Annotated in this window: 57 protein-coding genes (2 of these 57 cut by a window edge); 35 read left to right on the top strand and 22 right to left on the bottom strand. The window is 69.2% G+C overall.

Features of this window, described 5'->3' with window-relative positions:
• The 4 genes from CFB35_RS35395 to CFB35_RS35015 all read left to right on the top strand — a co-directional run.
• A protein-coding gene (locus CFB35_RS35395) for a collagen-like triple helix repeat-containing protein (protein WP_089465419.1) crosses the window boundary here: on the top strand, positions 1–1,436 show its 3' portion. The gene continues 778 nt to the left of window position 1, outside the view; only the last 1,436 of its 2,214 coding nucleotides appear in the window; its start codon lies off the left edge, out of view; its stop codon occupies positions 1,434–1,436.
• Between the two features lie 127 nt (positions 1,437–1,563).
• Positions 1,564–2,847 carry an isoprenylcysteine carboxylmethyltransferase family protein gene (locus tag CFB35_RS18665; RefSeq protein ID WP_059640246.1) on the top strand — a complete coding sequence of 428 codons (1,284 nt, stop codon included), beginning with the start codon at positions 1,564–1,566 and terminating at the stop codon, positions 2,845–2,847.
• Positions 2,848–3,423: 576 nt separating this feature from the next.
• On the top strand, positions 3,424–4,017 hold the full coding sequence (locus CFB35_RS18660; RefSeq protein ID WP_179231762.1) for a histone acetyltransferase: 594 nt from the start codon (positions 3,424–3,426) through the stop codon (positions 4,015–4,017).
• Between the two features lie 54 nt (positions 4,018–4,071).
• Positions 4,072–4,221 carry a hypothetical protein gene (locus CFB35_RS35015; protein ID WP_179231761.1) on the top strand — a complete coding sequence of 50 codons (150 nt, stop codon included), beginning with the start codon at positions 4,072–4,074 and terminating at the stop codon, positions 4,219–4,221.
• 12 nt (positions 4,222–4,233) lie between these two features.
• Here CFB35_RS35015 and CFB35_RS18655 read toward each other — a convergent pair whose 3' ends face one another.
• The 4 genes from CFB35_RS18655 to CFB35_RS18640 are packed head-to-tail and all read right to left on the bottom strand — an operon-like array spanning position 4,234 to position 9,333.
• Positions 4,234–4,860 (bottom strand): DUF2894 domain-containing protein, encoded by a 627-nt coding sequence (locus CFB35_RS18655; RefSeq protein ID WP_089465417.1) that lies wholly within the window; start codon positions 4,858–4,860, stop codon positions 4,234–4,236.
• Entirely contained in the window at positions 4,857–5,501 is a 645-nt protein-coding gene (locus CFB35_RS18650) for an OmpA family protein (protein ID WP_059640250.1), read from the bottom strand. The genes CFB35_RS18655 and CFB35_RS18650 overlap by 4 nt, the downstream gene beginning before the upstream one ends.
• A 3-nt stretch (positions 5,502–5,504) precedes the next feature.
• Positions 5,505–8,552: a DUF802 domain-containing protein gene (locus CFB35_RS18645; RefSeq protein WP_059580198.1), complete on the bottom strand. Its 3,048-nt coding sequence runs from the start codon at positions 8,550–8,552 to the stop codon at positions 5,505–5,507.
• A gap of 10 nt (positions 8,553–8,562) precedes the next feature.
• Complete coding sequence (locus CFB35_RS18640) at positions 8,563–9,333, bottom strand: DUF3348 domain-containing protein (protein WP_059580195.1); 771 nt, start codon at positions 9,331–9,333, stop codon at positions 8,563–8,565.
• On the opposite strand from CFB35_RS18640, the gene CFB35_RS34465 reads away from it, so the two are divergent.
• Positions 9,332–9,571, top strand: a complete 240-nt coding sequence (locus CFB35_RS34465) for a hypothetical protein (RefSeq protein WP_143328745.1) — start codon at positions 9,332–9,334, stop codon at positions 9,569–9,571. The genes CFB35_RS18640 and CFB35_RS34465 overlap by 2 nt on opposite strands.
• Before the next feature lie 13 nt (positions 9,572–9,584).
• On the opposite strand, the gene CFB35_RS18635 is transcribed toward CFB35_RS34465, so the two are convergent.
• On the bottom strand, positions 9,585–10,223 hold the full coding sequence (locus CFB35_RS18635; protein ID WP_059580193.1) for a LysE family translocator: 639 nt from the start codon (positions 10,221–10,223) through the stop codon (positions 9,585–9,587).
• A 359-nt stretch (positions 10,224–10,582) separates the two neighbouring features.
• Between CFB35_RS18635 and CFB35_RS18625 the strand changes: the two genes are divergently transcribed.
• Both CFB35_RS18625 and CFB35_RS18620 read left to right on the top strand, forming a co-directional pair.
• Complete coding sequence (locus tag CFB35_RS18625) at positions 10,583–11,161, top strand: hypothetical protein (protein ID WP_059580191.1); 579 nt, start codon at positions 10,583–10,585, stop codon at positions 11,159–11,161.
• 179 nt (positions 11,162–11,340) lie between these two features.
• The gene (locus CFB35_RS18620; RefSeq protein ID WP_059580188.1) at positions 11,341–12,720 is read left to right on the top strand and encodes an FAD-containing oxidoreductase; all 1,380 of its coding nucleotides are present in this window, start codon (positions 11,341–11,343) and stop codon (positions 12,718–12,720) included.
• Positions 12,721–12,800: 80 nt separating this feature from the next.
• Here the strand turns inward: CFB35_RS18620 and CFB35_RS18615 are convergent, their stop codons facing one another.
• The gene (locus tag CFB35_RS18615; RefSeq protein ID WP_059580330.1) at positions 12,801–13,694 is read right to left on the bottom strand and encodes an SDR family oxidoreductase; all 894 of its coding nucleotides are present in this window, start codon (positions 13,692–13,694) and stop codon (positions 12,801–12,803) included.
• 95 nt (positions 13,695–13,789) lie between these two features.
• On the opposite strand from CFB35_RS18615, the gene CFB35_RS18610 reads away from it, so the two are divergent.
• A complete protein-coding gene (locus tag CFB35_RS18610) occupies positions 13,790–14,647 on the top strand; it encodes a helix-turn-helix transcriptional regulator (protein WP_059580185.1) in 858 nt (285 codons plus the stop codon).
• Positions 14,648–14,814: 167 nt separating this feature from the next.
• Here CFB35_RS18610 and CFB35_RS18605 read toward each other — a convergent pair whose 3' ends face one another.
• Positions 14,815–15,198, bottom strand: coding sequence for a hypothetical protein (locus CFB35_RS18605; protein ID WP_059580183.1), 384 nt, complete (start codon positions 15,196–15,198; stop codon positions 14,815–14,817).
• A gap of 376 nt (positions 15,199–15,574) precedes the next feature.
• On the opposite strand from CFB35_RS18605, the gene CFB35_RS18600 reads away from it, so the two are divergent.
• Positions 15,575–16,522 (top strand): GlxA family transcriptional regulator, encoded by a 948-nt coding sequence (locus tag CFB35_RS18600; protein ID WP_059580180.1) that lies wholly within the window; start codon positions 15,575–15,577, stop codon positions 16,520–16,522.
• Positions 16,523–16,626: 104 nt separating this feature from the next.
• On the opposite strand, the gene CFB35_RS18595 is transcribed toward CFB35_RS18600, so the two are convergent.
• The 4 genes from CFB35_RS18595 to CFB35_RS18580 all read right to left on the bottom strand — a co-directional run bounded on the left by CFB35_RS18595 (position 16,627) and on the right by CFB35_RS18580 (position 20,049).
• Positions 16,627–17,100 (bottom strand): SgcJ/EcaC family oxidoreductase, encoded by a 474-nt coding sequence (locus CFB35_RS18595; RefSeq protein ID WP_059580179.1) that lies wholly within the window; start codon positions 17,098–17,100, stop codon positions 16,627–16,629.
• A 67-nt stretch (positions 17,101–17,167) separates the two neighbouring features.
• Positions 17,168–18,016: a DJ-1/PfpI family protein gene (locus CFB35_RS18590; RefSeq protein ID WP_059580176.1), complete on the bottom strand. Its 849-nt coding sequence runs from the start codon at positions 18,014–18,016 to the stop codon at positions 17,168–17,170.
• A 153-nt stretch (positions 18,017–18,169) separates the two neighbouring features.
• Positions 18,170–18,916, bottom strand: a complete 747-nt coding sequence (locus CFB35_RS18585) for an SDR family oxidoreductase (protein ID WP_089465416.1) — start codon at positions 18,914–18,916, stop codon at positions 18,170–18,172.
• Between the two features lie 227 nt (positions 18,917–19,143).
• Positions 19,144–20,049, bottom strand: a complete 906-nt coding sequence (locus CFB35_RS18580) for an IclR family transcriptional regulator (RefSeq protein WP_089465415.1) — start codon at positions 20,047–20,049, stop codon at positions 19,144–19,146.
• Positions 20,050–20,343: 294 nt separating this feature from the next.
• Between CFB35_RS18580 and CFB35_RS18575 the strand changes: the two genes are divergently transcribed.
• From CFB35_RS18575 to CFB35_RS18540, 8 genes are all read left to right on the top strand, one after another.
• Positions 20,344–21,426, top strand: coding sequence for an ABC transporter ATP-binding protein (locus CFB35_RS18575; protein ID WP_089465414.1), 1,083 nt, complete (start codon positions 20,344–20,346; stop codon positions 21,424–21,426).
• A complete protein-coding gene (locus tag CFB35_RS18570) occupies positions 21,427–22,425 on the top strand; it encodes an ABC transporter permease (RefSeq protein WP_089465413.1) in 999 nt (332 codons plus the stop codon).
• Positions 22,422–23,216: an ABC transporter permease gene (locus tag CFB35_RS18565; protein ID WP_059580164.1), complete on the top strand. Its 795-nt coding sequence runs from the start codon at positions 22,422–22,424 to the stop codon at positions 23,214–23,216. The genes CFB35_RS18570 and CFB35_RS18565 overlap by 4 nt, the downstream gene beginning before the upstream one ends.
• Complete coding sequence (locus tag CFB35_RS18560; protein WP_059580162.1) at positions 23,216–23,563, top strand: (2Fe-2S)-binding protein; 348 nt, start codon at positions 23,216–23,218, stop codon at positions 23,561–23,563. The genes CFB35_RS18565 and CFB35_RS18560 overlap by 1 nt, the downstream gene beginning before the upstream one ends.
• Positions 23,560–25,002, top strand: a complete 1,443-nt coding sequence (locus CFB35_RS18555; protein ID WP_089465412.1) for an NAD(P)/FAD-dependent oxidoreductase — start codon at positions 23,560–23,562, stop codon at positions 25,000–25,002. The genes CFB35_RS18560 and CFB35_RS18555 overlap by 4 nt, the downstream gene beginning before the upstream one ends.
• Positions 24,995–26,146: an FAD-binding oxidoreductase gene (locus tag CFB35_RS18550; RefSeq protein ID WP_089465411.1), complete on the top strand. Its 1,152-nt coding sequence runs from the start codon at positions 24,995–24,997 to the stop codon at positions 26,144–26,146. Before CFB35_RS18555 ends, CFB35_RS18550 begins: the two co-directional genes overlap by 8 nt.
• Positions 26,143–27,189 (top strand): ABC transporter substrate-binding protein, encoded by a 1,047-nt coding sequence (locus tag CFB35_RS18545; protein WP_089465410.1) that lies wholly within the window; start codon positions 26,143–26,145, stop codon positions 27,187–27,189. The genes CFB35_RS18550 and CFB35_RS18545 overlap by 4 nt, the downstream gene beginning before the upstream one ends.
• 169 nt (positions 27,190–27,358) lie before the next feature.
• Positions 27,359–28,696 carry an MFS transporter gene (locus CFB35_RS18540; protein ID WP_089465409.1) on the top strand — a complete coding sequence of 446 codons (1,338 nt, stop codon included), beginning with the start codon at positions 27,359–27,361 and terminating at the stop codon, positions 28,694–28,696.
• Positions 28,697–28,815: 119 nt separating this feature from the next.
• On the opposite strand, the gene CFB35_RS18535 is transcribed toward CFB35_RS18540, so the two are convergent.
• Both CFB35_RS18535 and CFB35_RS18530 read right to left on the bottom strand, forming a co-directional pair.
• Positions 28,816–29,826 carry a 3-hydroxybutyryl-CoA dehydrogenase gene (locus tag CFB35_RS18535; RefSeq protein ID WP_089465408.1) on the bottom strand — a complete coding sequence of 337 codons (1,011 nt, stop codon included), beginning with the start codon at positions 29,824–29,826 and terminating at the stop codon, positions 28,816–28,818.
• Positions 29,823–30,929: an NAD/NADP-dependent octopine/nopaline dehydrogenase family protein gene (locus CFB35_RS18530; RefSeq protein WP_059580138.1), complete on the bottom strand. Its 1,107-nt coding sequence runs from the start codon at positions 30,927–30,929 to the stop codon at positions 29,823–29,825. The genes CFB35_RS18535 and CFB35_RS18530 overlap by 4 nt, the downstream gene beginning before the upstream one ends.
• 149 nt (positions 30,930–31,078) lie before the next feature.
• Between CFB35_RS18530 and CFB35_RS18525 the strand changes: the two genes are divergently transcribed.
• Positions 31,079–32,053, top strand: coding sequence for an AraC family transcriptional regulator (locus CFB35_RS18525; protein ID WP_059580135.1), 975 nt, complete (start codon positions 31,079–31,081; stop codon positions 32,051–32,053).
• A complete protein-coding gene (locus tag CFB35_RS18520; protein ID WP_059580133.1) occupies positions 32,050–33,087 on the top strand; it encodes a LysR family transcriptional regulator in 1,038 nt (345 codons plus the stop codon). Before CFB35_RS18525 ends, CFB35_RS18520 begins: the two co-directional genes overlap by 4 nt.
• Before the next feature lie 44 nt (positions 33,088–33,131).
• Here the strand turns inward: CFB35_RS18520 and CFB35_RS18515 are convergent, their stop codons facing one another.
• A complete protein-coding gene (locus CFB35_RS18515; RefSeq protein WP_089465407.1) occupies positions 33,132–34,250 on the bottom strand; it encodes a porin in 1,119 nt (372 codons plus the stop codon).
• Between the two features lie 410 nt (positions 34,251–34,660).
• On the opposite strand from CFB35_RS18515, the gene CFB35_RS18510 reads away from it, so the two are divergent.
• Together CFB35_RS18510 and CFB35_RS18505 are read left to right on the top strand one after the other, a co-directional pair.
• A complete protein-coding gene (locus CFB35_RS18510; protein ID WP_089465406.1) occupies positions 34,661–36,064 on the top strand; it encodes an MFS transporter in 1,404 nt (467 codons plus the stop codon).
• Positions 36,065–36,277: 213 nt separating this feature from the next.
• On the top strand, positions 36,278–37,258 hold the full coding sequence (locus CFB35_RS18505; RefSeq protein ID WP_089465405.1) for a PDR/VanB family oxidoreductase: 981 nt from the start codon (positions 36,278–36,280) through the stop codon (positions 37,256–37,258).
• Between the two features lie 121 nt (positions 37,259–37,379).
• Here CFB35_RS18505 and CFB35_RS18500 read toward each other — a convergent pair whose 3' ends face one another.
• The gene (locus CFB35_RS18500; protein ID WP_059580327.1) at positions 37,380–38,297 is read right to left on the bottom strand and encodes a LysR family transcriptional regulator; all 918 of its coding nucleotides are present in this window, start codon (positions 38,295–38,297) and stop codon (positions 37,380–37,382) included.
• 140 nt (positions 38,298–38,437) lie between these two features.
• Between CFB35_RS18500 and CFB35_RS18495 the strand changes: the two genes are divergently transcribed.
• From CFB35_RS18495 to CFB35_RS18485, 3 genes are all read left to right on the top strand, one after another.
• On the top strand, positions 38,438–39,721 hold the full coding sequence (locus CFB35_RS18495; protein ID WP_060967911.1) for a Rieske 2Fe-2S domain-containing protein: 1,284 nt from the start codon (positions 38,438–38,440) through the stop codon (positions 39,719–39,721).
• Entirely contained in the window at positions 39,718–40,221 is a 504-nt protein-coding gene (locus CFB35_RS18490) for an aromatic-ring-hydroxylating dioxygenase subunit beta (RefSeq protein WP_059640303.1), read from the top strand. The genes CFB35_RS18495 and CFB35_RS18490 overlap by 4 nt, the downstream gene beginning before the upstream one ends.
• A 65-nt stretch (positions 40,222–40,286) precedes the next feature.
• Complete coding sequence (locus tag CFB35_RS18485) at positions 40,287–40,673, top strand: tautomerase family protein (RefSeq protein ID WP_059580117.1); 387 nt, start codon at positions 40,287–40,289, stop codon at positions 40,671–40,673.
• Between the two features lie 50 nt (positions 40,674–40,723).
• Here the strand turns inward: CFB35_RS18485 and CFB35_RS18480 are convergent, their stop codons facing one another.
• Positions 40,724–42,271 carry a sensor histidine kinase gene (locus tag CFB35_RS18480; protein WP_089465404.1) on the bottom strand — a complete coding sequence of 516 codons (1,548 nt, stop codon included), beginning with the start codon at positions 42,269–42,271 and terminating at the stop codon, positions 40,724–40,726.
• Positions 42,272–42,424: 153 nt separating this feature from the next.
• Here CFB35_RS18480 and CFB35_RS18475 point away from each other — a divergent pair, with 153 nt between their 5' ends.
• The 5 genes from CFB35_RS18475 to CFB35_RS18455 all read left to right on the top strand — a co-directional run bounded on the left by CFB35_RS18475 (position 42,425) and on the right by CFB35_RS18455 (position 46,586).
• A complete protein-coding gene (locus CFB35_RS18475) occupies positions 42,425–43,618 on the top strand; it encodes an acyl-CoA dehydrogenase family protein (protein WP_059640309.1) in 1,194 nt (397 codons plus the stop codon).
• 101 nt (positions 43,619–43,719) lie between these two features.
• Entirely contained in the window at positions 43,720–44,097 is a 378-nt protein-coding gene (locus CFB35_RS18470; RefSeq protein ID WP_059580110.1) for a hypothetical protein, read from the top strand.
• A gap of 8 nt (positions 44,098–44,105) precedes the next feature.
• Positions 44,106–44,627, top strand: a complete 522-nt coding sequence (locus CFB35_RS18465) for a nuclear transport factor 2 family protein (protein ID WP_059580107.1) — start codon at positions 44,106–44,108, stop codon at positions 44,625–44,627.
• Positions 44,628–44,658: 31 nt separating this feature from the next.
• Complete coding sequence (locus tag CFB35_RS18460; RefSeq protein ID WP_089465403.1) at positions 44,659–45,783, top strand: amidase; 1,125 nt, start codon at positions 44,659–44,661, stop codon at positions 45,781–45,783.
• A gap of 59 nt (positions 45,784–45,842) precedes the next feature.
• Positions 45,843–46,586 (top strand): SDR family NAD(P)-dependent oxidoreductase, encoded by a 744-nt coding sequence (locus CFB35_RS18455; RefSeq protein WP_059640558.1) that lies wholly within the window; start codon positions 45,843–45,845, stop codon positions 46,584–46,586.
• Between the two features lie 165 nt (positions 46,587–46,751).
• Here the strand turns inward: CFB35_RS18455 and CFB35_RS18450 are convergent, their stop codons facing one another.
• The gene (locus CFB35_RS18450; RefSeq protein WP_060315760.1) at positions 46,752–47,384 is read right to left on the bottom strand and encodes a response regulator transcription factor; all 633 of its coding nucleotides are present in this window, start codon (positions 47,382–47,384) and stop codon (positions 46,752–46,754) included.
• A gap of 354 nt (positions 47,385–47,738) precedes the next feature.
• On the opposite strand from CFB35_RS18450, the gene hpaC reads away from it, so the two are divergent.
• Positions 47,739–48,284, top strand: a complete 546-nt coding sequence (gene hpaC, locus CFB35_RS18445; protein ID WP_059580098.1) for a 4-hydroxyphenylacetate 3-monooxygenase, reductase component — start codon at positions 47,739–47,741, stop codon at positions 48,282–48,284.
• 11 nt (positions 48,285–48,295) lie between these two features.
• Here hpaC and CFB35_RS18440 read toward each other — a convergent pair whose 3' ends face one another.
• Positions 48,296–49,555 (bottom strand): YbfB/YjiJ family MFS transporter, encoded by a 1,260-nt coding sequence (locus CFB35_RS18440; RefSeq protein WP_059580095.1) that lies wholly within the window; start codon positions 49,553–49,555, stop codon positions 48,296–48,298.
• Positions 49,556–49,733: 178 nt separating this feature from the next.
• Positions 49,734–50,279: an alpha/beta hydrolase gene (locus tag CFB35_RS18435; protein ID WP_089465402.1), complete on the bottom strand. Its 546-nt coding sequence runs from the start codon at positions 50,277–50,279 to the stop codon at positions 49,734–49,736.
• 116 nt (positions 50,280–50,395) lie between these two features.
• Here CFB35_RS18435 and CFB35_RS18430 point away from each other — a divergent pair, with 116 nt between their 5' ends.
• The 3 genes from CFB35_RS18430 (at position 50,396) to CFB35_RS18425 (ending at position 52,328) form a co-directional block, all read left to right on the top strand.
• Positions 50,396–50,851, top strand: coding sequence for an Lrp/AsnC family transcriptional regulator (locus CFB35_RS18430; RefSeq protein ID WP_059580088.1), 456 nt, complete (start codon positions 50,396–50,398; stop codon positions 50,849–50,851).
• 342 nt (positions 50,852–51,193) lie between these two features.
• On the top strand, positions 51,194–51,316 hold the full coding sequence (locus CFB35_RS35390; RefSeq protein ID WP_006479692.1) for a hypothetical protein: 123 nt from the start codon (positions 51,194–51,196) through the stop codon (positions 51,314–51,316).
• A gap of 58 nt (positions 51,317–51,374) precedes the next feature.
• A complete protein-coding gene (locus tag CFB35_RS18425; protein ID WP_089465401.1) occupies positions 51,375–52,328 on the top strand; it encodes a leucyl aminopeptidase in 954 nt (317 codons plus the stop codon).
• A 19-nt stretch (positions 52,329–52,347) separates the two neighbouring features.
• On the opposite strand, the gene CFB35_RS18420 is transcribed toward CFB35_RS18425, so the two are convergent.
• Positions 52,348–52,857 (bottom strand): GNAT family N-acetyltransferase, encoded by a 510-nt coding sequence (locus CFB35_RS18420; RefSeq protein WP_059580082.1) that lies wholly within the window; start codon positions 52,855–52,857, stop codon positions 52,348–52,350.
• A 55-nt stretch (positions 52,858–52,912) separates the two neighbouring features.
• Positions 52,913–53,167, bottom strand: a complete 255-nt coding sequence (locus CFB35_RS34455; protein WP_143328744.1) for a hypothetical protein — start codon at positions 53,165–53,167, stop codon at positions 52,913–52,915.
• On the opposite strand from CFB35_RS34455, the gene CFB35_RS18415 reads away from it, so the two are divergent.
• Complete coding sequence (locus CFB35_RS18415; protein ID WP_089465400.1) at positions 53,157–53,489, top strand: type II toxin-antitoxin system RelE/ParE family toxin; 333 nt, start codon at positions 53,157–53,159, stop codon at positions 53,487–53,489. The genes CFB35_RS34455 and CFB35_RS18415 overlap by 11 nt on opposite strands.
• Positions 53,486–53,815: a DNA-binding protein gene (locus CFB35_RS18410; RefSeq protein WP_006479699.1), complete on the top strand. Its 330-nt coding sequence runs from the start codon at positions 53,486–53,488 to the stop codon at positions 53,813–53,815. The genes CFB35_RS18415 and CFB35_RS18410 overlap by 4 nt, the downstream gene beginning before the upstream one ends.
• 24 nt (positions 53,816–53,839) lie before the next feature.
• Here CFB35_RS18410 and CFB35_RS18405 read toward each other — a convergent pair whose 3' ends face one another.
• A protein-coding gene (locus tag CFB35_RS18405; RefSeq protein ID WP_089465399.1) for a VTT domain-containing protein crosses the window boundary here: on the bottom strand, positions 53,840–55,085 show its 3' portion. 773 nt of this gene lie beyond the right edge of the window; the window shows 1,246 of its 2,019 coding nt (coding positions 774–2,019); its start codon lies off the right edge, out of view; its stop codon occupies positions 53,840–53,842.

Here is a 55,085-nt window from a genome sequence, read left to right as displayed (position 1 = left end):
CGGGTACTTCCGGCACTTCCGGCACTTCCGGCACTTCCGGCACTTCCGGCACTTCGGGCACTTCCGGCACCTCGGGCACCTCGGGTACTTCCGGCACCTCCGGCACCAGCGTCACCCCGCTCGGCAACGTCCTCCAGAAATCCGGCAACCTCGTGACGGCGCTCGGCACGACGGTCGTGAACGGCGGCACCCAGATCGGCGGCGTGCAGATCCCCGGCACGAACCCGACGACGGCCACCAGCGTCGGCAATGCAGTCAGCAGCCTCGGCAACGGCGTGCAATCGCTCGGCAACGGCGTCGCAGCCGGCCTGGGCTCGATCGGCGTGTCGCCGAACCCGCTCGGCCCGACGATCACGTCGACCACCGGCCTGCTGACCGGCGCCGGCGGTGCGGTCAACAACCTCGGCAATGCCGTGACGAGCCTCGGCACCGGTCCGCTGTCGCCGCTCGCGCCGGCGACGACGCTGGTCGGCAGTCTCGTCAACACGGTCGGCACCGCGGTCAACTCGACCGCATCGGCGCTGAACACGGCGCTGAACAGCGCGCCGGTGCAGCAAATCGAGACGCAACTCGGCAGCGTGATCAACCCGATCACGAACACGCTGACCGGTGGCGTCACGACGCCGGGCGTCACGCAAACGCTCGGCAACGCCACGTTGCTCGGCGCCCCGCTCAGCGGCCTGCTGAACACGCTCGGCAGCGGCCTCGGCCTGGCCGGTTCGCAGGTCGGCGGCGCAACCGGCAACCCGGTCGGCACGAGCGCCGGGAACAGCGTGGCCCAACTCGGTAACACGGTGGCGTCGGCCGGCGGCTTGCTGTCCAGCGGCAGTTCCAGCAGCGGCACCAATCCGCTCGCCCCGATCACGGGCGTGCTCGGTTCGCTGACGGGCGCACTCGGCGGCGGCAGCAGTTCGAGCGGATCGGGCGGCACCAGCGGTACGAGCGGCGGCCCGCTCGCTCCGATCACCGGCCTGCTCGGCACGGTGACGGGTGCGCTCGGCAGCATCGGCTCGAGCGGCACCAGCGGCACCAGCGGCACCAGCGGGACGAGTGGCACGAGCGGCGCGGGTCTCGGCGGCCTGCTCGCGCCGGTCACCAACCTCGTCAACTCGCTGACGCCGCTCGGCGCGAGCCTCACCGGCACCGTCACGACGCCGGGCGGCAACCTGTCCGGCACGCTCGGCGGGGTGCTGACGAGCGGCCCGGTCGGCACGCTCACGGGTGCGCTGGGCACGCCGGCCGGCTCGGCCGGCGCCGTCGGCACGGTCAGCCCCGGCGGCGCGACGGGCACCGTGACGACGCCGGGCGGCAGCGGCTCCGTGGTGACCGGCCTGACCGGCAGCACGAGCGGCGGCGCCGCCAGCGGCACCGGCAACCTGCTGTCGCCGGTCACCAACCTGCTCGGCGGTCTGCTCGGCGCCGGCACCAAGAAGTAAGCCTCGACGCATCACGTATCAGAACGACAGGCCAATGGCCGGGCGCGCATCCATAAACAGCCCGGCCGACGGCCGGCGTCACCCGCCAAGCGGGGGCGCCGGCCCTCATCCCTACGAGGATCCGATCATGAACTCGACGCTCGACGGCATCGTCGCCGCTCCGGACCGCCCACCCCGTTCCGCCACGCCATTCCGCGCTGGCCTGCTCGGCATCGCGGCCGGGCTCTTCGCGCTGTGGATCACGCGCGACCACCCTGCCCTCGACGCGGCGACACGCGCGGTCGTCGCCAGCCTCGCGATCATCGGCACGATCGCGCTGCACGAACTCTTCATCTCGCGCGTCTACCTGCGTCCGAGCGCGGGGCTGTCACGGCAGGCCGTCCGGCCGCTGAGCGTCGCGCGCGTCGCGACGCGGCTCGGCGCGCTGACGTCGATCTACGCGGGCATCGGCCTCCTCTACTGGCTGCTGCCCGAATACCACGGCGCGTTCTACCTGCCGTTCTGGTCGCTGCTGCGCTCGCTCGCGCCGTACGTGATCGTCGCCGCGCCGTTCTACTTCGCGTGGATGGACCGCCACCAGCGCGAGACCGACGACGCGTACCTGCTGTGGGGCCGCTTCCTGTTTCGCCGCGAGCGGCCCGCGAGCTGGAAGCCGGTGCGCGAGATGCTGGCCGGCTGGGGCGTGAAGGCGTTTTTCCTGCCGCTGATGACCGTCTACCTGTCGAAGGACGCCGATCACCTGAGCGCGTCGCTCGCGAACGCGATGCATGCGCCGATGACGATCGCGACCTTCGTGTTCATGTACGACCTGTCGTTCACGATGGACCTGATGTTCGGCACCGTCGGCTACCTGTGCACGTTCCGCATCCTCGACAGCCACGTGCGCACCGTCGAGCCGACGACGCTCGGCTGGGTCGCCGCGCTGATCTGCTATCAGCCGTTCTGGTCGCTGATCTCGAACAACTACATCCGCTACGAAGGCTCGATGTTCTGGGACAACTGGCTGCTGTCGGCGCCGACGCTGCGCGTGATCTGGGGCACGGTGATCATCCTGCTGCTGCTGACCTACGCGCTGTGCACGATCTCGTTCGGGCTGCGGTTCTCGAACCTCACCAACCGCGGGATCATCACGTCGGGCCCGTACCGCTTCACGAAGCATCCCGCGTACATCACGAAGAACCTGTCGTACTGGATGGTGTCGGTGCCGTTCGTCGAGCCGCTCGGCTGGCAGATCGGGCTCATGCACTGCGCCGGGCTCGTCGCCGTCAACCTGATCTACTACACGCGCGCGAAAACGGAAGAGCGCCACCTGATGCGCGACCCCGACTATCGCGCGTATGCCGAATGGATCGCGCAACACGGCTTGTTCGCGCGGGTCAGGCAGGCGTTTGGCGGGCGGCAGGCGGTGTGACGGCGCGGCCGGGGCGGCGGTTCATGCCACTCCGGTTCCTCGCGCGGATGCCAAGCGGGCGCGGGCGTCGCACAGGCCGCGACACTTTCCACATGCGCCGTCCAGCGCTCGACGATGCGCTTGCGCGTGGATCTCCACACGCCTGAACGCGCCCCATGCGGCCAATTGTCGCGAAACACGGCGATTCTCCGCTTTTCGTCGCTTTTCTCCGCCCGTCCGATTGCCCGCTCCCGACGCGTCGCGTATGGTGCTGGCCGTCCGCGTACGATCCGTCGCCGGACACCCGACCGTCGCCCCGCGCGGCGGCCGCGCGGGCCGTGCCCGCCGCTCACCGTCTCCGCGATGCCGCCCGTTCGGCGCCGCGCGTTCATGAGGAAAGAGGCGTGATCCACAAAGTCCTGATCCTGTTCGCACTCTGCATCGCGGGCCTCGCCGCGATCGCCGCCGGTTTCCAGCACATCCCCAGCTGATTCGCGGCCCCGGCTCGCTTCGCCGAGCCCGGGGGCCGCTTTCATTTCCGTTTCCCCGTTGCCATGAACTTCTTTCTCGATGCGCCCGGGACGGGCGCCTTTTGCCATGCGTATCGACGTACAGCATTCCCAGCACGACATCGACGACGAACTCGACACCCTTTATGAACGTCTCCACCAGCCGGGGCATCGCCTGCACGGGCTGCCGGGCGTCGCGCTCGGCCGCTCGGGCCTGATCGTGCGCCATCGCGAAGCGGACGGCGAATACTTCCTGTACGTCGAGGATCCGTCGGCCCGGCAGCTCGCCGGCTATACGGTGTTCAACCGGCTTCCCGAAATCCCGCGCCGCGCCGACCGCTACCTGCGCGCGCCGCACACACGGCTGCGCGGCTCGGCGCAACGCCAGGGCCTCGCGACGACGCTGTACCGCTGGGGGCTCGACGCGGGCCTGTGTCTGATCAGCGGCGCGCGCCAGTCGGTCGGCGCCGCGCGGCTGTGGACGGCGCTCGCGCAGGACTACCGGCATGGTTTCGTCGATGTCGAAGGCCGCGCGTTGCGCTATCTCGGCGACACCGTTGCCGACGACGTGCACGGCGCGCTGCACACGCGGCGGCTGTTGCTCGGGAAAGGCTGGGCGCTCGACACGTTCGCGCAGGCGGCCGGGATGAGCGATACATGGCCCCGAACGCCGATGCGATAATCCGTCGGATCCGCGCGGCGCGCGGGCTCAACCCGCCAATCGAAACGCCCTTCGATGACCCTCGATGCCCGCTCCGACGTCGAACGCACGCGCGATATCGGCGCTGGTCGATGCATTGCACGCGCTGCGCGCGGCGATCGACGAGCCAACGCCGAACCGGTAGGCGATCCGCACGCCGCCCGCGCGCGGCGCGGCGCGGCGTGACGTGACGTGGCGTTATCGCGCCTTGGCGCGCGTCGCCTTCTTGGCCGGTTTGGCGGCCTTCGCGCGCGGCGCTTCCTTCTCGGGCTGCGCGCCGCCGCCGGCGAGATCCTCGAGCCATGCGAGCGCATCGACGTACGACAGGAACTGCTGCAGATAGTCCGGCGACAGTTCGCGCATCGTCGCGAGCGAGCGGTGCACGAGGCTGTTCGAGTTGAGCGGCCCCGCGTTGCGCGGCACCTGATCGAGCGACTGTCGATACTGCTGCTCCGTGCGGACTTTCGACCACGTCGCGCGGAAGTAGTCGACCAGTTCGGGATCGAGCCCGCGCCGGTCGGCCTGCGCATCGCGCGCGAGCCCTTCGACGAGCGCGGCAAGCGCGCCACGCGCGGGCGCACCCGGCGAAGCTTCCACCGTCATGCGCGTCGCTTCGGCTGCGCGCGCACGCGCGACGGTCTCCGCGAACCCTTCGACCAGCGCCGCCAGCCGCGCGTCGAGCAACGCGCGCGCGGCGCCGTCGAGCACGGCCGCGCGCCGTTCGAGCGCATCGATCCGATGAAAGCGCACGGGATCGAGCCGGTCGGCGCCCTGCTCGCGCCATGCATCGAGCGTCGCGCGCACCCGCGTCGCGTCGCCCGTCACTTTGCCTTTCCTCCGTTCGACGCCGACTTGCGCGGCACCGGCGCGATCTCCACGCGGCGGTTCTTCGCGCGGCCTTCATCGTCCGCATTCGAGCTGACCGGCTGTTCGGAGCCGAACGCGGCCGCGAACACCGACGAGGCCGGCACGCCGGCATCGATCAGCGCGCGCGTGACCGTCAACGCGCGCTTGGCCGACAGTTCCCAGTTGTCCGCGAACAGGCGGTTGCCGGCGTGCACCTGCTGGTCGTCCGCGAAGCCGCTGACCATCAGGATCTCGTCGCGCGTCTTCAGGTACGTGGCCAGCGGGCTGGCGAGCGTCTTCAGCAGGTCGCGGCCAGCGGGCTGCAACTGGTCGGAATTCAGCGCGAACAGCACGTTGCCGCTGATGCCGATGCGCCCGTTCACGAGCGTCACGCGGCCGGCCGCGAGCGGCCCGGCGAGCGCCTGTTCGAGCGACTTGCGCTGCCGCGCCTCAAGCTGGCGCGCGCGCACCGCTTCCTCGAGCTTCGACGTGAGCTGGAGCTGCATGCCGATCACGCCGACGAGGATCAGCACGAACGCGCCGAGCAGCACCGACATCAAGTCGGCGAACGCGGGCCATACCGGCGCCGATTGCGCGCCGCCGTCGATTTCGTCGTGCATGCGTTACGCTCCGACGGGCGCCCGCCGGCCGGCGAGCTGCTGCAGGTCTTCGACGATCTGCTTTTGCGACATCACGCTCAGGTCGATCACCTCGCGCGCCTGCGCGACGTAGTACTCGAGCTGTTCGTCGCTGCGCGCGAGCGATTTCTCGAGCGCGGCCTCGATGCGCTGCAGATGCGCGAGCAGCTTGTCGTTCGATTCGCCGAACACCTGCACGGCCATCCCGAACGCGTCGCCGAGGCTCGCCACCTCGACGGCGCCGGCCGTGACCTGCGCGGCCACCGAATCGAGCTTGCGCGTTTCGGCATCGACGGTGTCGTTGAAGCGCGCACCGACGCGATCGAGCAGATCGGCCGACGTGCTGACGAGCGCGTCGATCGCGGCGCGCTGTTCGGTCGATGCGTGGTTGACCGCGCCGAGCAGCGTCTCCAGCGTCGCGAGCAGGCGGCTGCGTTCCTCGAGCGTCGCGGTGTCGCGCACCATGCTGTCGGACAGGCGCTGGCGCAACTCGGCGACGACGTCGGCCGCGGCCTTCGGCGCCTCCGACGCGGCCTGCACGAGACGTGCGATTTCGTTGATCGTGTCGCTCGCGTGAACCTGCGCCTGCGCGGTGATGTCGTTCGCGGTGCGGGTGAGCGTGTCGCAGATGTCCTGCTGGCGCGCCGCGGCCTGCGCGCTCGTCTGCGCCCATTCGTCGCGCAGCGCGGCCGCCATCGCGGCGAGCGAATCGTTCCATGCAGCGAGACGTTCTTCGTCGCGTGCGGCCAGTTGCGATTGGAGGCCGGTGTGCGATTCGCGGATCGTCGTCAGCAGATCGTTCGAGCGTTGTTCGAACGTCGATGCCTGTGCGGCCAGATCGCGCGTCGTTTGTGCGAGGGCGTCGCAGATTTCCTGCTGACGGCCGGCGCTGTGCACGCCTGCACGCTGCCATTCTTCGCCGAGCTTCGCGGCCATTGCGGCCAGCGAATCGTTCCATGCAGCGAGGCGCTCTTCGTCACGCGCCGCCAGTTGCGATTGCAAGCCCGTGTGCGACTCACGGATCGTCGACAGCAGATCGCTCGAGCGTTGTTCGAACGTCGACGCCTGTGCGGCCAGATCGCGCGTCGTCTGAGCGAGTGCATCGCAGATTTCCTGCTGACGGCCGGCGCTGTGCACGCCAGCACGCTGCCACTCTTCGCCCAGCTTCGCGGCCATAGCGGTCAGTGAATCGTTCCACGCAGCGAGGCGCTCTTCGTCACGCGCCGCCAGTTGCGATTGCAAGCCCGTGTGCGACTCGCGGATCGTCGACAGCAGATCGTTCGAGCGGTGTTCGAACGTCGACGCCTGTGCGACCAGATCACGCGTCGTCTGAGCGAGTGCGTCGCAGATTTCCTGTTGAAGGCCGGCGCTGTGCACGCCAGCACGCTGCCACTCTTCGCCCAACTTCGCGGCCATTGCGGTCAGTGAATCGTTCCACGCAGCGAGGCGTTCTTCGTCACGCGCCGCCAGTTGCGATTGCAAGCCCGTGTGCGACTCGCGGATCGTCGACAGCAGATCGTTCGAGCGTTGTTCGAACGTCGATGCCTGTGCGGCCAGATCACGCGTCGTCCGAGCGAGTGCATCGCAGATTTCCTGTTGACGACCGGCACTATGCGCGCCCGCACGCTGCCATTCGTCGCCGAGCTTCGCGGCCATCGCCGCCAGCGAATCGTTCCACGCCGCGAGACGTTCTTCATCGCGTGCGGCCAGTTGCGTCTGCAAACCCGCGTGCGACTCACGCATCGCTGCGAGCGTCGCGGCCGAATGGCGTTCGAACGTCGCGGCCGCTTCGCCGAGCGCACGCGCATGCTGGCCGGCCAGCGTCTCGCCGACCTGCTCCTGGCGCGCCAGCGCATCGCGCCAGGCGTCCGACAGGCGGCCTTCGGTCGATTCGAGGCGCGTCGCGACGCCGTCGAGCAAATCCGACGAACGCTGCGCGAACGTGTCGGTGAACTGGCCGAGCGTCGTCTGCAACTGCTGCGCGACGGCGTTGCCCGCCTGACGTTGTTCGTCGATCGCGCGGTTCCACACAGCCGTCACGTTGCCGGTGGTCTTCTCGAAGCCGTCCGTCAGCCCGTCGAGCTGTCGCTGCACCGCGCCCGTCACGGTGTCGCGCAGCGCGGCCATCTCCTGCGCGAGCCCCGTCATCGTCGCAGCGACGACCGGCTGCAACGCGGCGCCGGCCACGCGCGCGCTTTCGGCGGCGCTTTCCTTCAGCGCGTCGCCGACGTTCGATGCCAGGCCCGCGTACGCCCGCTCGGTCCGGTCGAAAAACGCCTGCTGGCTTTCGAGCTGACGATCGTGCAACGCGACGCTGCGCGCCTCGAGCGTCGTCATCATCGTCTGCAACCGGTCGACCAGGGCCGGCATCACGTCGGCCTGGCGCTGCAGCAGCCGGAACGATTCGTCGCGCTGGTGCGCGGACGAATGCACGCGCAGCGTCGTCGCGATCTTCGCGTCGAGCTGCTGGGCCGCATCGATCCGTTCGCGGCGCACGAGCGCGGACAGCAGCCCGAGCATCGCGGACGTCGCGACGCCGGCGATCGACGTGCCGAACGCGAACCCGAGCCCTTTCACCGGCGCGATCAGCGACGCGCGGATCGCGTCGAGATCGGTCGCGCTCTCGAGCGCGGCGCCCGTGCCCTTCAGCGTGACGACCATCCCGAGCAGCGTGCCGAGCATGCCGAGCAGCACCAGCAGGCCGACGAGGTAAGGCGTGAGCGACGGGCCCGGCAGCGCGACGCGCGCGCCTTCGACGCGGGCGCGCACCGCGCCGCGCAGGCCCGGATGCAGCGTGTCGAGCCACGTATCGAGCTTCGCGGGCGGCTCGGTCAGGCCGGCGACCGCGCGCGACAGCGTGGCGGTCGCCTGCCGGTAGCGCAGCAGCTCCCATGCGCCGGCGACGTAGCACGCGCCAATCAGCAGCGTGACGGCCGCCGCCAGCGGGTTCGATGCGACATAGCCGGCACCGATCCAGCCCACTGCGAGCAGACCGGCGACGAAGACAACGAGATCAAGGCGAATTCTGGACATAGCGTGTTGATTAGCAGGTGCGAAGGGCCGCGAGCAGCCCGTCTACCGTTTGAAACCGGACTTCGAGTTCGGCAAGCAGGATGCTTTGCATCTCGTCGCGAAACGTATCGAGCCATGCGCCGGGCACGATCGCCGCGACGGTCGCGGGGTCGGCCGCCGCGCCTTCATCGGCCGGAGCGGATGCGCCGCCGGCAGCGGCTTCGGCGTCGGCCAGCGCCTGCCGCTCCGCTTCGCGCAGCCGCGCGAAGCGCGTGCCGAGCAGCGCGGGCACGGCCGACAACAGGCTGCGCTCGCGCGCGCCGAGCACGCGCTCCATGATCGTGTCGAGCGTCGCGAGCCGCGCCATCCCGGACGAGCGTGCGGCGAGCGCGACGCGCAGGCGGCCGCGCAACTGGCCGATCGCCGTTTCCATGTCCTGCTGCAGGGTCAGATAACGTTGACGAAAATCCGCGAAATCGGCCGTGTCGGCGGCCGGCGGCGGCGGATCGCCCGGCCGGCGCCGCGCCCGCGGCCGGCTGGCGGCCGTGATCGCCTGCGCGAGATCGTGGCGCACGCGCGCGCAATCGCGCTCCGCGTCGTAGCCGCGCACGCCGGCCGCGACGCCCGGCGGGCTCGCATTCAGCGCGGACGACAGCGTGATCGCGTCGGTCCAGCCGAGCCACTGGCTCAGCCGGTCGGACAGCGTCTGCCGGGATTCCGCGACGTCGGCATCGGCCAGGCGCGCGAGCAGCCGGACGAGCGTCGGACCGCTCAACGCCGGGCGCGGAGATGCTTGCACCATGCTGCAAACCGTCAAAAAAGGCAGCAGTTTACACGTCGTCGGGCAGTCGACCGCCAGAATCGGGGAAGCGGCGCCGTTCGACGCGCCGGTCAACCCATGCGAACGCCCGTCGCGCAAGGCTGGGCGGGCGGCGGTGCCGAGTGGGGAAGCAGGATCGGCGGCAGCCGGCGAGCGGCCGCGCCACGAGGAAGTCATACGTTTGCGAACCGGCCGACTCGCCGGTTCGCGCCGGTACTGATCAGGAATGAAGCTCAGATCCCCGCTTTCGGCGCATTCAGGATCAGCCGCAGCCCGAGCAGCGTGATCGCGCCGGCCGCGATGCGGTCGACCCACTTCTTCGCGCGCAGGTAGAGCTCGCGCGGCCGGCGCGTCGAGAAACACAGCGCGACGAGCGTGTACCAGCCGAATTCGACCGCGAACACGAGCGGCGGCAGCACGAGATAGCACCACAGCGGCGGATGCTGCGGGAGCAGCGCCGCGAAGATGCTGCCGTACCAGATCGCCGTCTTCGGGTTGCTGAGCTGGGTCGTGAGGCCGGTCCAGAACGACTTGCGCGCGCTGCCGCCGGCCATCGCCTGCGGATCGTCCATCGCGATCGGCCGGTCGGCGCCGCGCCAGATCTTCGACGCCATGTAGATCAGGTACGCGCCGCCCGCGACCTTGAGGCCCACGTACAGCCATTCGACGGCTTGCAGCAACGTGTAGAGCCCGGCCAGCGCGACGCCGCCGAACACGATGCCGCCGATGCCCATGCCGAGTGCGGTGGCGAGCCCGTCGCGGCGCGACAGCCCGATCGAATTGCGGGCAACCAGCACGAAGCTCGGGCCCGGGATCATCGCGCCGAGAAACAGCGCAGCCAGGATGGCGAGTACGGCAGCCGATGCGGTCATCGAAGTCTCCTTGGTCAGCGACGCCGCTGCGCCGGCGCCTGCGTGTCGTTTCCGACGGTCGAGCGCTCGATTCTGGCACGCTTCGCGGATGGCCGAAAGCGGCTGTGCGCTGCTATGCTGGCCCTCTTTCCCGTGATCCCGCGCCGCCCCATGATCGAGATCCGCGCCGCCCGCTATCCCGACGATGCCGCCGTCGCCGATCCGATCCTTCGCGAGTCCATCGCGAGCCCGACCGTCAGCCTCGCCTTCCCGAGCGACGAGCCCGGAAATCCGGCGCCGGGCGGCGAGTTGTCCGGACGTGATCTGTCACGCGCCGCGCGACTCATCTCCCTTTCCTCCTTTCGACCGGACCGCCTGTCATGCGCGCCCTTCGCCTTTCCGCCCTGCTGCTCCCGCTGTTCGCCGCCCTCTCGCTCCACGCCCGCGCCGCCCCCCTGCCGAAATCGATCGCCGCGCAACTGCCGCCCGGCTACCAGCCGCTGACCGCGCAGGCCGGCCCCGATCTCGACAACGGGCGGCGCAGCTTTCTCGTCGTCGTGCATCGCGCAGTGGACACGCGCGAGCAGCCGTCGCCGCGCCCGCTGCTGATCTACGAGGAACAGGCCGATCACACGTACCGGCTCGCCGCCCGCAACGACCAAGTCGTGCTGCGCGCGAACGAAGGCGGCCAGTGCGACCCGTTCGATCCCGACGATGCGGCCGGCAACGGCGTGTCGGTGAAGGGCCGCTATTTCACCGTGCAGAACGCCGTCGCGTGCGGGCAGCACTGGACCGACTACATCACGTTCCGCTACGACCCGCGCACGCACGGCTGGCTGTTTTCGAACCGGATCGTCACCGAATCGTTTCCGCTCGACGACCAGCCCGACCACGTCACCGTCACGCGCGCCGACGCGCACCGGCCGGTGTCGTTCGGGCACTGGCAGCGCAAGGACTAGACGCCGCACGCCGCGCCACCCGCGGCGGCGCCATTTTTCAATACGGCGCGTCGCCCGCCCGACGCTCGCGACACCGGGCCAACAGGTCTACCATAGGCGCTCGTCGCCCGCGCGACCGCCGGCACGGCATGCGGCTTGCGCCTGCCCCTTTCCCCGTTGTCCCCGCCCAGGAGGACGTCATGACGCAACACTTCGATGCGATCGTCATCGGCACCGGCCAGGCCGGGCCGCCGCTCGCCGCGCGGCTCGCCGGCGCCGGCATGAAAGTCGCGATCGTCGAGCGCGGCCGCTTCGGCGGCACCTGCGTAAATACCGGCTGCATCCCCACCAAGACGCTGATCGCGAGCGCATACGCCGCGCAGCTCGCCCGACGCGCCAGCGAATACGGCGTGTCGATTGGCGGCCCCGTCACCGTCGACATGAAAGCCGTGAAGGCGCGCAAGGACCAGATCTCGGGCCGCTCGAACCACGGCGTCGAGCAATGGGTGCGCGGCCTCGACAACACGACCGTCTTTCAGGGTCATGCCCGCTTCGAACGCGCGAACGCGGTGCGCGTGGGCGATGACGTGCTCGAAGCCGAACGCATCTTCATCAACGTCGGCGGACGCGCGCAGGTGCCCGCGATGCCGGGCCTCGACTCGGTGCCGTACCTGACCAACTCGACGATGATGGACGTCGACTTCCTGCCCGACCATCTCGTGATCGTCGGCGGCAGCTACGTCGGGCTCGAATTCGGCCAGATGTACCGCCGCTTCGGCTCGAAGGTCACGATCGTCGAGAAAGGCCCGCGCCTGATCCGCCGCGAGGACGAAGACGTGTCGCAGGCCGTGCGCGAGATCCTCGAAAAAGAAGGGGTCGACGTGCAGCTCGACGCGAATTGCCTGAGCGCGCGCCGCGACGGCGACGGCATCGTGGTCGGCCTCGACTGCGCGGGCGGCGGCCGCGAGGTGGCGGGCTCGCACCTGCTGCTCGCGGTCGGGCGCGTGCCGAACACCGACGATCTCGGGCTCGACCGCGCGGGCGTCGATACCGACGCGCGCGGCTACATCACCGTCGACGATCAGTTGCGCACCAACGTGCCCGGCATCTGGGCGCTCGGCGACTGCAACGGGCGCGGCGCGTTCACGCACACCGCGTACAACGACTACGAGATCGTCGCGGCCAACCTGCTCGACGACGATCCGCGCAAGGTGTCCGACCGCATCATGGCCTACGCGATGTACATCGATCCGCCGCTCGGCCGCGTCGGCATGACGCTCGAGGAAGCGAAGCAGACGGGCCGCCGGCTGCTGGTCGGTACGCGCCCGATGACGCGCGTCGGCCGGGCGGTCGAGAAAGGCGAAAGCCAGGGCTTCATGAAGGTGATCGTCGACGCGGATAGCCACGCGATCCTCGGCGCGTCGATCCTCGGCGTGACCGGCGACGAAGTCGTGCACGGGATACTCGACGTGATGACCGCCGGCGCGCCGTACACGACGATCAGCCGCGCGATGCATATCCACCCGACCGTATCGGAGCTGGTGCCGACGCTGCTGCAGGATCTGCATCCGGTCGAATGACGCACCGCAGGCGGGCGGCCGCGACGTACGCGTGTTCGTCACGGCCCGAGCCGCGCATGATGCGCGGCGCCCGTCGCTCGTCAGCTTCCGAAATACGCCGGCCGGTCGATGTCGGCCAGCAGCCCCGGCTGTGTCGGCGTCCAGCCGAGCGACGCCCGCGTGCGCTCGCTGGTTGCGGGCGCATCCATCCCCGCGAACATCGCGAACCAGCCGAAGTGCTCGCCGGCTTCCGCCGCCGACTTCGCGACGACCGGCACGTTCAGCCGGCGGCCGATCACCTCCGCGATTTCGCGAAACGGCACGCCCATGTCGTCGACCGCGTGATAGCGCGCGCCGGCCGCGCCGCGCTCGATCGCGAGCCGATACACGCGCGCCGCGTCGAGCCGGTGCACGGCCGGCCAGCGGTTCGCGCCGTCGCCGATGTACGCCGCCACCCCTTTCTCCCGCGCGAACGCAATCAGGCGCGGCACGAACGCGTGATCGCCGTCGCCGTGCACGGACGGCGGCAGGCGGACAACCGACGCATGCACGCCGCGCGCTTCGAGCGCGACCGCGCTCGCTTCGGACGCACGCGGATAATTCGCCGACACCGGCACATGCGAATCGTCCTCCGTCGCCGCGCGGCCGGGCGCGACGAGCGCGAGGCCCGACGTGACGATCAGCGGCCGCGCCGAACCGGCGAGCGCCGCGCCGATCGTCTCGATCGCGCGGCGGTCGAGTTCGCAGTTCTGCGCGAAGCGCGAGAAGTCGTGATTGAATCCCGTGTGGATCACCGCGTCGGCGGCGTCGGCGCCGCGCGTCAGGCTCTCGAGATCCTCGAGCGACCCGCGATGGACGTCGGCGCCGGCCGCGGCAACCGATGCCGCCGCTGCATCCGACCGCGCGAGCCCGAGCACCGAGTGCCCGGCGGCCAAGAGTTCGGCGACGACGGCCGAGCCGACGAATCCCGACGCTCCCGTAACAAAGACACGCATGTTCAGCACCTCCGGATGAAATGGAGGCTTACTATCTGCCGAGCGCCGCTCGCGGTGAAGCCGTGACGGTTTACCGGTAAACGAACTAACAGGATATGGCTGACGCCCCCGACAACCTGCTCGGCGCGTACCTGCGGGACCGCCGCGAGAAACTCGACCCGGCCGTGCTCGGGCTGCCGGCCACGCGCCGCCGCACGCCGGGCCTGCGGCGCGAGGAAGTCGCGCAGCGCGCGCACGTGAGCGCCGCGTGGTACACGTGGCTCGAACAGGGGCGCGGCGGCGCGCCGTCGGCCGACGTGCTCGACCGGCTCGCCCGCGCGCTGATGCTCAACGACGCCGAACGCGAACACCTGTTCCTGCTCGGCGTCGGCCATCCGCCCGAGGTGCGTTATCACGCGCCGGCCAGCGTGACGCCGCGGCTGCAACGCGTGCTCGATTCGCTCGACGCGAGCCCCGCGATCATCCGCACCGCGACGTGGGACGTCGTCGCATGGAACGACGCCGCGGCCGCGACGCTGACCGACTATGCGACGCTGCCGCCGGCCGCACGCAACATCCTGCGGCTGATCTTCGTCGATGCGCGCGTGCGCGATGCGCAGCCGAACTGGGAGCGCGTCGCGCGGTTCGCGGTCGGCGCGTTTCGTGCGGACGTCGCGCGCAGCGGCGCGACGCGGGCCGTGCAGGCGTTCGTCGACGAGATGCGCGCGACCAGCGCCGAATTCGACGCAATGTGGCGCGACCACGATATCCGAACGCACGACGAAGGCACGAAGGAGATCCGCCATCCGGAAGTCGGCCGGATCGCGCTCGACTATTCGGCGTTCTCGGTCACCGGCAGCCCGGACCTGAGCCTCGTGACCTTCACGCCGGTGACGCCGGCCGACCGCGAGCGGATCCGGGAACTCGTCGCGGCCCGCGAACGGGCCCGCGCGGCACAGGCGCCGGCTGCGTGACCACGCATGGCCTTCTCGCGAGCCTGGTTCGGGACGGCATGGTTCGACGGATCGCGCAGCAGTCCTTCGCGTTCGATATCCGCGATTGAAAAACGCAGGCGGAAAATGCAAAGAGGCGTCGCGCACGAATGCGCGACGCCTCTTGTTCATTCACGGAAAAATGCCGATTACGCGGCGCGCTGCAGCAGGTCCGTGGCGAATGACTTCGCATGCGCGACGGCTTCCTGCGCGTCGCCGAATACGCCGAGTTCGTCCCAGTGCTCTTCGGCCGCGTACGTGCCCTTCACGGCGAGCGCTCGCTGAACGCTCAACTGCGCCGCGTAGCGGCCGTCGTCCAGCGGCCGTGCCGTCGCGACGACCTTGTGCGGCGGGCTCGCTCGTTCCGGCTGAACCAGTTCGACAGGCCCGCTGGCCGTGCCGATATTCATCAACTCGTTTCGGGTGTTGCAGTCGGGGCAGTAGAAGCACCAGCCCGCGCCCTCCTGATGGTGCCTGACCTGCCCGCGAGCCAGCACGGCACGACATTCGACGTTTTCGCAGATGAACGGCATCGCAGTCTCCGGAGTTGTTTGACGGAAATCCTAGCATGACCGCCGGCGGTCAACCATCGGCATCCGCATGATGGCCGCGGCGGCGGTTTCGGTTCGTGACGGAGGCTCGACCGGGCGGGCGTCGCCGTCTTTCGCTGCGCTGCAATACCGGCGCTTTTTCCCGGATCGGGACGCCCGCTGCGCGAGATCAACCGGCATTCACCTATCGTCGCTGTTCGTTGCTTTCTGTCGGCATCGCATCCGCGCGGCGCAAACCCATACAGTCGATCGATGAAGACGTAAAGGACGCTTTTCCCTCGTTTCAAGCCAAATGACATGATTCGAGGGTTCCCCCGTAAAATTCGCCATTCCGGCGTTACCGACTCATTGCCTCGTCATGCATCGAATTGGATTCTTCGTCTGCCGCGGCTACGACGCGCTCGATCTTGGCGGGCCGCTATCGGCCTTCAATCAGGTGGCCACGGCCGCCGGCCGCACGCCATACGATCTTCACGTCATCTCGCCATTCGGCGGCCCGATTCCCGGCAATACCGGCCTTTCGATCGACACGAAGCCGATCGGACGGCGCGCGTTCGACACCGTCGTGTTCGTCGGCGGCGATATCGCGCCGATGCAGACGTCGGAGAATATCGTCGCGGCCAGCAAGCTGGCCACCAGGGCGTCGCGAGTGGCAAGCGTGTGTACCGGCGCATTCCTGCTTGCGGAAACCGGTTCGCTGGACGGATTGAGAGCGGCGACGCACTGGCGATACGCCGCGCAATTGCAGTCGCGCTTTCCTCGCACACGGGTCGACGGCGACAGCATCTATGTCGTCGACGGCCGCGTCTGGACGTCGGCGGGCATCGCGTCCGGCATCGACCTCGCGCTCGGCATGATCGAACGGGACATGAGCGCGGAGATCGCGCGCGAGGTGTCGCGGCTTCTCGTCGTTCCGTATCGGCGGCCCGGCGGGCAGTCGCAATTCTCCGCGATGTCGCAGATGGAGCCGGAATCGGATCGCATCCGTATCGCACTGAATTTCGCTCGCGAACATCTGGCCGAAGCGTTGCCGGTCGAACGGCTCGCCGATGCGGCGAGCTTGAGCGTGCGACAGTTCGGGCGCGCCTTTCGCCGGGAAACCGGGGAAACGCCCGCGAGGGCGGTCGAGCGTCTACGAGTAGAAGCGGCAAGGCTACGCCTGCAGAGCGGCAGCGAACCGATCGAACAGATCGCGCTGGCGGTGGGATTCACCGATCCGGAACGGATGCGCCGTGCCTTCATCAAGCTGCTCGGGCACCCGCCGCAAGCGGTTCGACGCGAGAGCAGGTCGAACGCCGCGCGCTGATCGGCCGCCTGCCGGTCAGCGCGCGGCCGGGTCGACGTCTCGCCAATGGGTGATTGGCGCGTGGGTGCCCAACGCGCCATTTCGCCGGACGTCGATAGTCGTCGTCAATCCTTGACCGGCGGGTAAGCGTTCCACATGTCGCGATGCAGCTTCCACGTGCCGCCCTGCTTCAGGAACACGAGCGTCTGCTTCGCGCGGATCTTCAGCACTCCGTCGTGATTGCGAACCTCCACATCCGATACCTCCGTCACGGCCTGGTCGTTACCGTAGAACTCGTAGTTGTCGAACGACACGGTGCCGGGTTTCGATCCGGCATACCCGTTGGTGAAGTACTCGGTGATCGCCCGGCGCCCCGTGACCTTGTCGCCGCCCGGCGGCAAGAGCGCGCCGTCGTCGGTATAGAGGCGGCCGATCGCGTCGTAATCCCCTCGCGCAAAAGCGTCCGCCCATCGCGCGTTCTCGGCCTTGATGGCCGCTTCGGGCGGGCGTTGCGCACCAGCGGCGACAGCCGACGCCGCGAATGAAAAAAATGACACGCACGCTGCAAGCGCGGCAGTACAAAGATGAATCCGTCGCATCGAATGATTTCCGAATCGGGTTTGAATTGAAGAGGCGGCAACGCTGCTCGCGGTGCCGGCAAGCGTTTCAGCGCACGCCGGGAATGCGTGCGAGCCCCTTTGATGCACCGGGCAGCTTCTTGTCGACCATCGCGACGAGTTCGGGCCGCGCCTCTCTCGGATGACCGGCGTGGAACGGCGGATCGGGATCGTATTCGATCACGAGCTGCGTGTACTCGGCGGCCTGCTGGCCGCGCAGCTTCGCCGCCACGCGCAGCGCGAAGTCGATGCCCGCCGTCACGCCGCCGCCGCTCATGAAGCGGCCGTTGTCGTCTTCGACGAAGCGATCGGGAACGGGAATCGCACCATATTCGGCCAGCTTGTTGACGAACGCCCAATGGCAGGCGCTGCGCTTGCCCTGGAGCACGCCCGTCGCGGCGAGCACGAGCGACCCGTTGCATACCGACGTCACGTGTTTGGCGCTCTCCGCCAGACGGCGGATCTGCGCCTGATACGCCGGCCGCATCGGCACCGACAAATTGGACCCGCCGGGCACGAGGATCACGTCGGTCCTGTGGATATCGGCCAGCCGTTCGGTCTTGCCGTACACGACGCCGAATTCGAGCGTCACGTTGCCGCCGTCGAGGCTCGCATAGCGCACGTTCGTATTCGGCAACCGGTGGAAGACCTCGCTGGGGCCCGCGAAGTCGAGCAGCGTGCCGCCGTCGTAATTGACGATCAGGATCTCGAGCGGCTCGTTCGGCGCGAGCAGCCCCGTGCTGCCCGCAGGCGCCGGCGTGGCGTGCCCGAGCACCGCGCCGCCACCCAGCACGGCGCCGAGGGTGGCCGCGCTGCCGAACTTCAGGACATCGCGGCGCGAACGGCCTGCCCGCGTGAGCGGCCCGGCGGACGCATGGTTGTCGCTACTGTCGGTCAAGATGATTGCTCCTTGCAACTTCGGCCCATGAGCGCGTGCAACCGCGCCGGGCCGGATCGAAGAACCGCCGCGGCGAACGGCGCGGCGGACGTGAAATCGGGATGAGGATGAGCCGGGGTGACATGCCGGGCCCGGCGATCGCGAAGCGCGGGCTTAAAGCTGCGACGCACCGCCGTCGACGACCAGCTCGGTACCGACGACGTACGAGGATTCGTCGCTGGCGAGATAGAGCGCCGCGTACGCGATGTCGTCGGCCTCGCCCATGCGGCCAACCGGAATCGCGTGCGCGAATTCGGCCTTGCGCTCGCGCACCCATTCGTCGGGCTTGCCCCACCTGGACAGCAGCGGCGTATCGATCGGGCCGGGTGCGATCGCGTTGAAACGGATTTTCCGGTCGAGAAATTCGTACGACCAGCTGCGGGCCAGCGAACGCACGGCGGCTTTTGCCGCCGCGGTCAACGAGATGCCGTGCTTGCCGGTCTGATCGACGAACGAGGTATTGAGGATCACCGACGAACCTTCGCGCAGGTACGGCAGCGCTGCTTGAAGCGTGAACACCACACCCTTGACGTTGACGTCCATGATGTCGTTGTAGAGCGTGTCGTCGATGTCGTTCACGGCGGACGGGAACGCCCAGCCCGCGTTGGCGAACACGACATCGAGGCCGCCGAACGTCTCGTCGGCCGCGGCGGCAATCGCGCGCATGTCGTCCAGCGACCTGACGTCGCCCTTGAGCACGAGCGCATGCTCGCCGAGTTCCGCCTTCACGCGCTCGAATGCGGCCTCGTCGCGCCCCGTCACCGCGACGCGCGCACCTTCCGCCATGAACAGCTTCGCGGTGGCCAGACCGATGCCGCTGGTGCCGCCCGTGATCAACACCGATTTATTTTTGAGTCGCATCTTCCGTTCCTTTTCGTGTCGTGATTGACCAGGCCGGCTACGCGACACGCGATGGCGCTTGCGTGCGGGTTCCTGCTTGATCGTTCACGTGCAGTATGGAACGTGACGCGGATGGCTCAAAGGTCGTATAACCCTCGAAAAACGTCATTCGAGGCGTTCGATCCGCACCGGCGAACGGCATGGCGCCTGGGCCGAGCAAGCCGATGAAACGGCCACGCGCGACGCGGCTAGACGGTTTTCCCCGACAGCCCGTGCATCGGCCGCCGCAACGCGGCGTCGAACGGATTGGTGCGCGGGCCGATCGCGGCGGCCTGACGTCGCAGCAGTTCGACGACCATCGGCATCCGGTCGTCGCCGAGCCGCGACGCGAGCGTGCCGACGCTCAGCGCACCCACCGGATAACCGGTGCGATCGAGGATCGGCACCGCGACGCCGGCCATTCCGTCGAGCACGCCGCTGTTGCGGCCCGCGTAGCCGAGTTGCCGCACGCGTTCGATCTCGGTGCGCAGATACACCTCGTCGAGCACACCGTAGCCGCGGATGCGCGGCACGTTGAAGCGGATCACCTCCTCGCGCTCGGCTTCGGGCAGGAACGCGAGGATCGCAAGGCTGCCCTGCCCGACGCCGAGCGCGATGCGCCCGCCGATATCGCCGGTAAACGAGCGGATCGGAAACGGCCCTTCGCACAGGTCGAGACACACGGCGTCGAAGCCGCTCTTCACCAGCAGGAAGATGGTTTCGCCGAGGCTCGCGCACAGCCGCAGCAGCGCGGGACGGCACAGCGTGCGCATGCTGCTCGGGTTGCCGGCCTGCGCGGCGAGCGCGAAAAAGTCGACGCTCAGCCGGTACAGCTTCGACTGCTCGTCCTGTTCGACCATCCCTTCGGCGATCAACGATTGCAGGATGCGGTGCGCGGTGCCCTGCGTCAGGCCGACGGCCTTCGCCAGATGCGTGACGCGCACGCCGTCCTGCTGCATGCCGGCCAGCGCGCGCAGGATCGCGAACGCACGCTGCAGCATGCCGGTGCCGGGCGCACCGGCTGAATCGACGGGATCTGCCGCATCGGCGGCGTGCTCGTCCGGGCGCGGCGCGCGGGCGGACGGCGACGTTCCGCGCGAACGAGGTTCCTGCATGTCGGCTCTCCTCGACGATTTCAGTGAATGGAATACGGTAGCCGCTATTGTCGTCCGGCCGAAAATCCGCGGGCATCCGGGTGTGCACGGTATTGACGCGGACATTTCACGGATCGGCCGCCCGTCATCCAACGGAACGATTCGCAGGCGATTTTCCGATTCGTTCCGGTCAATGGAATTTTTCCGAAATTCCTCCCGTTCAGCAGAATTCGAAATTGACGCGCCGAAATATGGCTGGCTAGAGTCCGCGTCATCGGCGCACCGGCCATGCGGTGTGCGAACCCGGAGCTCTCCATGTCGTTTCTCACGCTTACGGATCTGACGAAAACCTTCGGCGAGCTCACCGCCGTCGCGGACGTCAACCTGTCGGTCGAGCAAGGCGAATTCGTGTCGCTGCTCGGGCCGTCCGGCTGCGGCAAGACCACCACGCTGCAGATGATCGCCGGCTTCGTCGACGTCACGCGCGGCCGCATCGCGCTCGACGGGCAGGACATCACGCACCTGAAGCCGAACCGCCGCGGGCTCGGCATCGTGTTCCAGAGCTATGCGCTGTTTCCACACATGAGCGTCGCGGAGAACGTCGGCTTCGGCCTCGACATGCGCGGCATCGACAAGGCCGAGCGCGCGGAGCGCATTCGCGCGGCGCTGGCGCTCGTGCGGCTCGACGCGCTCGCGCACCGCTTTCCGCGCGAATTGTCCGGCGGCCAGCGGCAGCGCGTGGCGATCGCGCGCGCGGTCGTGATCGAGCCGCCCGTGCTGCTGCTCGACGAACCGATGTCGAATCTCGACGCGAAGCTGCGCGAGGACATGCAGTTCGAGCTGCGCGCGATCCAGCGCAAGATCGGCACGACGACGATCATGGTCACGCACGATCAGTCGGAAGCGCTGTCGATCAGCGACCGCGTGGTCGTGATGGAAGCCGGCCGCATCACGCAGACCGATACCCCGTATCGCGCATACGAGCGCCCCGAAAATCATTTCGTGTCGCAATTCATCGGCAAGGCGAACCTGCTGCCCGGCACGATCGTCGCGCACGACGGCGACGCGATCCGCATCGACCTCGGGCACGATCTCGCCGAGACGGGCCGCACCGCGCATCTGCCCCCGCGCGAGCGCGACGTGCGCGTGGGCGACGCGGTATCGGTCTGCATCCGCCCCGAAAAGCTGCGGCTGTGCGCGCCCGAGGCCGGCCGCTTCGCGGCGACCGTCACGAGCCGCTTCTTCCTCGGCAGCCAGTGGCTGTACCGCGTCGACAGCGCGCTCGGCGAGGTGCTCGTGTGCTGCCAGAACGAAGGCGCGGAGCCGCTCGCGGAAGGCGCGCCGGTCGGCATCGACTGGCACAGCGACGCGGTGCGCGTGATGCGCCGGGAGGCCTGAATGCGACAGCCTTCCCGCCCGCTCTCGACTGAAGGCGCACCGGCCGGGGTCGCGCAATCGGGCGCGACCGTGGCCGCCACGGCCGCGGCGGACGCGGTGACGCCCCGTGCCGGCGCCGCCGCCGCGCTGCGCGCGAGCTGGCGCGCGCATGCGCCGCTGTGGCTGATGTGCGCGCCTGCCTTCGCGCTGTTCGCCGCGCTCGTGCTCGTGCCGCTCGCGATGACATTCGTGCTGACGTTCTACCGCTTCGACCCGGCCACCGGCCCGATCGCCGCGTTCCAGTTCGGCAACTACGCGGAAGTGCTCGGCTCGTCGTACTTCCACACGATCTTCGCGCGCACGTTCGGCATTGCCGCGCTGACCACCGCGATCTGCGTCGCGATCGGCACGCCCGAAGCGTACGTGCTGTCGAAAATGCGCGACCCGTGGCGCTCGCTGTTCCTGCTCGCGATCCTCGCGCCGCTGCTCGTGTCGGTGGTCGTGCGCGCGTTCGGCTGGAGCATGCTGCTGAACACGAGCGGGCTCGTGAACCAGGCGCTCGCGCTCGTCGGCCTCGGGCCGTACAAGCTCGAATACACGACCTTCGCGATCGTGATCGCGCTGGTGCACGTGATGCTGCCGTTCATGGTGATTCCGGTGTGGACCGCGCTGCAGCGGCTCGATCCGCAGACGGAGCACGCGGCGCTGTCGCTCGGCGCGTCGCCGTTCACGACGCTGCGCCGCATCGTCGTGCCGCAACTGATGCCCGGCGTGCTGTCGGGCAGCCTGATGGTGTTCGGGCTGTCGGCGAGCGCGTTCGCGATTCCGGGCCTGCTCGGCGGGCGCCGCCTGAAGGTCGCGGCCACGGCCGTCTACGACGAATTCCTCGGCTCGCTGAACTGGCCGCTCGGCGCGACGATCGCGGTGCTGCTGCTCGCGGCGAACCTCGCCGTGATGCTCACCTACTACCGCGTGCTCGAACGCCGCTACGCGCGCAGCCTCGGAGGCGCCTCCCGATGAGAAAGAACGGCCCCTTTGCGCTGGCGTTCCACACGCTCGTGATCCTGTTCGTGCTCGCGCCGCTCGTGATCGTCGTGCTCGTCGCGTTCACGCCCGACGAAACGCTGACGCTGCCGACCCGCGGCGTGTCGCTGCGCTGGTTCCGCGCGATCCTCGACTATCCCGACTTCGTCACCGCGTTCCTCAACAGCGTGAAGCTCGCGTTCGCGTCGGCGACGCTGTCGCTCGCGATCGCGTTGCCGGCCGGCCTCGCGATCGGCCGCGCGACGTTTCCGGGCCGCGCGTTCCTGAACGGGCTGCTGCTGTCGCCGCTCGTGATTCCCGGCCTCGTGCTCGGCATCGCGCTGCTGCGCTTTTTCGCGCTGATCGGCGCGACCGGTTCGTTCGCATGGCTCGTGCTCGCGCACATGATCGTCATCACGCCGTTCGTGATGCGGCTCGTGCTCGCGTCCGTCGCGGGCCTCGACCGCAGCATCGAGCAGGCCGCATGCTCGCTCGGCGCGGACCCGTGGACGACCTTCCGCCGCATCACGCTGCCGATGATCGTGCCCGGCATCACGGGCGGCTGGCTGCTCGCGTTCATCAACAGCTTCGACGAGCTGACGATGTCGATCTTCGTCACGTCGCCGCAGACGGTCACGCTGCCCGTGCGCATGTACATGTACGCGACCGAATCGATCGACCCGATGATGGCGTCGGTGTCGGCGCTCGTCATCTTCATCACCGCCGGCGCGATGCTGCTGCTCGATCGCGTGTACGGCCTGAACCGCATCCTGATCGGCCAACATTGATGACGACTCCCGTTTCCCGTACCAACGACATCGCGGACGACGGCGCGCAGTTCGTGCGCGTCGCCGAACGCGAGCGCGCGTCCGTCGCGTTCACGCTCGACGGCCGTCCTGCGCAGGCGCTCGCCGGCGACACCGTGCTCACCGCGATTCTGGTCGCGCAGCGTCGCGTGCGCATCAGCGAATTCAGCGGGCAGCCGCGCGCGGGCTTCTGCCTGATCGGCGCGTGCCAGGACTGCTGGGTGCGCACCGAAGCCGGCGCACGCGTGCGCGCATGCTCGACGCCGATCGTCGAAGGCATGCGGATTCTCACGATCGCCCGGCCGATCGCAGCCGGAGACGCAGCATGAACGCCGCGCTGCAGCCGGTGATCGTCGGCGCGGGGCCGGCCGGCGTGCGCGCGGCCGAGGCACTGGTCGACGCGGGACTGCGGCCGGTCGTGATCGACGAGAACGCGCGCTGGGGCGGACAGATCTATCGTCAACCGCCGGCCGGCGCCGCGTTCGCGCGCGACAAGCGCACGCTATACGGCTTCGAGGCCGCGAAGGCCGACGCGCTGCACCGGACGATGGCCGCGTTGCTGCCGCACGTCGACTACCGGCCGAACACACTGGCGTGGTCATGCGGCGCGGGCCGCGTCGACACGCTGCAGGACGGCCGTGAAGTGACGGTGCCGTACGCGCACCTGATCGTCGCGAGCGGCGCCACCGACCGCGTGCTGCCCGTGCCGGGCTGGACGCTCGCGGGCGTCTATACGCTCGGCGGCGCACAGGTCGCGCTGAAGGCGCAGGGCTGCGCGATCGGCCGGCGCATCGTTTTCGCGGGCACGGGGCCGCTGCTTTACCTCGTCGCTTACCAGTATGCGAAGGCCGGCGCGCAGGTCGCGGCCGTGCTCGATACGAGCCCGCTGCGCCGCCAGGCCGCCGCCGCGCCCGCGCTGCTGCGCATGCCGTCGATCTTCGCGAAGGGGCTCTACACCATCGGCTGGCTGCGCGCGCACGGCGTCACGATCGAAACGGGCGTCACGCTCGAGCGCGTGCTCGGCGCCCGACACGTGACGGGGCTCGCATGGCGCGCCGCAGGCGACGACGAGCGCACCGCGTCGCCGCGCGTGCTCGACTGCGATGCGCTCGGCCTCGGCTTCGGCCTGCGTTCCGAAACGCAGCTCGCCGATCTGGCCGGCTGCCGGTTCGGCTTCGACCCGCTCAATCGCGCATGGCTGCCGGAGCGCGACGCGGCCGGGCGCACGTCGGTGCGCGGTATCTACGTCGCCGGCGACGGCGCGGGCATCGCGGGCGCCGACGCGGCCGAAGCATCGGGCCGGCGCGCGGCGCTCGCGTTGCTCGACGATGCCGGCATCGCATCTCGCTCGCCGTCCGGCAAACCCGACACGGCGGCGCTCGACCGCACGCTCGCACGCATCGGCTCGTTCCGCGTGGGCCTCGAAGCGGCATTCGCGCCGCCGGCCGACCAAGCCGCGCGCTGCCCCGACGACACGATCGTGTGCCGCTGCGAGGAAGTCGACGCGGGCACGCTGCGCCGCTGCATTCGCGCGGGCGCAGCGACCGAAATGAACCGGCTCAAAGCGCTGACGCGCGTCGGCATGGGCCGCTGCCAGGGCCGCATGTGCGGCGACGCGGCCGCGCTCGTGCTGGCCGCCGAAACCGGCCTTCCGCTCGCCGACGTCGGCCGGTTGCGTGCGCAACCGCCGGTGAAGCCGTTCCCGATCTCGGCCGCGCTCGCGGGCGACGACGTCGCGGCGATTCCCGACGAGGCGCGCGATGAGTGAGCGTCGACATTACGACGTCGCGATCGTCGGCGGCGGCCTCGTCGGCGCGTCGGCCGCACTCGCGCTCACGCGACGCGGCTTGCGCGTCGGGCTGTTCGAGCGGCGCGACTGCGGTGCGCAGGCGAGCGGCGTGAACTACGGCGGGGTGCGCTGCCAGGGCCGCCCGGCCGAGCAATTGCCGCTCGCGCTGCGCGCGCGGCGTATCTGGGATCGCCTGCCCGAACTGATCGGCATCGACGGCGAATTCGTCGTGTCCGGCCACTTGCGGCTTGCGCGCAGCGACGCCGATCTCGACGCGCTCGACGCGTACGCCGCGCTCGCCGGCGAACACGGCTTGCCGCTGCAGGTGATGCGCGGCGACGCGTTCCGCCGCCGCTACCCGTGGCTCGGCCGCGCGGCGCTCGGCGGCTCGCTGTGCGAGACCGACGGCCATGCGAACCCGCGCCTCGTGTCGCCCGCGTTCGCGCGCGCGGCTCGCGCGGCGGGCGCGAACGTGTTCGAGCACACCCCGGTCGACGAGGTTCACCACGACGGCACGCGCTTTCATGTGCAGGCCGGCGGCCGCGCGCACACGGCGACATGGCTGATCAATTCGGCCGGCGCATGGGCGAACACGATCGCCGAGCGCTTCGGCGAAGCCGTGCCGATGGAGCCGATCTACCCGAACATGTGGGTGACCGAACCGCTGCCGCCGTTCATCGCGCACAACCTCGGCGTGTACGGCGGCGGCGTGTACGCGCGCCAGGTCGCGCGCGGCAACTGCGTGATCGGCGGCGGCCGCGGCCGCGGCGACGGCGAATTCGGCCAGCCGTCGGTCGATACGACGCGCGCGGTGATGCGCGACGCGTGCGCGCTGCTGCCCGCGCTGCGCGACGCGCTGCTGATCCGCACGTGGAGCGGCGTCGAAGGCTGCACGCCCGACCACAACCCGATCATCGGCGCGAGCCGCACGACGCCGCACCTGCTGCATGCATTCGGCTTTTCAGGCGGCGGCTTCCTGCTCGCGCCGGGTGTCGGCGAGGTACTCGCCGATCTCGTCACCACCGGCGAAACCGTCACGCCACTCGATGCATTCTCGATCGGCCGCTTCTTCCCGCAAGCCGCGCCGACCGCCCCTTTCCGTCAAGAGGAGATCCAAAAATGAAACTGCTCGGCACGATCGCGGCGGCCGCCGCCCTTTGCATCGCAGGCGCCGGCGCGCCCGCGTGCGCGCAAACGAAGACGATCTACGTCGGCATGAACGGCGGGCCGATGGAAAAGGCCTATACGAGCCAGGTGCTGCCCGACTTCGAGAAGGCCAACAACGTGAAGGTGGTGATCGTGCCCGGCACGTCGTCGGACGTGCTCGCGAAGCTGCTCGCGAACCGCAACAAGCCGCAGATCCACGTCGCGTTCCTCGACGACGGTGTGATGGCGCGCGCGGTGAGCCTCGGCGTATGCCAGAAACTCGACGATTCGCCGGTATTGAAGGAGTTGTACCCGTTCGCGCGGATGAAGGACGACGTCGGCGCGGGCGTGCAGCTCGGGATGACCGGCATCGCGTACAACAAGAAGCTGTTCGCCGAGAAAGGCTGGGCGCCGCCGACGTCGTGGATGGATTTCGCCGATCCGAAATACAAGGGCAAGGTCGTGTTCCAGTCGGCGTCGAGCAGCACGTTCGGGCTGCACTGCTTCCTCGCGATCAACCGGCTGCTCGGCGGTAACGAACAGAACGTCGAGCCGGGCTTCAGCAAGTGGGCGAGCACGGTCGGGCCGAACGTCGTCGAATACATCCCGAACTCGGCGAAGATCTCGGAGATGGTACAGACGGGCGAAGCCGGCCTGTTCCCGCTGACGCCGACCGGCGTCGGCGACCTGCAGGACAAGGGCATCCCCGTTGCGTATGCGAATCCGAAGGAAGGCCCGGTGCTGCTGCTCGTCGACCTGTGCGTGGTCGCGAACAATCCCGATCCGCAACTCGCGCAGAAGCTCGCGCAGTTTTTGCTGTCCGCGCCCGCGCAGACGAAGGCGGCCGAGGCCGGCAAGCAGATTCCGACCAACCGTCTCGCGAAGATGCCTGCCACGATGCAGCAAAGCCTCGGCAACGTCGACGATCTGGTGCGCAAGGTGACGGTGGTCGACTGGACCGCGATCAACGCACGCCGTGCGCAGTGGGATACGCGGTGGAATCGGCAGATCGAGCGTTGAGGGCCCCGCCGCGCGCGTGGCACGCAGCAACGGGCGCGGCGACCATCATCAACCGGAGTGATGACACCCCCCTTTTTCTGCGGATTTGACCGGGGCCGGCGGGGCCGACAACACTAGCCCGCAGTGCTGCAAAAGACGGCACGCGCCCGCCTCCCCTTCAGAGTCCGCCATGTACCCGACCGACACCGTGCAATCCCCGAGCGCCGCCCGGCCGCTCGCCGACCGGCAGCTACGCCGGATCGTCATCGCCTCCGTCGCCGGCAACGCGATGGAATGGTATGACTTTTTCGTCTACGGCACGGCCGCAGCGCTGGTGTTCGGCCACGTGTTCTTTCCGCCCGGCGCATCGCCACTGGCCGGCAGCCTCGCCGCGTTCGCCGCATTCGCGCTCGGTTTCGTCGCGAGGCCGCTCGGCGGAATCGTGTTCGGCCACGTCGGCGATCGTTACGGACGCAAGGCGTCGCTCGTGTGGACGCTGCTGATCATGGGCGCATCGACCTTCGCGATCGGCCTGCTGCCGACCTACGCGCAGGTCGGCCTGTGGGCGCCGGCCGCGCTCGTCGTGCTGCGGCTGCTGCAGGGCATCGCGTCCGGCGGCGAATGGGGCGGCGGCGTGCTGATGATCAGCGAGAACGCGCCGCCCGAGCAGCGCGGCTATTACGCGGCGTGGAGCCAGCTCGGCGTGGGCGGCGGCTTCGTGCTGTCGTCGGCCGCGTTTCTCGCCGCGCAGGCGCTGCCGGACGACATGTTCCGCACGTGGGGCTGGCGGCTGCCGTTCCTCGCGAGCATCGCGATCTTCGCGATCGGCATCTATATCCGCCGCCATCTGCCGGAAAGCCGCGACTTCGAGCAGGCCGGCAAGCGCGGTGCGCGCACGCATTTGCCGATCGTCGAGTGCATCCGCCGCCATCCGAGGGAAATCCTGCTCGCGATGGGGCTGCGCGTGGCCGAGAACGGCGGCGCGTACATCTTCCTCGCGTTCTCGCTCGTCTACGGCAAGTACGTCGGGATTCCGAACGGCACGATGCTGACCGGCGTGATGATCGCGATGATCGTCGAGATGGGCGCGATGCTCGCGTGGGGTCGCCTGTCCGACCGGATCGGCCGCAAGCCCGTGTACCTGATCGGTGCGCTGAGCCTGATCGCGTGCGCGTTTCCGTTCTTCTGGCTGCTCGATACGCGCGTGACGCCGCTCGTGTGGCTCGCGCTGACGGTCGGCACGGCGGTGAGTCACGGTGCGATGATCGGCACGCTACCCGCGCTCGTCGGCGAGCTGTTCAGCACCGAAGTGCGTTACTCCGGCGTCGCGCTCGGCCATGAAGTCGCGTCGATCTTCGCGGGCGGGATGTCGCCGCTGATCGCGACCGCGCTGCTCGCGCGCTATCACGCGTCGTGGCCCGTATCGCTGTTCCTCGTCGCGCTCGGCCTCGTGACCGTCGCGACGCTGTGCGTGATGCGCGAGACGCGTGCCGTACCGGCGCCCGGCACGCGCGGCGACGCGGCATGAGCGCGCGGCCCGCGCCGGCCGCCGCACCCGCGTTGCCGGTAAACGATTGGCGCACCGGTTCACGGCGCCACGTGCGCGCTGGCGCGGCGCCGCAAGCGCACGCAGCCGCAACGTCGAGGCTACGCGTCCCGGCCGCGCCGCGCGCTGTCGAACGTCGGCACGAGCCCGAGATGGTCGAGCAGCCGCGCGAATTCGCCGAGCCGCCGGCGCATGTACGCGGGCACATCCACGTTCGCATAGTCGTGGAAGCCGGCGCCCGTGCGCACGCCGTCGCGGCCGGCTTCCATGTTGCGCACGACGCTCGCGGCCGGCGCGAAGCGCGGCCCGATCTCGCCGGCCAGGTACGTCGACGCGTAATACAGGATGTCGCAGCCGCCCCAGTCGATGAATTCGAGCAGCCCGAGCACCGCGAATCGCGGGCCGAAGCCGGTGCGGATGGCCGTGTCGATATCCTCCGCGCTTGCGACGCCTTCCTCGACCATCCGTGCGGCCTCGTTCATCGCGAGCGCCTGGATGCGCGGCACGATATAGCCGGGCGCCGGCCCGCAGATCACCGGCTTCTTGCCCACGCGTTCGAGCAGCGCCGCGAGCGCGTCGACGACGGACCGATCCGTTACATCGCTGCGGCTAACCTCGACGAGCGGCATCAGCAGCGCGGGATTGAGCCAGTGTGCGTTCAGCATCCGCGCCGGGTGCGCGACGTAGCGCTGCAATTCGGTGACGATGAACGTCGACGTGGTGGACGCGATCGTTGCGTGCGCATCGACGTGTTCGCCGAGCCAGCGCAGCGCGTCCGCCTTGGCATCGAGCACTTCGGGCAGCGCTTCGAACACGATATCGGCATCGCGCACCGCGTCGGCCGCGCCGTCCCGCGCGACGATCGCGATGCGCGCGACGACGGCATCCGCCTGTGCGGCATCGATGCGGCCCAGCGCGACCTGCGCATGCAGCGGCCGGGCGATCTCGTCACGCGTGCGATCGTCGAATGCGCGACGGCCGGCCGCATCGCGCGGCTTGAAGTCGATCAGCGTCACGTCGAGGCCCGCGAACGCGAACACGAGCGCGATGCCCTGCCCCATGCGCCCCGCGCCGAGCACGTGGATGCGCGTCACTTCCGCGGCCGCCTTCATGCCGTGTACCCCGCGCCGAGCAGCACGCGCAGCGCGTCGCGTGACAGCGTCGCGAGCCCGAGCCGTTCCAGCGTGCGGCCTTCCGCGTACAGGTCCCGCACCGCCACCGCGCTCGCGATGCCCAGCAGTCCCTGCGCGACGGGCGTCGGCACGCCGGCCCAACGCCCGCACGACACGATGAACGACAGCCCGAGCCGGGTGTCCTCGAGCATGTAGCGATGCGTGCGCAGATCGATCTTCTCGCGCCAGTCGCCGCTATCGGTCAGCTTGCCGTGCGCGCCGCGCCCGTACATCCACTCGTCGCCTTCGGTCGCGTAGTGATCGGCGAGCGGAAAATGCGGCGCGCGGTAGCCGAGCGCTTCGCGCACCGCGATACGTTCGGCGTCGAGCGCGTTCGTCACGCGGCGGATCGACGGCTGCGTGCCTTCGTTGTGGATGTCCCACGCGTCGAAGTGTTCGAGCGGCCCGGCGTTCATCAGGATCAGCGGCGGATGGATCACCGGGCCCGCGTTCATCAGCGCGCCGGACAACGCATCCTCGACCGCCTCGACCGACGGATAGCCCGCACGCAGCACGTCGAACGCCCAGCCGGCCGCGTTCGCCGGCCACACGCCGGTCGGCAGGCGCGTCGCGTACGCGCTGATCACGACGTCGTTGTCGCCATGCTTGCGCACGAGGTACGGCAGCGTGCCCGTTTCGGCGAACGCGACGCGCGCACGATTGCCGGCGTCGGCCGCCGCGCGGGCGAACACGACGCTGCCGAACGTGCCGGGCGGCAAAAACACGACCTGGCCGTCCTCCAGCAGCGGCGCGACCTGCGCGGCGAGCGCGTCGTGCGACGTGGCCGGCAGCGGCACCACGACGAGCCGCGCGCCGCTCAACGCGGCGGCGAGATCGTCGGTCAGGCGAATCGCGCCGGGCGCGTCGCCGAGCGGCACCGTGCGCTTGCCGCGATAGTCGGTGACGTTCAGCACGCCGAGCTCGTGCAGCCGCGCATGCGGCGCGCGGTCGCGCCGCCACCACGTCACGTCGTGGCCTTTTTCGAGCAGGTCGATGGCCGCCGCATGGCAGCCGTGGCCGCCGCCCAGAACACATACCTTCATCGTTTTCTCCCGGTGATCGAGTCTGTCCGAGACTACGCGGCCGCCTGCGCTGCGTCGCTTCAAAACGCGCAACGACGCGCCCGTTCGCGCAACGCAATCGCGGCGCCGTGCACGACGCTGCACGCCCGCCTCCGCTTCGAGGTCTAGGAATGGACATCGCCCTTTCCCGTCATGCGCCGAACCGGCTCGGCACGCTGCAGGCGCCCGACGAAGTCGAACGCGCGGTCGCGCATCGTCTCGGGCCGCATCGGATGGCCGCGTCCGGCCGCGATCCGTTTCATGCGGAGCTGTACGAGGTGCCGCTGCATCACGGCGCGCTGCTCGAACTCTGCTACGGCCGTGAAACGCGCATCGATTTCGGCGACGACGCCGATCACTTCCTGTTCCGGCTGACGCTCGCGGGCGCGTGCGAACTGCAGGCCGGCAGCGTCGTCGCGCGCGCCGGCCCCGGCGCGCTGACCGTGTCGTCGCCCGCGCTCGCGAGCCGCCTGCGCACGAGCCGCGATTGCCGCAATCTCGTGCTGCGGCTCGAACGCGGCGCGCTCGAACGCAAGTTGCAGGACATGCTGCGCGCGCCGCTCACGCGGCCGCTGCAATTCGACCTCGCGACGAGCGGCGCGGGCGCGGGCGCCGCGCTCGTGCTGTCGACCTTCGAATACCTGTGCCGGCTCGGCGCGCAGCCGCGCATCGGCACGGCGTCGCCGGTGGTCGGCGCGGACCTCACCGCGTGGCTGATGTCGCTGCTGCTCACGCACCTGCCGCACGCGTACAGCGACGCGCTGCTGCGCGGCACGCCACCGCTGCCCGCGCACGTGCGGCGCGCGTGCGATCACGTCGATGCGCACCTCGGCGAACCGCTCGCGCTCGCCGTGCTGGCGGCCGTCGCGGGCGTCGCGCCGCGCACGCTGCAGCATGCGTTCCGCGCGTTCCTGCACACCACGCCGGCCGCGTACGTACGCGAGCGCCGGCTCGCCGCCGTGCACGCGGCGCTGCAACGCGGCGACGCGCGCAGCGTGACCGACGTGCTGATCGCGCACGGCATCCATGGCTTCGGCCATTTCGCGAAGGCGTATGCGCGGCGTTACGGCCACGCGCCTTCCGTCACCGCGAGGCAGACACGTTGACGCTCTCCACTCCCGGCCGCGCGACGGCCCCCGCCCGCCCCGAAGCCGCGCCGCACGACGGCGACTCGCCCGACGGCCTGCGCGTGCAGGATCTCGATCTCAACCTGTTGAAGACGTTTCGCGCGGTGTATGAAGAGCGGAACGTCGGCCGCGCGGCGCTGCGGCTCGGCGTCACGCAGCCGTCCGTCAGCCACGCGCTCGGCCGGCTGCGGCTGATGTTCCGCGACGCGCTGTTCGTGCGCACCGGCACCGGCGTCGAGCCGACCCCGCGCGCGCAACGGCTCGCGATCTCGGTCGACAAGGCGCTCGCGATCCTGCAGGACGTGCTCGACGAAGGCTCGCGCTTCGCGCCCGACAGCACGCAGCGCGTGTTCCGCCTGCACATGAGCGATTTCGCGGCGAGCGCGTTCCTGCCGACGCTGCTCGCCGCGTTCGACCGGCGCGCGCCGGGCGCCGTGATCGAGACGCTGCACGTCGACGAATGCCAGCTCAACGTCGCACTCGAATCGGGGCGCATCGACTTCGCGCTCGGGCATTTCGCCGATGCGTCGAGCCATTTCCAGCGCACCGCGCTGCTGCACGAGCGCTGCGTGCTGCTGATGCCGCGCCGCACCGCCCGGCGCGTCGGCCTGCCCGACGATTTCGTGCTCGACGGCGCGGCGCCCGACGCGCTTCGCTTCGTCGCGATCACGTCGCATCCGCAATCGATGCAATTGCTCGAACGGCACGAACTGATGCCGCGCGTGCGCGCGGCGCTGCCCGATTTCATGGTGGTGCCGGCATTACTGCAAGGCGGCGACTATGCGCTGATCCTGCCGGAGACGATCGCGATCACGTTCGCGGCGCGCCAGCCGTGCGTGCTGTACGAAGTCGCCGGCGCCGGCGAGTGGGCCGTCAACGCGTACTGGCATCGCCGCTTCGACGCGGACCCCGGCCATCGCTGGCTGCGCGCGCTGCTGCTCGAACTGTTCAATATCGGCGAGCAGGCGCCGTTCGACGCATGGCTCGCGCCGCACCCGCCCGCCTGCGCGTAGCGGCGCGAGCGGGCCCGCACCAGGGCGCGGGTCCGCCAAAACGCTCAGAACGACGTGAGGATGCCCGCGACGAGCGCGCTCGCGGTCGCACCCGGCTTCGCGACCGCGACGCCGCCGCCCGCCGCGCCGTTGACGACGAAGCGCGCATGCGCGCCGTTGCGCACCATCGCGGCGCCCGTGTACAGCACCGTGCGCTTCGACAGCGGATAGTCGAAGCGGATGCCGTACGAATCGGCGTTGCCGTCGCTGTCGGCGACCTTCCGGTAATGGCCGACGCTCAGCAGCAGCGACGCGCGTCCGATCGGCACCGTCGCGCTGAGCTCCATGATGTCGCTGTGCGGATACGCGCTCTGGCTGTCGACCGCAGTCGCCACATCGGGGCCGCCGCGATGGCGCATATACAGCGCGGCCACCTTCACGACGTTGAAGTCGTACGAAATCGCGCCGAGCGTGTAGTTGCCGTTCGCGGCCGGGCTCGTGTTGCCGAGCGTCGATGCGGCTACCGGGCTGAACTTCTGCTGCATGTAGTCGACGTCGACCGACAGCCCGCCGCGCACGTAGTTGATGCCCGCGCCGTACGTATCGCCGAGCGTCGCCGGCTGCCCGGCCGCGCCATTGGCGCCGCGCGCGGCCATCGCGCGCAGCATGAAGCCCGCGTAGCGCGGCGACGTGTAGCGCATCGAGTTGCGCACGCGCAGGAACGCGGGCCCGACGAAGTTGTTGGTCGCGTTGCCCCAGGCGAGCCCCGCGCCGAGGCCGGGCAGGCTGTACGTGACGAGCGTCGTATGCAGGATCGTGTAGAGCTCGCCGAACTGCACGCCGCCGAACGGCCCCGTGATGCCGACCCACGCTTCGCGGCCGAACAGCGCGCTGCTGTTCGACAACGCACCGTTCGCCGCGTTGAAGCCGTCCTCGAGCTTGAAGATCGTCGCGTAGCCGCCGCCGAGATCCTCGACACCTTTCAGCCCCCACTGCGACGCCCACAGGTTGCCGCTGCCCATGCGTGTCACGTGGTTCGGCCCGGCGTTCGCGTATTCGATCGCGGTGTCGATGCGGCCGTAGAGCGTCATGCTCGATTGCGCGGCGGCCGGCAGCGTCATGCACGCGAGCAGCGCGGCAAGCAGTACGGCAAGCCGGTCGGCCCGCCCGTTCGGTTGGTTCATCTGCGTCGTCCCGTAGAAGTTGCGGCGCCTGTCGGCATCGCGCCGCGCGGTGTGAAGCGCGTTCGCCTTGAGACGCGAACGCCGCCGATCAAAACCCGGCCGAGTCTAGGAACGACAATTTCGGACGTCGACGCAATGGGCTCTATAACGCTTATAGACGCGCCGCATGATGCGCGCGCGCCCCGTCGCACGTACGCTGCGGGGCGGCTCGCGCGCAAGGCCTCGGTGTTTTCTTTATCCGCGTCGGTAAATGTCCGTGTGGCGCGGCTGTCACTCCGGCTATGGCGGCCGAATTTGGCCGACTACGCTGCGTCACCGATCGTGTCACCCGCACGCGTTCGCGCCGCGACGGCGCCCGGCCCGCGAGGCCGATGCCGCGCGTTTCCACCGCCCGCTCCTGGAGAACCCGCATGTCCGCATCCACGGCCCGCGCTGCCGACGGCAAGCGCTATACGTACGAATGGTATGTCGTCGTCATCTGCATGCTCGCGTACATCTTTTCGTTCGTCGACCGCCAGGTCCTCGTGCTGATGATCGAACCGATCAAGCGCGACCTGCACCTGTCCGATACGCAGTTCAGCCTGCTCAACGGCTTCGCGTTTTCGCTGTTCTATGCGGTGATGGGGCTGCCCGTCGCGTATCTCGCCGACCGCTATGCGCGCCCGCGCATCATCTCGCTCGGCATCGCGCTGTGGAGCGTCGCGACCGCCGCATGCGGGCTCAGCCAGCATTTCGTGCAGATGTTCGTCGCGCGGATGGGCGTCGGTGTCGGCGAGGCCGCGCTGTCGCCCGGCGCGTATTCGATGCTCGCCGACTACTTCCCGAAGGAGAAGCTCGGCCGCGCGATCGCCGTGTATTCGCTCGGCTCGTTCATCGGCGGCGGCATCGCGTTCCTGATCGGCGGCTACGTGATCGCGCTGCTCAAGCATGCGAGCGCGTTCACGCTGCCGATCGTCGGGCAGGTGCATGCCTGGCAGGTCACGTTCCTGATCGTCGGGCTGCCGGGGATCCTCGTTGCGCTGCTGTTCGCCGCGACCGTGCGCGATCCGCAGCGCAAGGGGCTCGCGCAGGATCGCTCGGGCGCCGTGCGGCGCGTGTCGATGCGCGATTCGCTGCGCTTCGTCGGCGCGCATCGCGCGACCTTCGCATGTCACTACCTCGGCTTCTCGTTCTATGCGATGACGCTGTACTGCCTGCTGAGCTGGACGCCCGCGTTCTATATCCGCCACTTCGGGATGACGGCCGTCGAAGCCGGCTACACGCTCGGCATCGTGCTGCTGGCCGCGAACACGGCCGGCGTGTTCTGCGGCGGCTGGCTCAACGACTGGCTGCTGCGGCGCGGCCGAAGCGATGCGCCGATGCGTGCCGGCGCGATCGGCGCCGCGTGCATGGTGATTCCCGCGACGCTGTTCACGCAGCTCGACAGCCTGCCCGCGTCGCTCGCGATGCTGGTCGTCGCGATGTTCTTCGCATCGTTCCCGATGCCGACGTCGACCGCCGCGATGCAGACGCTCGCGCCGAACCAGATGCGCGCGCAGATCTCCGCGCTGTTCCTGCTCGTGTCGAACCTGATCGCGCTCGGGATCGGCACGACCGTCGTCGCGCTATTCACCGATCGCGTGTTCGGCGCGCCGGCCGCGGTCGGCCATTCGATGTCGATCGTCAACGTCGCGGCGGCCACGCTGGCCGCGCTGCTGCTCGCCGCAGGGTGCCGCCACTATCGCCGCAGCCTCGAACGCGAACGCGGTCATGCAGCGGCATCGGCTTCGGCTGACGCGGCCGTCGACGGCGGCAACGCCATCGCCGCTCGCTGAAGCCGCGCGGTTCACCGATCGCGTGGTCGGTGTACCGGCCGCGCGAGCGCCGCCACGCCGACCGGCGACAATCGGCACGCCCACCATCATCCATCCCGCTTATTCCAACATCGATTTTTAATCGATTTGATTTATGCGAGGCCCATCCCTATTCTCGATTGCATGCCGGCGCGGGCTCGGCCGCGCCGCTTTTCTCTACCCACGGAATTTCCCATGCAAGCGAACCGCCACCAGGTCCGGATCGACGCGCTGATCGACGCGGCGCAGGACATCCGCTGTTTCCGGATCTCGCGCGTCGACGGCGAGCCGTTCGACGCGTACGAACCGGGCGCCCATATCGACGTCACCGCGCCGTCCGGCATCACGCGGCAATACTCGCTGTGCGGCAACCCCGACGAGCGCCGCAGCTACCTGTTCGCGGTGAAGAAGGAAACGCACTCGCGCGGCGGCTCGCGCTCGCTGCACGACGACGTAAGCGTCGGCGCCGAATTGTCGATCGGCGCGCCGCGCAACCTGTTTCGCTTGACCGATGCCGCGAGCGAGCACGTGTTGGTCGCGGCCGGCATCGGCATCACGCCGCTGCTGTCGATGGCGTATGCGCTGAACCGGCGCGGCGCACGCTACCGGTTGCATTACTTCGCGCGCAGCCGCGATCACGCGGCCTTCGTCGATGAATTGTCGGCCGAGCCGTTCGCATCGCACGTGACGTTCCACTACGGCGTCGAGCCCGATGCGCTCGCGGCCGAACTCGGCCGCTGCATGGAGTCGATCGACTTGAGCGCGCATGTCTATACGTGCGGCCCCGGGCCGTTCATGGATGCGGTCGTCGCCGCCGCGGTCACGCGCGTTCCGGAAGACGCGATTCATCTCGAACGCTTCGCGGCGGAACCGTCGGCGGGCGTCACCGCCGCGGATGACGCCGCGGCGGACGGCTTCGAAGTGCGCCTGCAACGCAGCGGCCAATCGGTGCGCGTCGCACCCGATACGTCGATCGTCGACGCACTCGCGAAGATCGGCATCGAGGTCGATACCTCATGCGGCGAAGGCGTGTGCGGCACCTGCATGGTGCCGGTGCTCGACGGCGAACCCGATCATCGCGATCACTGCCTGAGCAAGGCCGAGCGCGCGAGCAACACGGTGATCTGCTGCTGCGTGTCGCGTGCGCGCTCGCCCGTGCTCGTGCTCGATCTCTGATGCGCGGGGGCGCGCTGGCGCATCGCGATCTGCCGATCGGCTGACGCACCGATGCGCTTCAGGTCGGGACAGGCCGGCGCCGGCGACACGCGGCCGCCGCCCATCTCGCACCGCCCGATCGTCATTCGTCGAAACGCTCGACGATCTCCGCGAGCAGCGCGCGCATCCATGCGTTGCCCTCGTCCTCGTGGAAATGCTCGTGCCAGTGCATCGTCACCGGCGCGGGCGGCAGCGTGACCGGCAGGTCGTACAGCCGGAACGCGTTGTCGCGGTTGAGAATCCGCGCGAGCCGCTTCGGCAGCGTCGCATACAGATCGGTGACCGACAGCACGCTCGGCAGCGCAACGAAGTGCGGCACCTCGAGCGCGATGTTGCGGCCCACGCCTTGCGCGCGCAACGCATCGTCGAGCGCGTGGTGGCTGTGCTCGACCGATTTCACGTTCACGTGCGCGGCGCGCACGAACTGCTCGAGACTCAGCGCGGCGGCCGTCGGCAGCCCGCGCCTGCGCCCCGTCATGCACACGTAGGTTTCCTCGAACAGCACCTGGTGGCGCGTGCGCGGCATCAACTCCGGCAAGTTGCCGATCGCGAAGTCGAGCCGGCTCGCGCGCAGCGCTTCCTCGATCTCCTCCACCGGCAGCGGCTGCACGCTGAGCGTCACGCGCGGCGCGCGCTCGCGCAGCGCCCGGCAGATCGCCGGCAGGTACGCCATCTCGCCCGCATCCGACAGCGACAGCCGGAACGTGCGCGTGCTGGTGGCCGGATCGAAGCGCTCCGCGTAGCGCAGCGCGACGCGCACCATGTCGAGCGCCTTGCCGACGATGCCGGCGAGTTCCAGCGCGACCGGCGTCGGCTGCATGCCGGCGCGCGTGCGCACGAACAGCGGATCGTCGAACAGCGTGCGCAGCCGGCCGAGCGAATAGCTGACGGCCGGCTGCGACAGCGCAAGCCGCTCGCCGGCCTTCGTCAGGCTGCGTTCCTCGACGATCGCCTGGAATACGCGCAACAGGTTCAGATCGAGATGATCGACCGATGTCATCGTGACCTCCATCATTTGCCGCATTTATTTGATCGTCGATTTTAGATCAATTTGACCGATATGTAGCAGAAGACGAGACTGATCTCCGGACGCTGCGCCCGGCGCGGCCCGATTTTCGCGACTCTTTCCCCACGACGACGATGAGCGACATTGCCTACCAGACGATCGACACCCGCGCGTTGCACGGTCTCGCGCAGCCCGACCGCATCGCGCCCGCGATGTACCACGACCCCGCGCTGTTCGAAGCCGAGCTCGACCGCATCTTCTACCGCACCTGGATCTGGGTCGCGCACGAAAGCGAACTGCCGAACCCGGGCGACTTCATCACGACGACGATCGGCCGCCAGCCGGTGATCGTCGTGCGCGACAAGACCGGCGAGATCAACGTGCTGCAGAACCGCTGCCGCCATCGCGGCGCGACCGTGTGCGAAGCGCACAAGGGCAACGCGAAGGGCTTCACGTGCCCGTATCACAGCTGGTCGTACGCGCTCGACGGTACGCTGCGCGCGCTGCCGTACGGCGACGGCTACGAAGGCGTGTGCGACAAGGGCGACCTGCCGCTCGTGAAGCTGCGCGTCGGCGTGTACCAGGGGTTGATCTTCGCGAGCTTCAACGACGCGATCGAGCCGCTCGAGGATTTCCTCGGCGGCGCGAAGCCGTGGATCGACCTGTTCATGAAACAGGGCGCCGGCTACCCGATCAAGGCGAATGGCGAGCACAAGTTCAGGTTCAAGGGCAACTGGAAGATCCAGCTCGAGAACACCACCGACCTCTACCACTTCCCGGTCGTGCACAAGTCGTGGATGAAGTCGATCGACGACGAAACGGCCGCCGCGATCACGCGCTTCATGACGAGCGAGGACGCGTTCTGCCGCGCGCTCGGCAACGGCCACAGCCTCGCGGTGCTGATGCCCGAGCTGATCGATCTCGACGCGGACGACGGCGCCCCGCTGCCCGAACGCTTCGCGCCGCTCGCGGCGAAGCTCGCCGAGCGCCACGCGCCGGACGAAGTGCGCCGCATCGTGCGCTCGCTGATGGGCGTCGGCTTCAACCTGAACCTGTTCCCGAACCTCGCGCTGTCGATGGCGTTCTTCCGCGTGCTGCGGCCGATCTCCGCGAACGAAACCGAGATCCGCCACGTCGCGCTCGCGATGGACGGCGGCCCCGACGAAGCGAACCGCGAGCGCCTGCGCATTCACGAACACTTCCAGGGCCCGTTCGGCTTCGGCAGCCCCGACGACGCGGAAGCCTGGGAGCGCGTGCAGCGCGGCGCGCATGCGGGCCCCGACGTGCCGATCCTCGTGAATCGCGGGCTGAACCGTGAAATTACCGCCGCGAACGGCGAAAAGACCGCGCACGCGACCGACGAAACCGGCATGCGCGAGGCCTACCAGCAGTGGCGCAAAATGATGGAGCAACAGTGATGGACGACCGCAACGCCCTCTTTTCCGAGCAGACCTTCGCCCGCGCGGTCGAATTCGTGTGGCGCGAAGCCGAGATGCTCGACCGTCGCGACTACCGCGCATGGCTCGACCTGTGGGATCCGGCCGGCCACTACGTGGTGCCGATCGATCCCGACGCGACCGACTTCGCGGCGACGCTGAACTACGTGTTCGACGACCACGACATGCGCGAGAAGCGCGTGCAGCGGATGGTGTCCGGTTACTCGGCGTCGGCCGCCGACGCGGCGCGCACGGTGCGCACCGTGTCGCGCTTCACGCTGGAGAGCGGCAGCGCCGACACCGTCGAGCTGAAATCGGCGCAGGTCGTCGTCGCGTACAAGCGCGGTGCCGCGACGCTGTTCGCGGCCGACGTCACGCACAAACTGCACGTCGATGCCGACGGCGAGATGCGGATCGCGGAGAAGGTCGTGCGCCTGATCGACTCGACCGAAGCGCTCAGCGCGATCGGCTTCCTGCTGTAAGCCGTGGCCGGTTCACCGCTGCACGCGCAAAGGTGAACCGGTCACCTTCACCTTTCCGAGCCATCATGCCCACACTCGAAGTTTTCCTGCCGGCCGGCCATGACGATGCGCGCAAGGCCGAGCTGATCGCGAGACTGACCGGTGCGACCGTCGACGCGATCGGCGCACCGATCGAATCGGTGCGCGTGCTGCTCACCGAACTGCCCGCGACGCATATCGGCCTCGGCGGCCGCAGCGCCGCGGACGGCGCGCCGCCGTCGCTGCCGGTGATCGTCGCGATCCTGATCGCCGGCCGCACCGACGAGCAGAAGCGCGCGCTGATCGCCGCGCTGTCCGACGCGGGCGCGAACGTGCTCGACGCGCCGCTGCAGGCGACGCGCGTGATCATCAAGGACATTCCGAACACCGGCTTCGGCATCGGCGGCCGGACCGCGCGGGCGCTGGGGCGCTGACGATGCGCCGTGTGCCGCCGCCCCGCCGCGACGCGCCGCCGCGGTTGCGCTCAACCATCGGCGAGCGGCAACGTGACGCGGCAGTCGAGCCCGCCGCCCGCGGCCGCGCTCGCGGCGATCCGCCCGCCGTGGCGCGTGACGATGCTCTTGCACAGCGACAACCCGATCCCGTTGCCGCCGGCCTTCGACGACGAGAAGCCGTCGAACAGCCGCTCGTGCGCGCCGGCCTCGATGCCCGGGCCATTGTCGATCGCACGCAACTCCGCCTGGCCGGCCACGTTCGCGGTGCCGAGCGTCAGCGTGCGCGGCACGCGCTCGCAACTGGCGAATGCCTCGATCGCATTGAACGCGAGATTCAGGATCACCTGCCCGATCAGCACGCGCTCGCAACGGATCGGCAGCGGTGTGTCGGCCTGCACGATCGCGACCGTCACGCCGGCTTCCTTCGCGCGCAGCTCGATGAAGTACGCGACGTCCGCGAGGATGTCGCGCAGGTCGGCCCGCGCGACGACCGGCTCGCGCTTCACGATGAACTCGCGCACGCTCTTGATGATCAGCGCCGCGTGCTCGGCCTGCCGGTCCGCGCTGCGCAGCCCCCAGATCGCGTCGTCGACGGCACCGTTGCCGTTCAGCCGTCGCACCGCGCCTTCGATGAAATTGCGCACGGCCGCGAGCGGCTGGCTCAACTCGTGCGCGATCACGGTCGCCATCTCGCCCATCGCGTTGTAACGGCCCGCGTATTCGAGCATCCGCGCCTCGGCGCGCCGCGCGTCCTCGATCGCGACTTCGTCGCTCACGTCGCGGAACTGCACGAGCAGCCCGTCGAGATCGCCTTCGATCTCGACCTGCCGGCACAGGATGCGCAGCCAGCATGCCGAGCCGTCGCGCCGCACGATCCGGTAGCGCTGCGGCGCGGACGGATGCGCCGACGGTGCATCGCGCAACTGCGCGACGAGCCGGTCGCGATCGGCTTCGGCGCAGTAGTCGAGCACCTCCCCGAGCGGTTCGCCGGGCGCGAGCCCGAGCACGCGGCGGCCCGACTCGCTGATGAACTGCACGCCGCCGTGCGGCGTCACGACCGCGATCCCTTCGTCGAGATCCTGCATGAACTCGCGCAGCCGCGCCTCGTAGCGGCGCAATTGCTGGCGCACCGCCTCTTCCGCGCTGATGTCGCGAAACTGCACCATCACGACGTCGCGCCCGCGCAGCGGCACGTAGGTCGCGGTGGCCTCGGACAGCATGTCGACGCCCGTACGCGATCGATAACACCACTCGTACACCTGCGGCCCGTCGACGAGCGCGCGATCCCACGCGCTCACCGCGATCTCGCGCCGGTACTTCGGCTCGGGGCGCGTCATGTCCGGCGCCTTCAGCGGCAGCAATTCCTCGACGGAAAAACCGAGCGCGATGCACGCGGCGCGATTCGCCCACACGATCGCCTTGGTCTGCGCGTCGTGCAGCAGCACGCACGTGGTCAGCGCGTCGAGCAGCCGGTGGAAATCGTCTTCGTCGGGAAAACTCATGATCGGATTCAGAGCAAGGCGCGCGGCGTCGCGCGGCCGGAAGCCCAACATAGCACCGGCGCGCGCCGATCGCATCTGAAGATTTCTTTAGGCCGGCACGGAGCGTCACCAGTCAGGCGGCCCAACGCACCAATTGCTGCGTGTTTTCGGCGTTTCTAGACTAGGGTCTGTTTGCATATGACACGCACGTGCGAATGCCCGACATCGCCCCATCCCCAGGAGACTTTCATGCCGCAAGCCGCCCTCGCCATCGAATCCGCGCCGCCTTCGCCGCCCGCGGCCCGTCCCGCGGCCGGGCAGTTGTCGCCGCTCGACGCGGTGATCGAAACCGTCGCCGCCCGCCGCGACGAATTCGACCGGCTGTCGCACGTGCCGCGCGACGTGATCGCGCTGTTCAAGCAGGCCGGCATCTATCGCGCGGGCACGCCGCGCCGCTTCGGCGGCGACGCGCTCGCGCCGACCGCGTTCCTCGACATGATCGAACGGATCGCAACCGCCGACGGCTCGGCCGCGTGGGTCGCGAGCTTCGGCTCCGCGAACGTCTACCTCGCCGCGCTGCCGCTCGACACGCAGGCCGAGCTGTACGCGAGCGGCCCCGATCAGGTGTTCGCGGGCGGCCTGTTTCCGGTGCAGCCCGCGCAGGACGCTCCGGGCGGCTGGCGCGTGAACGGCACGTGGAAATTCGCGAGCGGCTGCAAGGGCGCCGACTGGCTCGGCGTCGGCATCGCCGTGCCGGGCGCGCGGGACGCGGCGCCCAACAAGCCGCGCACGGCCGTGTTCCGCGCCGCCGATGTCGAGATCGTCGAGAACTGGAGCGTGGTCGGCATGCAGGGCACCGGCAGCCACGACCTGCGCGTGAACGACCGCTTCGTGCCCGAGGCGTGGACCTTCGTGCGCGGCGGCGAGGCGACGGTCGACGAGCCGCTGTACCGCTACCCGACCGTCGCGTATGCGGCGCAGGTGCTGGCCGTCGTCAATCTCGGCCTCGCGCGCGCGGCGCTCGACGTCGTGAACCGGATGTCGGGCGGCCGCCAGACGACGACCGGCGCGCCGCGTCTCGCCGATCGCGCGTACTACCGCATCGAGCTCGCGAAGGCCGAGGCGCAACTGCGCTCGGCACGCGCGTTCTTCTACGACGCGACCGATACCGTGTGGCAATCGATCCTCGCCGGCAATCCGGTGACGCCCGACCAGGTCAGCCTGCTGCGGCTCGCGGCCACGCAGATCGCGCGCGAAGGCGCGAGCGTCGTCGAACGCGCATACCGCCTCGGCGGCACGGCGGCGATCTATCGCACGCATCCGTTGCAGCGGCTGCTGCGCGATGCGATGGTCGTCACGCAGCACGCGTTTCTCGGCGAAGGCAACTTCGACGGCGCGGGCGCGGTGTTTACCGGCGTCACGCCGTTTCCCGGCTATCTGTGACCGGCATCGGTCGAAACCGCGATGCATACGCATGAAACCGGATCCGGAGCGCGCTCGCCGGCCGGAGCATGCACCCAACCGATTCCTCTGGAGAACCCGATATGTCCGATTCGAATCCGCTGCCGCTGCGCGTGCTGTTCTGCTGCGGCGTGTCGCAGAATTTCTTCGACCTGCCGCGCGAGCGGATCGGCGAAGTGTGGCAGGCGTACGGCGCGATGCTCGCGGCCGTCGAGGCGATGCCCGGCGTGCGCGTGCTCGGCGTGATGGACGACGACCGCCTCGTGGTCGGCCAGGCCGACGGCGCGCCATGGACGTTCTACATCATGGCCGACGTCGCCGATTTCGACACGGCGGTCGCGGTGTGCAACCTGTACCGCACGACGCCCGTCGGCGAATACAACCTGTGGCGCTACGGCAAGATCGAGGCGCGCGTCGGCCGCGCGCTGAGCGTGCCGCCGGCCGCGAAGCCCGCGGCGTGAGGCGCGCGATGAGCGACCTGACACCCGCCGCGATCGACGCGCTCGCGCGGCGCGTCGCGGCGCTCGACGCCGAGCGCGCGGTGCGCGCGACGATCACGCGGTACATGGCGCTGTGCGACGTACCCGACGATGCGGGCGCGGGCCCGTCGCTGGCCGAACTGTTCACGACCGACGCCGTGTGGGAAGGCATCGGCCTGCAGTATGCAAGGAAATTCGGCCGCGTCGAAGGCACCGCCGCGATCGTCGCGATGCTCGGCCGCTATCTGCCGCCCGATCCGCATTTCGCGGCGAACCTGCACTTCCTGACGTCGGAGTCGATCGAGATCGGCGCCGGCCATGCAAGCGCACGCGGCCGCTGGGTCATGCTGCAGGCGTCGCGCTACGCGGACGGCTCGGCCGAGCTGATCGCCGCGCGGCTGACCGTCGATTTCGCGCCGGCCGCCAGCGGCTCCGCCTGGCTGATCCGCCATTTCCGCACCGAACGCGTGCTCGACGGCCCGTGGCCGCTCGCCGCCGCGCCACGGTCCTGATGTTTCCCGCCGCTTTCGCACGATACCGACCATGACAGGCTTCATCGACACTTTCACGCTCGGCGGCCCGGGCCCGACGATCGCGATCAAGGACACGATCGATATCGCTGGCCATCCGACCCGCGCGGCGAGCCGCGCGCTCGCCGACGCGCCGCCCGCCGTACGCCACGCGGACGTGGTCCGCCTGCTGCTCGACGCCGGCTGGCAGATCGCCGGCAAGGCGAACATGCACGAGCTCGCGTTCGGCATGACCGGCATCAACGACTACACGGGCACACCCGTCAATCCGCAGGACGCCTCGCGCATTCCGGGCGGCTCGTCGAGCGGCTCCGCGTCGCTCGTCGGGCTGCGCACTGTCGATGCGGCGCTCGGCACCGATACCGGCGGCTCGATTCGCGGGCCGGCCGCCTGCTGCGGCGTGGCCGGGCTCAAGCCCACGTTCGGCCGTGTGTCGCGGCGCGGCGTCGCGCCCGCGGAAACCACGCTCGATTGCGTCGGGCCATTCGCCCGCGACATCCGCACGCTCGTCGCAGTGATGGCCGCGATCGCGCCGGGCTTCGATCGTGCGCAGGCGACGGCCTCCGTTGAAGGCTGCACGGTCGCTCGACTCGCCGTGGAAGCCGATCCGGCGATCGCCGCCGCGCTCGACGCGGCCGTTCGCGCATCGGGCCTGCGCTCGCACACCGTCGTGCTCGATGCAATGCCGGCCGCGTTCGCTGCGGGGCTCACCGTGATCAACGCGGAAACGTCGCGCGCGTTCGGCCATCTGGTCGCGACCGGCAAACTCGGCGCCGATCTCGATGCACGATTGCGTGCGGCCGCAACGACCGCGCCTGCGGCATTGAAGGAAGCCGAGGCCGTGCGCGCACGCTTCGCCGCGCAGGTCGATGCCGCGCTCGAACACGCGGACGTGCTGGTGCTGCCGACGCTGCCCGCGCTGCCGATCACGCTGCAGCAGGCCCGCGACGGCGTATCGGTGATCGCGATGTCGTCGCTGATCCGGCCGTTCAACCTGAGCGGCCATCCCGCGCTCAGCCTGCCGCTGCCGCTCGCCGGTTCGCCATTGAACGCCGGCTTGCAGATCGTCGGGCGCAAGGGCGCGGACGAACGGGTCTGCGCGATCGCGGCACACTTCGAAGCGGCGCTGGCCGCATGAACCACGATGCGGGGGCCGCCTTCACCGGCGTGCGCCCACGAACCACGGAACACCCCACCATGTCAGACCGAGTCGTCCTCGTCACCGGCGCCGCGCGCGGGCTCGGCGCCGTCATCGCCGAACGCTTCCATGCGGCCGGCTACCGCGTCGCGCTGGCCGACATCGCGGCCGATGCCGTTCATGCGCATGCGCGCGAGCTCGATCCGAGCGGCGAACGCGCGATCGCGCTGCCGCTCGACGTCACGTCGAAACGCGATTTCGAAGCGGCGCGCGATGTGCTCGTCGCGCGCTGGGGCGCGATCGACGTGCTCGTCAACAACGCGGGCGCATCGAAGGTCGTGCCGGCGATGGAGATCACGGCCGAGCAGTTCGACCACGTAATCGACGTGAACCTGCGCAGCGTGCTGTTCGGCTGCCAGGTGTTCGGCCAGTATTTCGCGCGGCGCGGCGCGGGCCGCATCGTCAACATCGCGTCGCTCGCCGGGCAGAACGGCGGCTCGGCCACGGGCGCGCACTATGCGGCCGCGAAAGGCGGCACGCTGACGCTGACCAAGGTGTTCGCGCGCGATCTCGCCGCGCAGGGCGTCACCGTCAACGCGATCTCGCCGGGCCCGCTCGACCTGCCGATCGTGTACGAAAGCGTCGCGCCCGACAAGCTGCGTCAGGTGCTCGCGAGCCTGCCGGGCGGCAAGCTCGGGTCGGCCGCTTTCGTTGCGGATGCAGCCGTATTGCTCGCGTCGGGCGACGCGCATTTCGCGAACGGCGCATGCTGGGACATCAACGGCGGGCTGTACATGCGTTGAGCGGCGGCACGCATCGAGCGCGCGGCGCCGTGCGGTGCCGCGCGGGATGCACGATGCGGGTGGGGTGTGCGACGCGCGTGGCGCGCGCGGGCTGCGTCGCATGCTTGGCGTGCTTCGTGTGGTGCGGCGTGTATGCGCAAGTCCGCCCGCGCACAGCCTCAACCGCTAGCGCGACGACTCCCCGTCGTCGCCCCACACGACCATCACGTCGCGCACGAGCGCGGCGATCGACGTCGCGCCGAGCTTCTCCTTGATGCTCGCGCGATGCACGTCGACCGTCTTCACGCTGATCGACAGATCGGATGCGATCTGCTTGCTGCCCTTGCCGTCCACGACGCCGCGCAGCACTTCCTTCTCGCGCGCGGTCAGCGCATCGAGCCGCTGGCGCAGCTCGCGGTGGCGCTGGCTCACCGCATGCCGCTGCTGCGCGAGCCGCAACGCACGCTGCACGCGCTCGAGCATCTGCTGCGAGTTGTACGGCTTCTCGACGAAATCGATCGCCCCGTTCTGCAGCGCGCGCACCGACATCGGAATGTCGCCGTGCCCGCTGACGAAGATCACCGGCAGCGTCGCGCCGCGCGCGTTCAGTTCGGCCTGCACGTCGAAGCCGCTTTTCTCCGGCATCCGCACGTCGAGCACGAGACACGCAGGCAGGTTCACGTCGAAGCGCGCGAGAAAATCGGCGGCGCTCGCGAATCCCTCGGACGCGATGCCGACCGATTCGAGCAACCAGGCGAGCGACGTCCGCATGCCGCTGTCGTCGTCGACGATGTATACGATCGGTGCGGGTGACGTCATCGCGGGGGTCTCGCTGAATATCGGTATCGGTATCGCACGCGCCGCGCGCAACGCCGGTGGCCGGCGTGGCGCAAGCGTCGTTCGCTGGGGGTGTGCGGCACATCATAACGAGCCGAAAACCCGCTGCAAACCCCTGGACGTGCCGCGCGAACGCACAATCGCGGCTTTTTTTGCACGCGGCGGCACGCGTCTAGGTAGAACCTTTAGACGCGTTGGCAGGAACGCCATCCCGATCGTCAATCGTGCGAATGGTCGGCCGCCTTTTCGCGACGTACGCTTGGGTCATCGTCGGCGATCCGGCGCTGCCCTCGCAGCGCCGCGCGGTTCGCCGCTTTCGTCCAATCAGGAGCGCCCATGTCTTCCACGACCGATATCCAGCGACCGCCGCGCGTCGAACCGACCGACGCGCAGAAGGCCTTCCGCCAGGCGATGGCCCACCTCGGCGCGGCCGTCAACGTGATCACCACCGCGGGGCCGCACGGCCGCTGCGGAATCACCGCGAGCGCCGTGTGCTCCGTCACCGATGCGCCGCCGACGCTGCTCGTGTGCCTGAACCGGTCGAGCGCGATGCACGCGACCTTCGAGCGCAACCGTCAGGTGTGCATCAACGTGCTACCGGCCGAGCACGAACTGCTCGCGCGACACTTCGCGGGGCTCACCGACCTGCCGATGGAACAACGCTTCCAGCTGCCCGTGTGGGATCGCGGCGAACAGGACGTGCCGGTGCTGCGCGATGCGCTCGCGAGCCTGCAGGGCACGATCGCCGAGATGAAGGAAGTCGGCTCGCACTCGGTGATGTTCATCGAGGCGACGTCGATTCGCGTGCGCGACGACGGCGACAGCCTCATCTACTTCAGCCGTGCGTTTCATCGCGTGTCGCGCGCCGCGTGTGTGCGGTGACGTTCGCGCGACTACGCGGACCTGCTGTGCAGCGCGCGCTGCCCGGCCGCGAGCGCGGCGCCCGCGAACAGCGTCAGCGCCGAATACACGAGCCCGCGCGCAAGGCCCGCGCTATCCGACACCCACCCGATCGCGACCGGCCCCGCGATCTGCCCGAACGCGAAGACCGTCGTGAACGCGCTGATGCCCTTCGCCCAGCCGTCGGGCGGCAGGTTGTGCCGCACGAAGGCCGTCGTCGACGCGACCGCCGACAGGAACGTCGCGCCGAACAGCAAGCCCGACGCGAACGCGGCAGCCGGATGCACGAACAGCGCGGGCATCAGCGTCGCGACGCCGAGCAGCGCATTGAGCACGGCGAGCGCGTGGCCGCCGCGCATCCGGTCGAGCAACCCCGACCACAACCGCGCGGACACGACGGTCGCGATCCCGAGCATCACGTAGAACGCGGCGACCACCGTGCCGCTCATCCCCGCGCCGCGCAGCAGCGCGACGATGAACGTCATGTAGCCGATATAGCCGACGCCGAACAGGCCGTAGCCGGCCAGCGCGAGCGCGAAGCGCGCCGGGCTCGCGGTCACCGCCGGTTTCGCGCCGTCGGCGTCGGCCTGCCTCACCGGTGCCGCATGTGCCTGCTCGATGCGGCGTGCAGCCGACACGGCCACCGCCGAGAACAGCACGCATGCCGTCGCGAGCGCGAACCACGCGGGTTGCCAGCCGTGCATGCGCGGCACGAGCGTGGCCGGCACGAGCAAAGACGACGCGACGATGCCCCATCCCGTGCCGCCGTAATAAAGGCCGAGCAGCAGCCCCGCGTCGCGCGGCGACGCGGATGCGAGCCGCGCGGCCAGCACGCCGCCGCTGATGAAGATCGATGCGCTGCCGACACCCGTTGCCAGCCGCTGCGCCAGCAGCGCGTGCATGTCCGACGTGAGCCCGCCCGCGGCCATCAGCACGGCGGTCAACGCGCAGCCGGCCGCGAGCAGCGTGCCCGCGCGCCAGCGCCGCGACAGCAGCGGGAATGCCAGCGCGCCGATCAGGTAGCCGGCCGCGTTCGCCGTGTTCAGCGCGCCGGCCTGCGCGAACGTCCAGCCGAGATCGGCCTTCATCGGCGGCAGCAGCAGCGCGTACGAAAAGCGTGCGAGGCCAAGCGCGATCGCGCTGCCGAGCGACAGGCCGATCGCGAGCCGCCATGCGGCCATGCGGCCGGGATCGGTTGCGCCGGCGTCCGGCCGCGAGCGGCCGGCACGCTCCGGTTGCGGCACTGCACGCATCGGGGGTGTCTCCTTCGTTGTTCGATTCCGGGGCTTCCGCCGCCATCGGTCGATCATACTGGAGCCGCCGTGAAACCGGCGCGCGCACGCGGCAAAATCGCGACGGCCGGTGCGCCCGCTCCCATCGGTCCGGCGCAACGGCGTGAATAAGCCGAAGGTCGGCCGGCGCTGACCCGCACTACCGCCCGAGTCCGGCCGCAAAAGCCGCAAGCAGGGCGCGCCCTTCCGACCATCCGCCCAACCCGGACGCCGCGTTCAGATGGCCGCGTGCGCCGAGCAGAAGCGGCGTCGCGCCCTGTTCCGTTGCCCATTCGAGCGCGCGCCCGGATGGATCGTAAGGATCGTCCGCGCTCGCGATCGCCAGCACCGGCACGCGCCCGAACGAACGCTTCGGCAGGTTCGCGAACGCGGCGGCGGCAACCGGAAAGCGCGGCCCTTGCGGGTCGGGGGCGGCCACGAGAAACGCGCCGCGCACCGCGCGCGCCGACGCGGCATGCCAATGTGCGAACAACAGACAGCCCAGCGAGTGACAAACCACGAGCGGCGGCGCCCCGGCGTTCGCGACGGCCGCGTCCAGCGCCGCCGTCCAGTCGGCCAGTTCGGGCGCCTCCCACGAAGCCGGCGCGATGCGCGCGGCGCCGGGCAACGCCGCCTCCCAGTGGCTCTGCCAATGATCCGGTCCCGAATTACCGATACCCGGCACGATCACGATCGCTTGCTCCATCACGCCCTCCGTCAACGCAAAGCCCGCAGTGTGGCGGTGCGCCGGTCGGCATGGAATGGCAAGTCATCGGTTATTGAGCCAGAATGCCGATGAATCAACGGTACTGGAGGACCGTCATGCCGGACGAAGCACTCGATCGCCTGGATCTTGCGATCCTCGAAGCGCTGCAGGAGAACGCGCGGACGCCGCTGTCGGAAGTGGGCAGGCGTATCGGGCTGTCGCAGCCCGCGACGTCGGAGCGCGTCAAGCGGCTGGAAGAACGCGGCATCATCGCCGGCTACGGCGCACGGATCGATCCGGCGGCACTGGGCTTGGGCATGATGGCCATCATCCGGCTGAAAACGACCCACGAGCACATCAAACCGGCGCTGCGCACGTTTGCCGAGATGCCGCATGTGATCGAAGTCCATCGCATGACCGGCGAGGATTGCTTTCTGCTGAAGGTGCTGGTGCCGACACCGGGCCAGCTCGAAACCCTCATCGATGCGATTGCCCGCTTCGGCGCGGTCACGACTTCGCTGGTGCTGCGCTCCGAGCCGACGAAGGCGATCGGCAAGGCGTTGCTCGGATGACGCTCGCATGCGGCTTTCGTCAATGACATAAAGCGCAGCAATTCCGGCAATTGAATCCAAATTAAAAATGATCGAATTCATTTCGGAGATCCAAATTCGATTCACTAAAAAAAGATGCGTGACCCGCCTGTCGTTTTATCCGGTTTTTTCCAATATTTGAACCGCAAACGCCCTTGTTTAGCACGCTTCCGCTAAAAACCTTGCAACGCATTGCTTTCGTAAATTCATCCGACTAATATCGACGCCACTCGTCCGGCATTCACAAAATATCGAACGAGGAGCGGGATTGTTTTTTCCGCGCTTTCATGTTGAATCACTCATGTTCACCACAGGAGAATTGACATGCAGGAAACCCAGCAAATCGAATTGCTTGACTGGATGCAGGAAGACACGCACCCCGAGGCCGTCGACATGATGGTCGAGGACGCCGTGGTGCCGTTCGGCACCGCGCTCTGGCCGGTCTGAGCGGGCCACCCGTTCTCGCGGAAGGGCCGCGGCCCTTCCGCCGCTTCCGGAGATACGCATGCTGAACCTGCACCGCGCGCTCGGTTTTCACCCGGCGCTGCGCGACAAGCTGGCACGCGGCGAATCGGGGAAACTGCTGGTCGGCTACGACGCCCGCAATCGCGACATCGCGTTGCGCGCCTTTTCCGCCCTGCCCGATTCGCTTGACGCGACCACCCTCTGCCTCGAAAGCACCCCACCCGCCGACATCGCCGCCGCACTCGGCGACGCCGACCTGTTCGTGCTGCTGTACGACTCGTCGTGCCTGCCGACGCCTTCTCCGAGCGGGCCGCCGTTCCTCGCCGCGATCCGCCCCGCGATCGTCGAGCACTGGAGCAAATCGGTTTTATTCAAGGATTACGGCCCGCATCTCGACGAGGCGTTCGCCGAATCGCTCGACGACATCGCCGCACGCAACGCCCGGCTGATCGAGGCGGCCGCGCGCGCGTCGCAGATCCGCTTCATCGACGAAGCCGGCAACACGCTGACGGGCTCGCTCGCGCCGGACCAGAAATGGACGAGCGTGGACGGCATGGGCAACCTCGACGTCGTGCCCGGCGAGATCGCGACGCACGTGACCGACCTGAACGGCTCGGTCGTGTTCAGCGGCACGTTTCTCGGCACCGTGCCGTTCGCGATCAAGTACAAGGTGGCCGAGCGGCTCGCGACGCTGCATGTCGAGCACAGCACGATCGTCGATTTCGACACCGACGACGCAGGCTTCCGCCGCGATTTCTCGACCTATCTCGACCGGCACGCGAATCACCGGCGGATCGAGGAATTCGGCATCGGCACGAACCTCGGGATTCGCGGGCTGTACGGCCGCAACGCAGGGTTCGAGGAACGCCACCCCGGGCTGCATCTCGGGCTCGGCGGCGGCGAAAACGGCAGCCACCATCTCGACCTGATCTTCGCGCGCGGCACGCTCGCGCTCGACGAGCGGATCGTGTTCGACGGCGCGTTCGCCGTCTGACGCGGCGGCGATTGCCGGCTCAGGCTTCGGCGGCCGCCGCGTCGCCGAGCCATTTGAACATCACGAAGCAGTCGACGAAGCCGAGCCGCGCGTGACGGTATGCGCGCGGCAGCCGGCCGACGATCTCGAATCCGAGCTTCTGCCACAGCGCGACCGCGACCTCGTTCGTCGCGACCACCGAATTGAACTGCATCGCGAGGAAACCGCGCTCGCGTGCGACCTGCTGCGAGTGTTCGCACATCAGGCGCGCGACGCCGCGTCCGCGCGCGGCCTCGCTCACCATGTAGCCGCAGTTGCACACGTGCTTGCCCGGCCCGGCCGCGTTCGCCTTCAGGTAGTACGAGCCGAGCAGCACGCCGTCCTCCTCGGCGATCCACGTGCAGAGCGGCGCGTCGAGCCACTGTGCGCGCGCCGCTTCCGGCGTCGGCTCCGGATCGAATGCGTAGGTTTCCTGAGCAGCGACGATGGCGCGGTAGGTCGGCCAGAAGCGTGCGAAATCGTCGTCGGTCATCGGGCGGATCGTGATCATGCGGGTTCTCTCGTGCGGGTGATGTCGGCAGGCAGGCCAGCGATCGTACCGCGATTCATCGACGCTCGCCGGCGCGCAACGCCGCGCTGCGATACGCGCCCCTGATCACACCATCGACCGTGGCCATTCGGCCGAATCGCCACGCTTCGAACCGGATGAAAGAATGATCTTCGTCCGTGAAGCCGGCATCACTGCCTGAAACCTCGAGCCATGAAGACGCCGCGTGCGTGTCGGCCGCAGCGCCGTCGCGATACGGACCGCCTCGTTCCAGCCACCTTTTTTGTAGCTTATAAGTTACAATGCTTTCCAAGTTCGAACTGCTTCGCTATCAGCGCGACGACGGTCGCGAGCCGTTCACCGAGTGGCTGAACGCCGTGCGCGACAAGCTTGCGCAGGCACGGATTCGCGAACGCCTGCGCCGCGTGCAGACCGGCAATTTCGGCGATTGCGAACCGGTCGGCGAAGGCGTGATCGAACTGCGCATCCACGTCGGTGCCGGCTATCGCGTGTACTTCGGCCGGTACGGCGGTGCGCTGATCCCGCTGTTGTCCGGCGGCGACAAGGGTAGCCAACCCGACGACATCAGGCGCGCGAAGGAACACTGGTCGAACTGGAAACGGAGACAAACATGAACAAGCTCAAAGGCGCGGTATCGCACCACGACGCGGAAGTCGCCGAACTCGGCGCCGACCGCGAACTCGCGGTGGCCTATCTGCGCGTCGCAATGGAGTCGCTCGACGATCCCGACAACCGCGCGGCCGGCCTGCTCGCGCTGCGCACGGTCGCGGAAGCGTACGGCGGGCTCGGCGCGGTCGCGGCCGAGGCCGGCATCAGCCGCGAATCGCTGTATCGCACGCTGTCCCCGAACGGCAACCCGACGCTGAAGACCCTGCTCGCGGTGCTCAAGACCGTCGGCCTGCGCCTGTCCGTCGTTCCCGCACAGCCGTCGCACGCGTAACGGGCGCACGTCACGCCTGCCCGCTCACGGCCTGACCATCCATACGAGCAGCATCTCGCCCGGCGCGGCCGTCATCCCCGCCGGCCGATGCTCGATCGTCGGCTCGACCGCCAAGGCCTGCGCGATCGCCGCCGCATCGTCGATCGTCGTCGTGCGCACGAACGTCATCAGCCGCGCCGGCCGGCGCAGCGTCTCGCGATATAGCGCGCCGTACCACAGCGGGCGCATGCCGAGCGCGTCCTGCAGCACGTACGGATAACGCCAGAGCCGCAGCACGAAGCGGCTGTCCGGGTGGGCCGGATCGACGCGGACGAACACGCGCCGCGTGCTTTCGCCGTGCGTATAGCGCGGCAGCACCGGCAGCGCGTCGGCCGGCGCCTGCGGCAACAGCCAGCGCAGCGCGGTGGCCGGCGACCAAGGCGTCGCACGCTGCCAGCCGGCCTGCGCGAGATGGCGGTCGAGCGTGTCCGACGTCACGCTCCATTGCAGCGGCAGATACTCCTCGCGGTCGCCGCCGATCTCGGTGCGACGCGTCGGCACGCGCTGCCACCCGCCGCGCCGCCACTGGTCGACCGTCATCGCGACCACGTCGCCGGCATGCGGGCGCGATGCGCGATCGATCTGCCATTGCGCGGGAACCGTCCATACGCCGGCCGTCGCGAGCACGACCACCATCGCGACGAGCGCGCCTCTCGGCTGCACGTGTTCGCGCACGCGCCAGTACGCGTAGGCGCCGGCGAGCAACGCGAACCACGCGAGCCCGAGGCTCCAGCCGCCCAGCAAACCCGACAACCAGGTATCGCCCACGTACAGCCGCGCAAAACCGCCGAGCACGATCCACAGCACGACCGCCGTCACGACCGGAATGCGCCACGGCGCGGGCCGGTCGCGCGTCAGCACCCAGCCGAGGCCGCTGCTCGCGAGGATCGCGAACGCGGCGTCGGCATCGGGCAGCGGCACGTGCGGCGCGCCGGGCGGCAGGCTCGCCGGCGTCGCGCCGGGCACGCTCGCGCCGAACACCGGCACGAGCACGACGGCGACGCCGACCGTCGCGAGCCACCATGCAGCCGTCAGCCAGCAGCGATGGATCATCAGCCAGACGAGAAATGCGGCCGCGACGATCAGCCCCGTGTCGTGCCCGTGCAGCACGGCGAGCGCGCTCATCGCGGCGTCGACGGGCGGCGTGCGCAGGTTCTGCAGGAACGCGTACAGCGCGATGTCCGCATGCATCAGCGGGTCGTTCGCGACGACGTTCCGCACGATTCCCGCG

The organism is Burkholderia sp. AU16482 (assembly GCF_002223285.1).
GTDB classification, from domain to species: domain Bacteria; phylum Pseudomonadota; class Gammaproteobacteria; order Burkholderiales; family Burkholderiaceae; genus Burkholderia; species Burkholderia semiarida.
This window is presented reverse-complemented; position numbering and strand designations above follow the sequence as displayed.

Coding starts and splice junctions, on each gene's coding strand:
- CFB35_RS18575 (WP_089465414.1), top strand. CDS start 20,344: ATGTCGTTTCTCACGCTTACGGATCTGACGAAAACCTTCGGCGAGCTC.
- CFB35_RS18600 (WP_059580180.1), top strand. CDS start 15,575: ATGCATCGAATTGGATTCTTCGTCTGCCGCGGCTACGACGCGCTCGAT.
- CFB35_RS18480 (WP_089465404.1), bottom strand. CDS start 42,271: ATGCGATCGGCGCGCGCCGGTGCTATGTTGGGCTTCCGGCCGCGCGAC.
- CFB35_RS18635 (WP_059580193.1), bottom strand. CDS start 10,223: ATGACCGCATCGGCTGCCGTACTCGCCATCCTGGCTGCGCTGTTTCTC.
- CFB35_RS18665 (WP_059640246.1), top strand. CDS start 1,564: ATGAACTCGACGCTCGACGGCATCGTCGCCGCTCCGGACCGCCCACCC.
- CFB35_RS18455 (WP_059640558.1), top strand. CDS start 45,843: ATGTCAGACCGAGTCGTCCTCGTCACCGGCGCCGCGCGCGGGCTCGGC.
- CFB35_RS18555 (WP_089465412.1), top strand. CDS start 23,560: ATGAACGCCGCGCTGCAGCCGGTGATCGTCGGCGCGGGGCCGGCCGGC.
- CFB35_RS18640 (WP_059580195.1), bottom strand. CDS start 9,333: ATGGTGCAAGCATCTCCGCGCCCGGCGTTGAGCGGTCCGACGCTCGTC.
- CFB35_RS18620 (WP_059580188.1), top strand. CDS start 11,341: ATGACGCAACACTTCGATGCGATCGTCATCGGCACCGGCCAGGCCGGG.
- CFB35_RS18535 (WP_089465408.1), bottom strand. CDS start 29,826: ATGAAGGCGGCCGCGGAAGTGACGCGCATCCACGTGCTCGGCGCGGGG.
- CFB35_RS18440 (WP_059580095.1), bottom strand. CDS start 49,555: ATGCGTGCAGTGCCGCAACCGGAGCGTGCCGGCCGCTCGCGGCCGGAC.
- CFB35_RS18515 (WP_089465407.1), bottom strand. CDS start 34,250: ATGAACCAACCGAACGGGCGGGCCGACCGGCTTGCCGTACTGCTTGCC.
- CFB35_RS18550 (WP_089465411.1), top strand. CDS start 24,995: ATGAGTGAGCGTCGACATTACGACGTCGCGATCGTCGGCGGCGGCCTC.
- CFB35_RS18540 (WP_089465409.1), top strand. CDS start 27,359: ATGTACCCGACCGACACCGTGCAATCCCCGAGCGCCGCCCGGCCGCTC.
- CFB35_RS18475 (WP_059640309.1), top strand. CDS start 42,425: ATGCCGCAAGCCGCCCTCGCCATCGAATCCGCGCCGCCTTCGCCGCCC.
- CFB35_RS18435 (WP_089465402.1), bottom strand. CDS start 50,279: ATGGAGCAAGCGATCGTGATCGTGCCGGGTATCGGTAATTCGGGACCG.
- CFB35_RS18595 (WP_059580179.1), bottom strand. CDS start 17,100: ATGCGACGGATTCATCTTTGTACTGCCGCGCTTGCAGCGTGCGTGTCA.
- CFB35_RS18465 (WP_059580107.1), top strand. CDS start 44,106: ATGAGCGACCTGACACCCGCCGCGATCGACGCGCTCGCGCGGCGCGTC.
- CFB35_RS18530 (WP_059580138.1), bottom strand. CDS start 30,929: ATGAAGGTATGTGTTCTGGGCGGCGGCCACGGCTGCCATGCGGCGGCC.
- CFB35_RS18565 (WP_059580164.1), top strand. CDS start 22,422: ATGAGAAAGAACGGCCCCTTTGCGCTGGCGTTCCACACGCTCGTGATC.
- CFB35_RS18585 (WP_089465416.1), bottom strand. CDS start 18,916: ATGCGACTCAAAAATAAATCGGTGTTGATCACGGGCGGCACCAGCGGC.
- CFB35_RS18420 (WP_059580082.1), bottom strand. CDS start 52,857: ATGATCACGATCCGCCCGATGACCGACGACGATTTCGCACGCTTCTGG.
- CFB35_RS18460 (WP_089465403.1), top strand. CDS start 44,659: ATGACAGGCTTCATCGACACTTTCACGCTCGGCGGCCCGGGCCCGACG.
- CFB35_RS18660 (WP_179231762.1), top strand. CDS start 3,424: ATGCGTATCGACGTACAGCATTCCCAGCACGACATCGACGACGAACTC.
- CFB35_RS18510 (WP_089465406.1), top strand. CDS start 34,661: ATGTCCGCATCCACGGCCCGCGCTGCCGACGGCAAGCGCTATACGTAC.
- CFB35_RS18545 (WP_089465410.1), top strand. CDS start 26,143: ATGAAACTGCTCGGCACGATCGCGGCGGCCGCCGCCCTTTGCATCGCA.
- CFB35_RS18625 (WP_059580191.1), top strand. CDS start 10,583: ATGCGCGCCCTTCGCCTTTCCGCCCTGCTGCTCCCGCTGTTCGCCGCC.
- CFB35_RS18560 (WP_059580162.1), top strand. CDS start 23,216: ATGACGACTCCCGTTTCCCGTACCAACGACATCGCGGACGACGGCGCG.
- CFB35_RS18500 (WP_059580327.1), bottom strand. CDS start 38,297: ATGACATCGGTCGATCATCTCGATCTGAACCTGTTGCGCGTATTCCAG.
- CFB35_RS18430 (WP_059580088.1), top strand. CDS start 50,396: ATGCCGGACGAAGCACTCGATCGCCTGGATCTTGCGATCCTCGAAGCG.
- CFB35_RS35015 (WP_179231761.1), top strand. CDS start 4,072: ATGACCCTCGATGCCCGCTCCGACGTCGAACGCACGCGCGATATCGGC.
- CFB35_RS18425 (WP_089465401.1), top strand. CDS start 51,375: ATGCTGAACCTGCACCGCGCGCTCGGTTTTCACCCGGCGCTGCGCGAC.
- CFB35_RS18410 (WP_006479699.1), top strand. CDS start 53,486: ATGAACAAGCTCAAAGGCGCGGTATCGCACCACGACGCGGAAGTCGCC.
- CFB35_RS35390 (WP_006479692.1), top strand. CDS start 51,194: ATGCAGGAAACCCAGCAAATCGAATTGCTTGACTGGATGCAGGAAGAC.
- CFB35_RS18485 (WP_059580117.1), top strand. CDS start 40,287: ATGCCCACACTCGAAGTTTTCCTGCCGGCCGGCCATGACGATGCGCGC.
- CFB35_RS18415 (WP_089465400.1), top strand. CDS start 53,157: ATGCTTTCCAAGTTCGAACTGCTTCGCTATCAGCGCGACGACGGTCGC.
- CFB35_RS18525 (WP_059580135.1), top strand. CDS start 31,079: ATGGACATCGCCCTTTCCCGTCATGCGCCGAACCGGCTCGGCACGCTG.
- CFB35_RS18495 (WP_060967911.1), top strand. CDS start 38,438: ATGAGCGACATTGCCTACCAGACGATCGACACCCGCGCGTTGCACGGT.
- CFB35_RS18470 (WP_059580110.1), top strand. CDS start 43,720: ATGTCCGATTCGAATCCGCTGCCGCTGCGCGTGCTGTTCTGCTGCGGC.
- CFB35_RS18450 (WP_060315760.1), bottom strand. CDS start 47,384: ATGACGTCACCCGCACCGATCGTATACATCGTCGACGACGACAGCGGC.
- CFB35_RS34465 (WP_143328745.1), top strand. CDS start 9,332: ATGCTGCAAACCGTCAAAAAAGGCAGCAGTTTACACGTCGTCGGGCAG.
- CFB35_RS18570 (WP_089465413.1), top strand. CDS start 21,427: ATGCGACAGCCTTCCCGCCCGCTCTCGACTGAAGGCGCACCGGCCGGG.
- CFB35_RS18605 (WP_059580183.1), bottom strand. CDS start 15,198: ATGCCGTTCATCTGCGAAAACGTCGAATGTCGTGCCGTGCTGGCTCGC.
- hpaC (WP_059580098.1), top strand. CDS start 47,739: ATGTCTTCCACGACCGATATCCAGCGACCGCCGCGCGTCGAACCGACC.
- CFB35_RS18610 (WP_059580185.1), top strand. CDS start 13,790: ATGGCTGACGCCCCCGACAACCTGCTCGGCGCGTACCTGCGGGACCGC.
- CFB35_RS18580 (WP_089465415.1), bottom strand. CDS start 20,049: ATGCAGGAACCTCGTTCGCGCGGAACGTCGCCGTCCGCCCGCGCGCCG.
- CFB35_RS18615 (WP_059580330.1), bottom strand. CDS start 13,694: ATGCGTGTCTTTGTTACGGGAGCGTCGGGATTCGTCGGCTCGGCCGTC.
- CFB35_RS18505 (WP_089465405.1), top strand. CDS start 36,278: ATGCAAGCGAACCGCCACCAGGTCCGGATCGACGCGCTGATCGACGCG.
- CFB35_RS18650 (WP_059640250.1), bottom strand. CDS start 5,501: ATGCACGACGAAATCGACGGCGGCGCGCAATCGGCGCCGGTATGGCCC.
- CFB35_RS18645 (WP_059580198.1), bottom strand. CDS start 8,552: ATGTCCAGAATTCGCCTTGATCTCGTTGTCTTCGTCGCCGGTCTGCTC.